We start from the raw sequence: 56,246 nt of genomic DNA, 5'->3' as shown, positions 1-56,246 counted from the left end.
TTGCAAGTTCATCACCGGCCTTTTTAGGATCATCCCCCGCAACTATTGTTGCAGTAAATTTAGATTTATTGGTATATATTGTAGCTATTCCTTCTAATTTATTATCTATATGTCTAAAGAATACTCCGAGTGGAGAATTGCATCCAGCACCTAAGATATTTCCAACCTCCCTTTCAGCTATTGATTCCATTCTAGAATCTTCAGAATTAAAATTTTCTAACACTTTCTTAATTTCTTTGTTATCCTTTCTGGCAACAACTGCTATTATCCCTTGATTAGCTGCAGGAGTTAGATCAACTGGATTTAATCTTTCATATTTTACGTTAAGTTTTAACCTTTCTATGCCAGCCTCAGCGACTATAATGAAATCGTAACTTCCATTGAACAACTTAGATATTCTAGTGTCTAAATTTCCTCTTAGGCTAGATATCTGCAGATTTGGATTTATGAAATGTGTAAACTTTTGCCTTCTAACGCTACTACTTCCTACTATGCCTTCATCAGCGCTATAGATGGATTTGTTATTTCTGCTAATTACAATATCAAAGGGAGATCCTCTAGGTAAAGTAGCAATAACTTCGAGCTTCTCATCCAGGGTTGTTTCTATATCTTTCATACTATGAACTGCAAGGTCAGCCTCGCCTTTAAGTACCATCTCGTTAACTTCTTTTTCGAATATTCCCTTACCTATTTTACCTATTTCAGAAGAATAGTTAATGTCTCCTCTTGTTTTAACTTCAATGAAACTTACATCATATCCTAATCTTTTTAGATAATCTATAACTAAATCCGCTTGTGCTTTACTAAGTTTACTACCTCTAGCTGCTACCTTTATCATTTTTTATCTCTCTCAATACTTTTCTAAATTTATCTATAGTGAAATTAATGACATTCTGACTATGTGATGCTGATGTGAAAATCGTCTCCAGCTGACTTGGCGGTATAAATACTCCTTCTTTCAGCAATTGTTCGTGTAGGTTGAGGTATAGGGATTTATTAGCCTTTTTAGCTTCAGTGGCGTTTTTTACTTCCTTGACTCCCAGAAAGAACTGCATCATACTTCCTACTCTATGTGTGACATGATCGATCTTCATCATTTGATCCACTTCTTGTGAGATCACTTTAGCGGCTTCATTTGATATTTCGTAAGCATTAGTATGCTCTAGCTCTTCAATAGTTGCCAATCCAGCAGCCATAGAGAGTGGATTAGCATTAAATGTACCCGCATTGAACACCTCTCCTGCAGGAGTTATTGAATCCATTATTTCCCTTCTTCCCGCAATAGCTCCTATAGGAAGTCCACCACCAATTATTTTACCTAAAGTTGTAACATCAGGGACAACTCCAAACATGCCCTGAGCTCCGCTCAGTCCAAGTCTGAAACCGGTAATAACTTCATCGAAAATAAGTAATGTTCCAAACGCCGAAGTTAGTTCTCTAATTCCCTTGATAAAGTCAGTTTTAGGCGGTATAACGCCATAATTTCCCATCACTGGTTCCATTATAACTCCAGCTACGTTCTCCTCCTTGAGATACTTTTCCACACAAGTGAGGTCATTGTATTCGCATAATAGGACGGTTTTTACTATGTCCTTTGGTATGCCTTTTGATATTGTTATTCCATACTCTGATACTGCACTTCCAGCTTCTATTAATCCATAGTCATGGGCACCATGATAGTTTCCGTTAAACTTAATTATTTTCTCCCTACCAGTGAAACCTCTTACTAGTCTTATTGCGTTCATAGTTGCCTCAGTTCCACTGTTTACAAACCTTATCTTTTGGGCTGATGGAATGTGAAATATAATTTTCTTAGCCAGTTCAACTTCTATTCTAGACGGAGTACCATATAGCCACCCTTTTTGGACCTGTTCCATTATTTTATTCCTTACCTTTTCAGGGGAATGACCTAAAATCAAAGGTCCGTATCCTAGGACATAGTCTACTATTTTTTTACCGTCCTCTGTAATCAGAAATGGCCCTTCGCCCTTAGAAGTATAGAACGGATAAGGTTTTACTAAAGCCCTAACTGGGCTATTAACTCCACCAGCAAAAAGTTGTTGGGCTTCCTTCCAAAGATTAATGCTCAAAATGGATCACCTTCATTTAACCATTCTATTATCTTATTTGCGTAGTACGTTATCACTATGTCAGCTCCAGCCCTAAATATGGCGTTTGTTACTTCCAGCACTGCTCTTTTCTCATCTATCCATCCATTTATTGCTGCAGCTTTTAGCATACTATACTCTCCGCTTACATGATATGCGGCCAAAGGATAACAAGGAAAACTTTGCTTTACTCTTGTGATTACATCTAAATAAGTATGTGCAGGTTTAACCATAACTATATCTGCTCCTTCTTCGATGTCTAAATATACTTCTCTAACTCCTTCCTCCAAATTACGTGGATCCATTTGGTAGCCTCTACGATCTCCAAAAGCTGGCTTAGAATATGCAGCTTCTCTAAAAGGTCCATAAAAAGTGGATGCATATTTAGAGCTGTACGCCATTATGGGAACATCCTGGAATCCATTTTCATCTAAAGTTTTCCTAATTTCTCCTACAACGCCGTCCATCATACTAGATGGTGCTATAACGTCTGCCCCAGCCTTAGCTTGGCTTAGGGCAATTTTAGCATGCAACTTTATGCTTTCATCATTATCTACCTTATAGGAGGAACCATTAATGGTAACTATTCCGCAATGTCCATGAGACGTATATTCATCTGTACATTCATCAGTAATCAAAAGTACCTTGCCGCCAAATGTGTTTTTTATTAATTTCAATGTTTTTTGAATAATGCCATCACTATCCATTGCAGATGTAGCTAGATCATCTTTAATTTTCGGAACCCCAAATAATATAAATTTATTTATTCCATTCTTGAGCGATTCTTCAATATAATTTATTAATTTGTCATTCACTGGATATCTATACACTTCAGGCATTGTTTTTATTTCTTCTGGATTATCGATGCCATCTTTTATGAAAATGGGCAAAATTAAACCATCTTTTCTTATTTGGGATTCAGCTACCAGATCCCTCAGTAGTTTCTTGCTTCTTAATCTCCTTGGTCTTAATGTCGGAAATGTGGCCATAATTAAATAGAGTAATTAGGAAGTTAATGTAATTTCTTTCATCGTTTTCTATCATCTTTTTGGTTCCTGATATAACTGGCTCTAATCCTTTGTTTATTATAGATTTCGACATTATGTCAAGTATTTCTTCTATATCTGTATTTAGTTCTATTCCTCTTTTCATTAATTCCTTTTTAGCCTTGTTTACCTCCTCTTCCCTTATTTTTTCTACGTTGTTTAGCATCTTGGAGATAATTTCGTTTTGAATTTCTTTCATATAATCTTCTATAAACTCATTTACACCTTCATCTACTATCTTGTCTATTTTGGGGAGTTCTTCTAATCTATTAGCCATGTTCATCGTAGAAAAGTCCTGTAAATCGGTAAGCGTTAAAACGTTATTTCCAGCGAATAAAGGAGGTACAGAAAGATCTACCACAACCTTGGGCTTGTTATCGGTTAATTCAATTTTTTCTCTAATGCCTGAAATAGCAGATATTGCTACATCATAATCCTTAATTTTAGACAAGTCCAATTTTATTCCTTTATATCCGTATTTTTGAGCCAACTCTACAGCCTTACTTTCTGTTCTATTCATAATTGTCACGTTCTTTACGCCTTCTTTATATAGTAGTTCTGACATCTTTGAGCCAATCTCCCCAGCCCCAAGTATTAGAATTTCTACACTATTTATATTCTCTACTACCTCCTTTATTTTTTCTAATGCTAGAGAATAAATACCAACCTTTCCTTTTGATATGTTAGTTTTTGTTCTTGCAACTCTCCCTACTTTCAGGGATCTGTCAACCAATTTTTCGAGATATCTGTCTGTAGTACCTATCTTCTTTGCTGACGCTATTGCGCATTTTATTTGATTTAATATTTCATATTCTCCTACAGCAATAGAATCAACTCCACTGGCAACATAAAAAAGATGCTTGATAGCTTCTATACCTTCCCTTATAACTGTATCATTGAGCTTTAACTTCCCATGGTGCAGGTCTCCAATGTATTTAAGCAAAATCTTGGCTTTATCTCTAGCTTTATCTCCATGTATATATAATTCCACCCTATTACAAGTTTGAAGTAAGAAAACCCCAGATCGTATAACGTCCTGAATTCTTCTCAGTTCTGACTCATCTAGGTAATAATAATGAAGTGTGTCCATACCAACGTTTTTGTACGTGAAAATTAATGCAGAAAAACTTTCGTTTATCTCATTTATAAACCTATTTTTACTAATCAATTCTCGTCACCTACTATTTCTTTAGCTCTTTCAAGAGCATTTTTGATATCGCCTTCTTTAGCCCTAAGGTTAAACTCCCTATCATCAAAAATTTCATGATATAAGTGATACCTCCTTTTCGGGTCTTTTACGTTTTCCTTTAAGAAAACTTTAATTTCAGCCATAGCATGTAATAGATTTATTATTTCTTTTGAAGCGAGTATATCACTGTTTATCCTGTTAAGTATCTCTTTCGACACTATACTCGAAATTCCAAAAGTTGTTACTGCAACTCCAAAATCATTATTTACCATCGAAATTGGGATAATAAAATCGGAGTTTTCCATATTGCTTGGATCGTTACAAAGCTTCCCCATCTCCCTAGCAAGTTCACATATATCTTTGTTTAAAGCTGGATTTCCTGTTGCGCTAATTACCAGATTCGTGTCTCTTATTAATTCTTTTAATTCTAATTTAGTATTGATATTTATCTCTTTTTTGAAAAGAAATAATGTTTGATATGACTTCTCTAACTCCTTAAGCTCGGTTGAAAAATCCTTGCTTATAACCTTGACCTTGAATCCAGCCTTAAGTAACTCCTTTGCTCTAATTGTACCAACAGTCCCTCCACCTATAACTACAACGTCTATCTTGTAACTTCTAAGGAAGATGGGAAAGAACCCACACATTAGTTAAAGTAAGACTTGATTTGTTTTAAATGTTAAATTAAAACCAACGATCCAGTCCAGTTTGTCTTTCTAAGTTTTTACTGCTTTTTATTGCCTTTTGAAGCCTTCCTACGGCGTTAACTACTCTCTCTTCACTGAAATCATGGCAGTCAATTAATATTCTTTTTATTTTCTCCTCATCTGGTTCTTTTAATTCTAAACTAGTTTTAGGGTCTATAACTTTTGGATTGAGGAAAAGCTGTCTTATTTGTTTATAGTCAAATAATATCTCTTTTTCATCGATTTCTTTTCCTATGGCTTTTTCAATATCTCCGTACTTCTTTATTATTTTTAGTGCAGTCTTAGGTCCAATTCCCTTAATCCCCTCAGGATTATAATCAGTACCGATTAATATTCCTATATCTATTAATTGTTCTCTTGTTATTCCTAGTTTATGTAGAAGCGAATCGAACTCAATGATTTCTGGAACTATATCTACATACTGATCTTTATTTGGGAGCTTTCTTTTTCCTGTCATGGTTAAATTACGTATAAGTCTCCTTGCACCGAAGAGTAGTGAATCGTAGTCCTGACTAGCTGAAGCCCAAGCATAATCTTTTTGAGAAAGGTAGGCTGCCTCGGCCTCACCCTCAGAGGGAGCATTAACTATAGGTATTCCCATGTTAATTAAGAGTTCCTTGCTTTCCGTCGCTATGTTGTTAGTAAGCCTAGAAGACATTTGAGCATATTTCTTCATAGATTTAATTTCTCCTTGTTCCTTGGCTTGGTTGTATTTTTCTTCAGCCTCCTCTTTTATCTTTATTCTACGTTGAATTTCCTGTGTCTTTTCTTCGGGAGGTTTACCATCAAACACATATATTGGTATTATTCCGTTTTCTACTAGATTTATAGTTCTATAGAAAATACCGCTTAAATGACTTGTGGATCTGCCTTGTTTATCCATTAAGGGTGTCCCATCTGCTTGTCTTATTGCTGCAAGAAACTGATAAATAGCATTGTAAGCATCAATAGCTACTTTTTTTCCCTTAATATTATTTAGACTTATTTCTTTGGAACAATCCTCTACTATATCTGAAAGATCTACTCCGATTCGAAGTCACCCAAGTAAGTTATCATTCTTGTATCTTCTTTTATTAATGATACTGATATCATTCCCCTAATTTCAAGGCTCATTAAAGCCTTTAGAAAATCCTTATAAGGTACCTCATATTTTACGCTATTTTTAACTTCCTTATATAGGTCATCTTCAACAATTGGGGCATTTAACCTCCTAACTTTTTCCATTATAACGTAAGCAATAGGAACTTCCCTCCACATAGTATCACGTGAAGGTACTTGGCTTTACTATAGCCTTAGGTAGCTGCTGTCTTGCTTTCTCTAGCCAGTTCTGATAGAATTGTATCATATCTTGTGTCACAGATGGTTTTATCTTCACCATAGCCTCTGCAAAGTGTTTAGGTCTTACTTCAACCTTATTCTTCATGCATTCCTTGACTTCTTTGTCTTTGCAGTCTTGGTTCTGTCCGCACTTCTCTGTAGCTGCATCTATACATACTCTCATAGATTCTCTAACTGCTCTCATTGCAGCTTCCCTGACTAGAGCTGCAATGTCAGCTCCAGTATATCCTTCTGTTCTGTTAGCTATTTCTTCTAGGTCCGTATCAGCACTAAGAGGGATGCCTCTAGTATGCACCTTTAATATGTCTTTTCTCGATGTTACATCTGGTGGAGGTACATATAGTAATTTCTCAAACCTACCTGGTCTTAATAGTGCAGGATCTAGTATGTCTGGTCTATTAGTTGCCGCAATTATTATTACGTTTTCTAACTTTTCTACTCCGTCCATCTCGGCCAAAAGCTGGTTTACTAACCTTTCTGTTACTCCGCTATCGTACGACGCTCCTCTCATAGGAGCTAGAGCATCTATTTCATCGAAGAATATCACTGCGGGAGCATACATCCTAGCTTTCCTAAATATTTCCCTAATTGCCTTTTCGCTCTCTCCTACCCATTTAGATAATACCTCTGGTCCTCTTACAGCAATGAAATTAGCTCCGCTTTCAGTAGCTACAGCTTTAGCTAACATCGTCTTTCCAGTTCCTGGAGGCCCAAATAATAGTATACCCTTAGCTGGGTCAATTCCAGCCTTTTCGTATACTTCTGGGTATTTTAGAGGATATTCTACTACTTCCCTTAGTTCGTCCTTCAGCTCTTCATGACCTCCTACGTCTGTCCACTTAACTTCTGGTATTTCTATGTATATTTCTCTTAGTCCGCTTGGAACTATCTCTTTGAATGCCTTCATAAAATCGTCCATTGTAACCCTCATAGAATCAAGTACTTCTGCAGGTATCTTATCCTGATTTAGATCTATCTTTGGTAAATATCTTCTTAGAGCATACATTGCAGCTTCTCTAACTAAAGATGCAAGATCCGCACCCGTATATCCATGGGTCATATCGCTAAGCTTTTCTAAGCTTACATCATCGGCAAGAGGCATGTTTCTAGTGTGAATTTGGAATATCTCCATCCTGCCTGTCTTATCAGGTAGAGGAATCTCGATTTCACGATCGAATCTCCCAGGCCTTCTTAAAGCTGGATCTACCGCGTTTGGTCTATTAGTTGCCGCAATAACTATTACGTTTCCTCTGTTTTCAAGCCCGTCCATTAATGTTAATAGCTGAGCTACAACTCTCCTTTCGACTTCTCCTATAACTTCGTCTCTCTTAGGAGCTATTGCATCTATTTCGTCCACGAATATTATTGCTGGAGCGTGCTTCTTTGCATCCTCAAATATTTCTCTAAGTCTTTGCTCGCTTTCTCCATAGAATTTGCTCATAATCTCAGGTCCATTTATGGATGTGAAATAGGCATCTGTTTCGTTAGCTATGGCTTTTGCTAGTAACGTTTTTCCGACTCCTGGCGGACCGTAAAGCAATATACCCTTTGGAGGCTCAATTCCTAATCTCTTAAAAAGCTCAGGATGTCTTAGAGGGAGCTCTACTAGTTCCCTCACCTTTTCTATTATGTCTCTTAGTCCTCCTATATCTTCATATGTTACACGAGGATACTTGGTTTGTTCTACTGGCTTGTCAGATATATTTATTATTGTTTCGTCGTTCACAATTACTATTCCTGCAGGTTTAACTTGTACTACGGTAAATGGAATAGCTTGACCTAGCACGGGTATAAGGACCGTATCTCCTTCCACTAGGGGGAACTCTTTAAGCCTCTTCTTTACGTAACTTACGAAACCAGGATCTACACTTATAGAGAAATTAGAGGGAGCTAGTTTTACCATAGATGCCTGCTTTACGAAAGCTTTCCTTACTACTACCTTGTCTCCTATAGAAACACCAGAATTCTTTCTAGTAATTCCATCCATTCTTATTATATCTCTTTCTCCGGTTATGTCATCTTGGCTTAGATGCCATGCTATGGCCGCAGTTTTTCTTGTTCCCTCGATTTCAACTACGTCACCTGGTTGAACGTCAATTTGAGAAAGTAATTCAATATCTATTCTTACTTTTCCTCTTCCAACGTCCTTTTGTCTAGCTTCTACAACTTTGAGAACTAGCTCCCTCCTTGGGGGCCTTTGCTCTTCGCTGGCACTCAAACTTGATCTCCAAGAAATATAGTGGCTTCGAAGGTAATAAGAACTTGTGTATCAAAAGATTTATTTAGAACCCTAGTCTCGTCATTCCAACGACTTCAGCGTGGCTTACTCCCTCTACGGAATTTGCAGTCTCTTCTAGAAGATCCGTTCCACCTTCAGTTTGTTCCGGCATTTGAACGTAAAGAACTAAGGAGTTTAGTCCGTATGCTATTGGTTCGGTTTCTTTTTTAACTATTTTATAGCCTTCTGGCAGCTTAGATGCAATTTCGTTGTATATCTTATCTAAGCTAACTTCGTCGCCTTCAGGGAACACCTTTAAAACTATTAAAAGCTCGGTCATTCTTATCACCTTATGGTCCCTTAAATCCACATTTAGGACAAGTATATTCTACCACTTGCTCTCTACAAAGATAATCTCTTATTATTGTCACTTCACCGCAATTAGGACAAGTGAACTCTACACCTCTTTCCTTTGGATGAAGTAACTTTCCACAGCTAGAACATACTAACGGTTCAACCTCATCTCTGATGCTTAATTTTATCGAAGACATATCCTACAGTCCTCAGGTAAATTAATAATAAGCATATTTATGTTTACTCTGTCGTTCGACTAATATGAAGATGGTTATAATCGTTAGAAACGATTTACAGATGGGAAAGGGAAAGATTGCAAGTCAAGTAGCTCATGCAGCAGTATCCTTAGTCTTGGAAATAGCACAACATGAAAAGGTACCATTTTCAGATTGGCTTAAGGAATGGTTAGATGAAGGTCAGCCTAAAATAGTAGTCAAGGTAAACTCCGAAGAAGAGCTAACTCAGAGGATAAATAGAGCTAGACAGGAGGGGTTACCTACAACTTTAATTCATGATGCAGGTCGAACACAAATAAATCCCGGTACCCTCACGTGCGGAGGGATAGGACCGGGCCCTGATCACCTGATTGATAAGATAACTGGTGACTTGAAATTACTTTGATGCCTACACTCCTTGATATAGCCTTAGGTATGGAAAAGTACTATTATAATTGGAATAGTGTAGAAATTTCTATTCCTAGACCTGATGGTTTCATCGTAGAAGAGGAAATATGCAACCAATTATGTTCTAGATGGAAGCCTAATGACAAAAATGGTCGATACGCTATTTTTCTTCTTAATAAGAAGAAGAGAGATCACTTTTCGGTCATAAGAGAAATCAATTCTAAGTTTAAACTAAGCTTTAAATTCATAGGCATTAAGGACGCTAATGCCATCACAACTCAAGTAGTCTACATAGATCTAGCCTCGTCTAAAAGCAAAAACATACCTTCTTTTTACTCGTCAGAGGATGGCTCCTTTAATCTGGAATTTATAGGAACAGTAGATAGAAAGTTAAATCATACGGGAAATCATTTTTCTATTACCTTAGCGACAAAAGACGACGAAGAAATAGAGAATAGGCTTAACGAGATAGCTAGAAATCCCTTTTTGCCAAACTTCGTCGGATATCAGAGATTCGGCAGTAGAAGACCTGTTTCCCACGTTATAGGAAGATACCTTCTTAGAAGAGAATGGGAGAAAGCATTTATATGGATTTTAGGCATGCCTTTTATTCATGAATATGAAAGAAATAGAGAAATAAGAGAAGGTATAATGAACGGAAATGGAGTAACAATTAATGAAATACCCTCTTCCATGTTCTATGAAAAAGCCTTATTTAAGAACTTCTTGAATACAAACAGTTTCTATGAAGCCCTACGAATGACGCCTTTACCGATAGAAATATACGTTGACGCCTTTCAGAGCTATATTTTCAATAAATATCTGTCTAGGACATTTGAGAACATAAGAGATGTAAATTATGAGATCACTTTACCAACTTATTTTAGTGGATGCGATGATATATGTAAAGAGATTTATATTGAGGAAGGAATAGATAAAGGATTTTTATCAGAGATTTTCGGAGTAAAGGTGCGTGAGATTCGTAGAAGAGCTTTTATGAGGGTTAGTAATCTTTCGTCTTATAGGAATAAGGAAAAAGGAAAAATAACAGTAAATTTCTCTCTACCAAGGGGGTCTTACGCAACTATTTTCTTGAGGGAAATTTCTCATTTTAATCCATTACTTTTTACTTAGCTCTAAGGGACTAGCCTCTTCTTATCTCTTGGAAACGGAACGATTTCCTTAACATTCTGCAGTCCAGTTAGCATTAACATAACTCTGGACAGTCCCATTCCAAAACCTGCGTGGGGAGGCATACCATAATCGAACCATCTAAGGAAGAATTCAAAACTTGAAGGATTAAGGCCTCTTGCCTTTAGAGCACTTTCAAGTACTTCTCTTCTGTAATTTCTAGTGCTACCTGATACAATCTCAAGAAATCTAAATATTAGGTCAAAACTCTCACTCAAGTCTTTGTTATCATCTCTAGCTTTTGTGTAGAAAGGTCTACTTAACGTAGGCCAGTCTGTGATGAAGTATAAGTCTTCTTTTATTTCCTCATTAATTACCCTTAACTCCGGGGTTCCTATGTCATCTCCAAATTTAATATTTAAACCTTTATTTTTCAGAATTTCTAAAGCTTCTATATAAGTTATCCTACGTAGCGGTAACTTGATCTCTGGCAATTCGTAATTGAGTATTTTTAACTCGTCTCCACATTCTTCCCTAACTTTAGTTATCATGTTCTTTATTATCTCTTCCAATGTCTCCATTACATCTTTGTAACTGGAGAATGCCATCTCTACGTCCATGCTAACGAATTCGGATAGGTGATAAGGAGTATCTGACTCTTCTGCTCTCCATGCAGGAGCTATTTCAAAAACTCTTTCTACCGCACCAGCCATAAGCTCTTTATACAGCTGAGGACTTTGGGCAAGGAACGCCTCTTTGCCAAAGTATATAACTGTGAAAAGTTGAGCCCCACCTTCAGTTCCAGTAGCTATTAGCTTAGGTGTAAATATCTCATAAAATCCCTTTTTGTATAAGGCTTCTCTAAATGCCCTAACTGCGGTAGACTGAATTTTGATGACAGCTTGCATCTCTTCTCTTCTTAGATCCAATAACCTTTCCCTTAACCTAGTGTCTATATCTGCCTTCACTTTACCTGTAACATCTAAAGGCAGAGGGGTCTTAGCTTTGCTTATAAGAATTACTTCGGAGGCATGTATTTCCACTCCTTTTGGAGCCCTTTTATCAGCTTTAACTCTTCCTTTTACGCTAATTACGGATTCTTGAGTTAGTTCATTAGCTAAACCAAAGGATGGAGAGTCCTTCGAGAGTACAACTTGTCCAATACCAGTCTTGTCCCTTAAAAGTATGAACTTCTTTCCTCCAAGATCCCTTACGTTTAAAACCCAACCTGCAAGTCCTACTTCTTGGTTATCTAGATCTGGTGTTATATCTCTAACGAAGTGGGTTCTGTACATTTTTTATTCTACCCTTATTCGCACAGCTGTAGAGTGGATTTTTGAAAGTGCCGATTCTAGTAACCCAGCCTCTGCTGGGAGCATTCTTCTTTCGGTTTTAGATACCCTTATCACATACTGAACTGAACCATCGGGCAACCAAACTGTATTTACTCCTAGAACTCTAGCTGGAGACAGAAGTTGCATTGCACTGTTCTTTATACTATTGGTCTTTTCTAAAACTCTCACCTTTACTCTTAACTTATCTTGCAATATTTTAGCAACTTTTATCCATTTTTGTTGAGTCATTGTAGGACCACTATTAACTAGCAAGATAACTAAATGATTCAATTTTATTGCCTTATCATATGTGGAATCTTTTAGTTCCTTAAACTGTGTTTCTTCAAGATCAAGCAATATCTTGATTACTTCAATGTCAAAATCGTCTACTTTTCCTTCATCAACTAAAGATTGGCACCTATCACAAAAGAGTCCGCTTCTGACACAAACGTAATCAAGGGGTATCTTCATTCTGATCCACTCCGTTTACCGCAATACTTTTGAATATGAGCTAATATAGTTATGGAGGGAATATAAATGCCTCTCACTGATCCCGAAAAACTACAAATAGTTCAGAAAAGAGTATTCATAAAAAAGGTGTGTAGAGAGTGCGGAGCTCTCAACTCGGTTAGAGCAACAAAATGCAGGAAATGCCACAGTAAGAACCTAAGGTTGAAGAAGAAAGAATTACCTACTAAAAAGGGTTAGAACTTTATACCTAAGCTATTTAATCTATCTTTTACGCTTTTTGAGTTTTCTTCAAAATATTCTACGTGCTTCGATAAGATTTCTTTATCTATTGACAATTTTCCCTCTCCTATTAATTTTACTATATTTTTTATCTCTTCCTCGTCTTCGTCTCTAAATGCGTTGGCTTTCAATAAGAGATAGTCTTCTAAGATTATTGCCTTTGCGGTATAATCTCCTATCTTTTTTTCCAAAGAGCTCTCTATAACAATTGGAGGAACAAAGAAATCCTGTATATTCTCATAAAGATCTAATTGAAGCTGTTCATCATCAACTGGAATCATCAGTCTGGGAGTATCAATTGGCGTTTTCCCTAAATCCCATCCATGCTCTTCAGAAAAAGCGTCTATTCTATCTTCATCTGTAAAGACGCTTATACTAGTTATAAAAACGTCCACATCACTTTCAGTGCCCTTCCTTTTCAATTCTAGGTCTAAAACAGTATCTCCTATGATTATGAAGTCGGTAAGCTTACTTAACTCCCTTAGGACATCTCCTACTTTACTAAACGGAATCATCAATAAGAACTATGAAACACTTTTAAAACCTTTATTCTATAAACTAATAGATTGCCGGGGTAGCCAAGCGGTAAGGCGGCACTAACCCATCGTTAGCGCTAAGGGGCCGCAGTGGGTGTGGTCACCCGTTTATCGGGGGTTCAAATCCCTCCCCCGGCTCTAAGGTTTATCTAATAGAATGTTTATACTACTTTGATGAGTCAACCTAAGAGAAAGGAGGAAACGTTAGGTATAGAGATGACCGGTCATGAAGCTCTTGCATGTGTGCTTAGGGAGCTAGGGATAAAGGTCGTTTTCTCTAGCCAAGACTTACCTTCTTTCATAAAGGAAACTCTAAAAAGTAAGGAGATCAAGGTAGAAGATTCTCCAACTGTTAGAGGAGCAGTGTTGATGGCAGATTCATATGCACGTGAAAATAACACTACTGGAGTGGTAATTCAAATTCCCGGTTCAGGCCTACTTGAGGCTGTGGATATAGTAGCCCAAGCTTTCATGGATTCAGTTCCTCTATTATTAATATCTAGCATAAGATCTTATAGGGACGCTGGCCGTTCTAGATTGGGCGAACTTAGGACTAACGAAGATTTATCTAATATATTTGCCCCAATTACAAAATTTAGAGAAAAGATTATTAGTATAGAGGAAGTTACAGTTAATATAGAAAAAGCCAATAAAGAGGCTTTAAGCAACCGTAACAGGCCTTCCTATATTGAGATAGCCGAGGATCTATTTAGGCTTAAAGCTTATCCTCTGTCTACTGCTGGGCAGAAGCCAGAAAAAAGAACTCCAGATAAGAATACTGCAGCAAAAGTTGGTGAACTTCTTGTCAACTCTACAAGGCCAGTTATAATAGCTGGATATGGTGTTATGGCTAGTAATGCAGAGGGTGATCTAAGGGAAATTGTGGAACTTTTAGATATACCAGTTATCTCTACATTTAGAGCTAAAGGCGTGATTCCAGCGTCAAATGGGCTTTATGCGGGTGAAGGCATAGGTATAGTTGGAACAGATGAAGGTAATAGATTGCTTGAAAACGCCGATGTTATTGTAGCACTTGGAACTAGATTCGGTCAATTATCAACTGGAGGATGGACGTTTAAATTCAAGGCAAATTTAGTTCATAATAACATCGATGGTGAAGATATAGGCAAGGTAATCATGCCACAGCTTCCTGCTGTATCAGATACTGGGCTTTTTATAAAAGAGGTACTTAATGTAGTTAAGACAAAGGTAAAGGAAAAAATAGACAGGGGAATTAAAAAAGAGATAATGATGTATAGAAAAGGAATAATTCTTGCATCACATGCTGATCTTTGGCCTTATGACGTTATAAGGCTTTTATCACAGATGAAAAATTACTCTAAGGTATTTGTTGACGTAAGTGCAACTACTATTGATGCGGTTAGATTACCGATAGAGAATAAGAAGAGTTGGTTCATAAGTAGCTCTGTCATATCACATGGAATGGCAATAGGTGGTCTAATTTATTCCTCAGATCCTAAAGCTATAGGTATAACAGACGTCAGGAGCATAATTCAGAACGCCGCATTACTAGAGAGTAAGATGAATTCTGCCAAAGGAAAATTACTAATATTCAACGATGGAGGTTCTAATTATATAGATACATCTAGGTCCGACGTTCCTTTCGTCATGAAGAGCGACGTCTTTTATGACGTAGATAGAAGACTTGAGAAAGGATTAGGAGCAATAACAATTTCAACCTATTCTGAGCTTAAGGATGTCCTTAAAAACGATAGTAATAAATTAGAGATATACAATATTAAGATTGATAAGTGTTTTAATTCAGTAGTTTTACAGAGAGCTTAATTTAGATCTAAATTGCCAATTGATCATTGCTATCATGGTTTTCCCTCTTGTTATGCAATAAATAATAAATTAAATATATATTTTTCCTTTTTTAGTTTAAAATTTACTTTAATATATTTATTTCATAGATAGAAGAAAATAGATAAAATCCTTATTTGCATGACTCAATTATATCAAAGTAAAATATTCTATTTGAAAATTTTATGGGTCCGCGGGGATTTGAACCCCGGATCACTGCCGTGTGAGGGCAGCGTCCTAACCAGACTAGACTACGAGCCCATCAACTCTAATAGCCTAATTGCTCTTAATATAATTTTTCTGGCACTTCAATCGTTACACAATAACCTTGAAGGTCCGCAACATCTGGATCTATATCTACAGCTCGCATTCTATCATCTACATTATTTAGATCTAATACATTTACTGTGAAATCTGGGTAAAGCGATTTAGCAACTTTAAAGGAGCTTAATATATCCTTGTAGCTTGTACTACAATGAAAAATTCCAGCCCCAGCCAATATAATAGGTCCGAACTCTGATTTCGTAGTATCAACCCTATTTCTTTTAAAGTCATCAACGGAAGCTATATTTTTGATTGAAGATGGAAAGCAAGATAAGAGTCATCTTTGGTCCTGCGGGCGATTTTGGTTTACTCAAAGCTTTACATAAGAAAATCCCTCTGGAGTCATGTACTACTTCCTTAGATATAGAATTTAATCTCCTCTATAATGATAACCCAGAAATTATAATTAATAACAAAGAATATAGAATACCATTCTTAAGTGAGTTTGAAATAGAGGATCTAGTGGAAAGATTATTGAGAGGAGAGGAAATACAAGATAATTATTTACAAGAGTTACCTATAATAAATAGAGAATACCCTCCATCGCAAGGAGTTGCAACAGCTTTTTGATTGAAAATTGATTTTAAGATTCTCAGCTTGAAACTTGAGAACATAGTAATAGGCGGAGGATTATCGGGACTCTTGATATCAGCATTAACTAATTCCCCAATTATCGAAGAGCAGCCTTCTATTGGAGGCATTCTATCGTTCTCACAGCTAGATGGCATGAAGATACCTTTCATTTTGCCGTTAGTTAAGAGTCAGGAAGTTTTAAGCGGGTATGGGGCAAAGATTGAGAAGATATCTTTTGATTTAGATATAATTAAAGAAAGATATTTACTAAAAAAGGTTTGTCCTCTATGTGAAGATCTACCAATATGGCTAAACTTTCAGGGAGATCTATATTTAATTAAAAACATAAATGATATTATCTCAAATTTAGGAAAAAACGTTCAAGTCATAAAGGATCATGCAGAAGTCGTCGATCCATATACTATAAAATCACGAAGACATGGTATGATAAAAATAGAGAACAAAATATTCTATACTGCACCAGCAACTTGCTACTCTAACGTCATAAATAGGGACGAACTTAAATTCCGGTCATCTATAATTTCTGTATTTGTCGTAAGAAAGATCCAAGAAAATAATAGAATAATTATCGATGGCGGATCAAGTACGTCGTTTTCTCATGTAATTTACCTAAATGATTTTCCTGAAAGAGGTATTTCAAGTATGTTTGTCTATGCATTCTTTGACATGAGTTCCAAACAAATAGAGCTAAGAAATATCATATCGGATTTAAAACGCCAGAAAATTTTAAATCCGGATCAAGTGCTTTCCATTCGTAGCAAAGTTATTAAGGAAGCTATCTTGATTGGTGAACCATTAGTTAAGTTAGCAGATGTAACGATGGAGGGTAGGCTCGGGAGATGGAAAAACTTTTCTATTGAAGATATAGCTCGGTTATATTCTCCTTACTAAAATAATCCGATAGCATTCCGGCAATTTTAGCTGAATCAACAACAGAATTTTGTCCCATTCTTAAGGTAAAATAGGAGCCCAAGAGAAAATCTCCGTTACCTACTTCGTTTTCTCCTATTATTTTGGGTTTATATTGAAATGAAGTTCCATCTCTAGTAATTATTTCGAATCCATCCTTTCCAAACGATAATATTATTTCTCTGAAGCCTATTTTAAAGATATAATTAAGGCTATCATATATGGAATATATCTCGTCTGAATTTCCATGTAATACAAGGTATTTTTCTGTTGGGGGAAATTCCGGCATTCTAAGACTAACTTCTTTGCCCTCTTCGCATACTCTTGAAAAGCCTTGGATATCAACTGCTATGAATCCATTTATTTTTCTAATTAATAATGGACTTATTTCTTGACATACCGGATTTATAATCGTATTACCGTTTTCTATTTCAATACTGCATATCGAAGGCCCTCTTTCGATTAATCTAACTTTTCTTTTGCCGTTAACTAGAGTCTCGATCTCAAATAGAAACGTTTTTTTACCTTGTATTAATTTCTTTTCTAAATTATCCATAAACTTTATTCTATATTTGAAGTCCTCTCCTATTCCCGCAATAAGTAAAGGACTTGTATTAGTTCTAATTACGCCAAGAGTAGAATATATTGCAGGCCCACCTGGTCTAAATCTTCCATTATATTTATCTATAGTAAAGCTAGATATAACCATAATATTATTACTATTAGAAATTTCATTCTTCATCTTCATCCTCTTCTTGTGTCTCGATTTCAATTTCACTTTTGTTTGATATGACCTTCTTAGTCCATAAAGCGTATTTATGTGCTTTTAAATGTCTAGCTAAATCTTCAGCATTAAAGAAATAGGAGCTATAAGTAGGGAGAACTCCCCTTTTACATTCAGGAGAGCATTCTGGACATACGTACAGCTTAGAACTTTCGTCATAACAAACTTCAGTTTCTTTATCATCAACCACTATCTTAACTATCTTCCATGTAGGATTCCATCTATTAGACATTAGGTATTAACTTCTTCAGGGAATATTTAACACAACTGCCTCTTCTCAGGAAAACTTTAAATTTTTAATAGCGAGTATAGATCTGGCGGTTAGGTTTTGTCAGATTCTTCTCATAATACTCCTTTAGCCACCAAAACTATGTACGATATAGCAGAGTTCATATTAAGGGCTGCAAGTTCTATAAAGGCAGACCAAGTTGAAAAGATGGTATCAGAGCTAGAGGATTTCTATAAGAATCATCATGATAGAAAAGTTTTGGTAATGGGGGCTGGAAGGAGCGGTTTAGTAGGCAGAGCATTCGCGATGAGGCTTCTTCATTTAGGTTATAATGCTTATGTATTAGGTGAAACCATTGTTCCTGCTATAGGCGATAGGGATTTAGTGGTAGCTATTTCTGGATCTGGAAGGACCAAGCTGATTTATACCGCTGCAGAAGCAGCCAAGGAGGCTAAGGCTAAGCTAATTGCAATAACAAGCTATGCAGATAGCCCGTTGGCAAGGGTTGCCGATGTTGTAGTTGAAATACCTGGCCGTACAAAATACTCAAAGGGAGAAGATTACTTTACTAGACAAATTCTAGGTATTACAGAACCTTTGGCTCCATTAGGTACCCTTTTCGAAGATACAACGCAAATATTTTTAGACGGTATAGTGGCTGATTTAATGATTAGATTGAAGAAGACTGAGGAAGATCTAAGGCTAGTTCATGCAAACATTGAACTCTAAACACTGAAATTTACTTTATACTTTTGTCTCTAACTTTGGTAAATGTAAATATTGTCTGGAGTTTTAATTATTCTTTAATACTTTCAATGAGTACTCTGTACTTTACATTTAACTAATTAGGACTGATGTGGCTTCAAGAAAGGGCGGATAAGTTCTTTGCTATCTTTATGATAATCTCCGTACTAGTAGTAACGCTGTTCTTTATATATAGGATATTATCCTTAGTACTAGCCGTATTTGTTATTATAATGGTAATATTTTTAAGATCTCATCATAATAGTCCAGGAAATGTATTAGTAGAACAGAATATTATTAAATTCAATAATAATTTTTATCGATATGTTCTATTAGTCGAGGATATAAGGGCTGATTATAGGGACTTTAGTGAATCCACGTTAAGATCAAAGATAGCATCGTTCTACAAAGTAATAAGTACATCAAATAATATTGATATAATTTTGAGAAAAATTCCAGTAGATAAATTAAAATATATAGATTCTATTTTAAATGAGATACAAAACTTAAGAATAATTATAGAGAATGATCCTTCTAACGAGAAGGCAAAAAGAAGAATGGAAATACTAAGGACTATATTGTCTAAAATTGAGGAAGGCGAAATTCCTTTTAGATATCAGATGTTTCTTCTGATCTCTGGCAAAGACATGGCAAGCGTTACTGAGTCTGGGCGGGCAATTAAGACGGGTTTAGAAGCTATAGGAATTAGATGTAGAGAAGCTAAAGATAGTGAGATTAGTTCAATTTTGTCAAGCTTTATATTACCAGTATCTAAAGGGAAAACTAAAATCACTACATCATTTCATATTCCCTTTATGACGCCTTTTTCAATAGAAAAGGAGCCACGTTATGAACTTATTGAAGATGGAATACCGTTAGGAAAGGAAATTCTGCATAGTAAGACAGTTTTCTGGAATCCATTTGAGACTAACAATAGGCATGCAATAGTTATTGGTCCTTCAGGGTCTGGTAAGACCGAGTTTCTGCTTTGGTTAGGTACTTTAATAAATATAAAAATGAATTCTTCTGTGATATTTTTCGATTTAAAAGGAGATATTAAAAAAAGATTACGAAAGTATAAAATTGATTTTAAGGTTCTAAATCCATTAGTTTATACTGTAGGCTCCTTTAGTGATTGGAATATTCCCAATGAAATAAAAATAATTCAGCTAGAATCAATAATTTCATCTTCCTTTAAGTTAAATAGAGTCCATAGCACAGTCTTGTATTCTGTATTAAAAAATTCTTTTTGTGATAGATTAAAATCGTGGGAGAGTATTAAACAGTATACTCAAACTAATGTAGAGGATTTTCATGTTAAGAATTTACTTTTGAGAATATTTGACATGATAAAATATCTTGAACCGTTTCAAGAAAATTCAAAAGATATATTGGAATATTTAGATTTAAAAGGAATTAATGTAATTGATCTTACGCTTATAAAATCAGATGAACTAAGAAAATATATAATTTATTCTATTATAACGCGAATATATAATAGATTTTCATTGGATATAAAAGATAATGAAAATAAAATCTCTATAATAATGGACGAAGCGTGGACGCTCTTAAAGGATGAAAGTTCAACGTACTCCTTGATAGCAGATATAATTAAGAAGGGAAGAGGTCATGGAATATCCCTAGTAATGTCTTCACAGAACCTTGAAGATCTAGGAGAAAATCTTCCAATCTATGTTGATAACGCAGGCCTTCTAGTTGTTATGAATAATGGAGATAAGGGATATTGGAATCAAATTGAAAGGTTTGCTAATGTTAGACAGAGTGATATAGATGATGTATTGGAATACTTTGGACAAGGTGAAGCCATGGTTAGGTTCCTCGGAGATCCTCGGCCTCTTCTAGTTTCACTATTTACTTTTGCAGATAAAAAATAATAATCATATAAATTATTGCGACGTTGCTCTTTCTAGTATCGATTGAATTCCAGCCTTTATCTTATTATAGAGAATATCATTATTAACTTCCTTTATTGTTATTTCTCTTAATTCGTCCTTATCTACAGCAATATCATAATCTATTTTACTAAGAATTTTTTCAGAATCTAAAATTTTAGATAAGGCAGTAATGTATACTTTTGAAATATTTTGCCTTCCTTTTAAAATTATTTTTAAAAGTGGGGGTGTATATAATATCTCTGCTATTACTTCCCCCCGTTTGTTCTTTATGTAATCTAAAGTTCCTTTAGTTCCTTTTATAGAAGGCATATATCCAGACTCTAAAATGCTTAACAAGTACTCGTAAAGTTCTAATTCCTTTCGCAGATTTGAAATCTTGTTTTCTAAAAACTTTCTCAGCTCCTCAATGTCGGATTCCATTCAACGATATACTAATACTTAAAACTATTTATAACCTATACTTCATCGATGGAATCTAAAGTAAGAGTAGCTGTAATTGGAGGTTCGGGTTATACTGGCGGAGAGTTGCTACGTTTGATGGCAATTCATCCAAAACTTGAGCTTACTGTAGTCACTTCTAGAGAATATAATGGAAAACCAATCTCTTTGGTTCATCCAAACCTCAAAGGTATAATTTCACTTAATTTTTCTGAGCTTAATATAGACAAGATCTCAGAGAAAGCAGATGCAGTATTCTTAGGATTGCCCCATAAGGTCTCCGTAAAGTATGTTCCTGATCTTGTCGAGAGAGGAATGAGAGTAGTAGATCTTAGCGCCGATTTCAGGTTAAAGAACCCTGAACTATATAAGGAATGGTATGGCTATGAACATCCATATCCAGATTTGCTTCAAAAGTTTGTTTACGGTCTTCCTGAACTACATTCGGAGGAGTTGAAAAGTACTAAGTTAATAGCATCGCCAGGCTGTAATGCAACTGCTACTATCCTAGCTTTAGCTCCAGTTGTATCGTCAAAAATGGTCGATTCTTATCAGTTTATCAGCGATGTTAAAGTTAGTAGTAGTGAGGGAGGAGCACAACCATCAGAGGGTAGCCATCATCCAGAGAGGCAAAACGCCATTAGACCATATGAAGCTGAGGGACATAGACACGCTGCAGAGGCGGAACAAGAACTTTCCAATTTAGCTAAAGGAAGAGTGAAGGTTAGCATCGTGCCTCATGCTATCAGTAGCGTTAGGGGTGCCTTAGCCTCAGTTCATACATGGGCCGATCTTGATGATATGACAGTATGGAAGAATATAGCCTCATTCTATCGTGGAAAGAAGTTCATTAGAATTATACGAGGTAATATTCATCCATATCCTGATCCAAAATACGTAATCGGTAGTAACTTCGCTGATATAGGTTTTGCTACAGAGCATAGAATAGGTAGACTTACGATCTTTTCAGCTATAGATAACCTGATGAAGGGAGCAGCTGGACAAGCTATGCAAGCATTTAATTTATCTATAGGATTAGAAGAGGATGAGGGCTTAAGATTACCTCCCTTGAGGCCTGCATGAAATGTTAGTAGTTAAGACTGGAGGTAGGGTAATAAAAAATAATCTAGACAATATAATTACTAGTTTGTCAAAGTATGAAGGCAAATTCGTTCTAGTACATGGAGGAGGAGATATCGTCTCAGAATATTCTAAGAAGCTTGGAATAGAGCCAACTTTCGTAATGTCTCCTGAGGGAATAAGGAGTAGATATACGTCTAAGGACGAGTTGGATGTTTTCGTAATGGTAATGAGTTGGCTAAATAAAAAAATGGTAACACAATTATCAAAGTTAGGTAGATTTTCTGTAGGAATTGCAGGTTCTGATGGAAAGATAGTCCAAGCTAGCCGAAAGAAAAAGATAGTTATCATTAACGAAAGAGGCAAAAAAATGATGATTGAGGGCGGTTACACTGGCAGAATATCCAAAGTTGATGTAGAAAAATTAGCTAAATTATTAGACATTTTCGATAGTGTTGTAATATCTCCTATAGCGATAGATCCAGAGGAAGGTACAATGCTTAATGTAGACGGAGATCAAATGGCTTATGCCATATCCACTGCTCTAAAGGTAGAATATTTAATTTTGTTAACAGATGTAGAAGGTGTGAAATTGAATGGCAAAGTCCTAAAGGACATACCAGTTTCTCAGGGCAAAGAAATTGTGGAGAGGATAGGTCCTGGTATGAACAGGAAAATACTTATGGGAATTGATGCGGTGAGCAATGGTGTTAGGAAGGTAATCATTTCCTCAGGGAACGTTAATGACCCTATATCTAACGCCATACTAGAAAATGGTACGGTGATACATAATGGCTGACGTAGATGAGAATGATCAGAAAATTTTAGAGATATTAAAGAAAAATGCGAGAACACCTTATACATTGATAGCTAAGGATCTAAAGGTAAGTGAGGCAGCAATAAGAAAGAGAATAGAAAAACTAATAAGGATAGGCATAATAAAGAGATTTACTATAGACTACGAACTTGCAAATGAAGTCAAAGCTATTGTTATGGTAAAGTCCTCTCCTCAGATACCTACTCCAGAAATTTCCAAAAAAATAGCAAAGACTCAAGGAGTTGAAGTGGTTTATGAAACAACCGGAGACTACGATATTATAGTAGTAGTACGTGGCACAAATATTTCCGCAATAAATAGAACTATAGACGAAATAAGAAGTATCCAGGGCGTAATGGGAACGAATAGTACGATTATACTAAGGACATGGTTCTAAGAAAAAACTCTTTTTTATGAAAAAGCTTTTTCTAGCCGACGTTTTCCTTTATCTGGGTTAAAATGGTTGTCTTAAAGTGCCCTGTATGTGGAGGAGATGTAACGGTAGAGGACGATGCTCTCCCAGGAGAGCTGGTTGAGCATGATTGCGGTGCTCAACTTGAAGTAGTAAAGAACAATGGTACATTATCATTAAAGTTAGCAGAGCAAGTAGGAGAGGACTGGGGAGAGTGAAGGTAGGTATAGCTTATGACCTACCAAGATGGGAAGAAAAGAACTTGATTGAGGAAATAAAGAAAGAAGGTCATGAGCCAGTTCCATTTTATTCAAAACAAGCAATTTTTTATTCTGATAAGCAAGTGAATTTAGATGCCGACTTCTTTATCCAGAGAAATGTTTCCCATAGTAGAGCTTTAATGACTTCGTTTTTAATAGAAAACCAAGGTTATCCAGTTTTCAATGACCATATGACTCTTATTAAATGCGAGAATAAAGCCTTCACGACTTTCATTCTTTCTAGGGCAGATATAAAGACCCCTAGGACTGCAATAGCAATGGATAAGGAAGGAGCCATTGCAGCCGCAACGGAGATAGGATATCCTATAGTCATGAAGCCAATAGAAGGAAGTTGGGGTAGGATGGTAGCCAAGGCTATTGACGACGATACATTAAGGAGTTACATGGAATATCAGGAATTTACCTCTATGTATTATAAATCCATGTATTACGTCCAAGAGTTTGTGAAAAAGCCTGATAGAGATATAAGAATATTCGCTATAGGAGATGAAGCACCAGTTGGAATTTATAGGGTTAATTCGAAAAATTGGCGTACTAATACTGCATTAGGGGCCAAGGCAGAGCCCTTAAAAATAGATCCAGAATTAAGGGAATTAGCGTTGAAAGTAAAGGAAAAAATAGGTGGTTTCTTCTTGGGTGTCGATATATTTGAAGATAGAGAGAGAGGGTATATCATTGACGAAGTAAACGGCGTTCCTGAGTTTAAAAATACAGTAAGGGTCACTGGCTTTAACGTTTCAAAATACCTTATTACTAAGTTAAGTGAGTGGTATAAGAAATGATGAAGTACCTAGAATTATATAAAGGAAGAGGCATCACAATATCAAATGCTAAGGATCAATACGCATGGGACAAGGACGGGAATAAATATCTGGACCTTCATGCAGGTTACGGTGTCGCGTTTTTAGGTCATAGAAATCAAAAAGTTGTAGATTATCTGAAAAAACAACTAGATGAAGTAATGGCATTAACTACAGCTTTCGATACCCCCATCAGAGAAGAGATGCTCAAAGAACTTGATCCATTAAAGCCTGATGATATGCCTTTTGTTTTCTTACTCAACAGCGGAACTGAAGCTGTAGAATTTTCTTTGAAAATAGCTAAGAAATTAACTAAGAGGAAGAAATTAATTGCATTTAAGAACTCTTTCCATGGTAGAACTGCAGGATCCCTTTCAGTCACTTGGAACAAGAAATATAGAGAACCCTTCGAGCCACTTGTGGGACCAGTGGAATTTTTAGATTATAATAGTCTCGACTCGTTAAAGGCAGTTAATGAAGAAGTTGCTGCAGTAATTGTGGAGCCAGTGCAAGGAGAAGGAGGTGTAATACCAGCTGATCATGAATTCATGAAGGCAATAAGAGAGATCACTAGGGAGAAAGGAGCGCTAATGATAGTTGATGAAGTTCAAACTGGATTTGGAAGAACAGGAAAAGTATGGGCATATCAACATTATGGAATAGTACCAGATGTTGTTGCATCAGCAAAGGCAATAGGCGGTGGCTTCCCCGTAAGCGCAGTGTTTTTACCAAATTGGATTGCGGAGAAATTAGAAGAAGGGGATCATGGTACCACTTATGGAGGAAATCCATTAGCCGCAGCTGCAGTGACTGCAGCGGCTAAGGTATTGAAAGAAGATAGTGTACCAGAGCAGGCAGCTACAAAAGGAGATATGTTTATAAAAATGCTTAGTGAAGAACTGGAACAATATAAGATAGTCAGAGAAATCAGAGGAAAAGGTCTAATGATTGGTATAGATCTAAGGGTAAATCCGGCCTTGCTATAAAGGTCATACAAGACGAAAAGGTACTATCGTTAAAGGCTGGCTTAACTACAATAAGGTTCCTTTCACCTTACTTAATCACAAAAGAGGATATGGAGTGGGCTTTAGATGCAACCAGAAAAGGAATTATTGCAACAGAAAGCAAGGCAAATTCTTCTTAAGTTAGCCTCAGTTTATACACCTTCAGGTAGCGAGGCCTCAGCAAAGGAAATTATGAAGGAAATTTCTGAAGATCTATCTTTGAATCTTAAAGTTACTGAATCTAATTCATATTATCTGAATGAAGGTTCCTCCTTTCTTTTAGCTTCTCATATAGATACTGTTCCTGGTTTCATACAACCCAAGGAAGACGACCGATACATTTGGGGAAGAGGAGTAGTAGACGCTAAAGGTCCTCTTACAGCAATGATATTGGCTTCATGGTATCTTAAGCAAGAAGGCATAGACGTTTCTGTGGCTGCCCTAGCAGATGAGGAAAATAAAAGTAGAGGGGCTAGGGAGTTGTTGGGTTCTGGTAAAAAATTTGACATAATTATTATAGGCGAACCATCAAATACAACAGACATAGTAGTAGAATACAGAGGCGTGGCCCACTTAGATATAAATTGTAATGGGATAGCCGAGCATGCATCTTCTTCTAAGGACAATATAATATTACAAACAAATGAAAAGCTTAGAAACGTTGTTCAGCTACCTTCTAGCTACGACGCTCCATCTATAGTTCCTACTATACTTAAATGCGGTGAAGCTTATAATGTCACTCCTTCTTCGTGTTATATTCATTTAGATTGTAGATTTTCAGTATTGTCTAATTTCAATGAGATTTTAGAGAGAATAAAGGCTACTTTTCAAGACTGCAAAGTAGACTTAGTGGAGTACGTTCCTCCGGCGAAAACTCAGCTCAACGATTTAGTGAAATCTTTACAGAGGTCATTGTTAACATTAGGAGTTAAACCTAGATTAGTAAGAAAAGCTGGAACTAGCGATATGAATATACTCACTGCAATAACACGAGAAATACTAGCTTACGGACCAGGGGAGTCGAAGTTAGAACATACTAACTTTGAAAAAATAAATCTGGAAGAAATATATATATCGGTTTTAGCATATGTTAGGACGATGGAGGACCTATGGAAAAGATTAGGAAAGACATCTTAATGAAGCCTATTTACGATATTTACGAGAAGTTTCTCTGGAAACAGATAAGTAAGGGACCTTTTCCTACTCATGTTGCAATAATACCGGATGGAAATAGAAGATGGGCTAGATTGAGAGGTGCTCAGCTAGAGGAAGCATACCTCAATGGTTACAAGAAGCTTCGAGAGGTTTTAATTTGGCTTCTTGACATGGGCGTTACAAATATCAGTGTGTTTGCCCTTTCCACTGAAAATTGTGAAAGACGAAATAGAGATGAGCTAAATATAGTTATGAGATATATAAAGAAAGGTTTAGAAGATCTGCTTCATGACGAACTTATAGAAAGAAACGAGGTTAGAGTCAATGCAATAGGGAAACTCGAATTGCTGCCTAGAGATATGATTGAAATGATAGACGATGTCATTGAACGAACCTCAAAGTATTCTAAGAGGAAGTTAACATTAGCTATATGTTACGGCGGAAGGCAAGAGATTTTAGATGCAGTGGCAAGGCTTCTAAAGGAGTATAAGTCATCTAATTTATTGGAAATTAAATTAGACGAGGAAAGTTTCAAGAAATATTTCTATGATAGTGAACTAAGTGACATAGATTTAGTGATAAGAACGTCAGGGGAAGTTAGGATATCGAATTTTCTGTTATGGCATATGGCGTACTCTGAGCTATTCTTCTGCGATGCGTACTGGCCAGACTTTAGAAAGATAGATTTGTGGAGAGCTATAAGATCATATCAAAGAAGAAAACGTAACTACGGGGCTTAAATTTTTATTAACCATAGATATTAGTTATTCTGAGAATACATGGGTTTTTACCAAGGTAATGATTTCAGGAAAATTTCTGGTGGTATGAAAGGTAAAGCCAGAGATAAAAAGAAGAGAGAATTAGGAAGTTCTCCAACTTATACTGTTCTATCTGATGAAGAAGTAAGAATTAAAGAGAGAACTATGGGAGGAAATACAAAAGTAAAGCTGAGATATGCAATATACGCCAATGTTGTAGATCCTTCTACTAATACTGCTAAGAAAGTTAAAGTTATGGGAGTAATTTCAACACCTGCAAATAAGGAATTAGCAAGAAGAAGAATAATAATAAAGGGATCTAGAATTAATACAGAAATAGGAGAGGCTTTAGTTACATCAAGCCCTGGTCAAGACGGAGTAATAAATGCTGTGCTGATAAAGCAATGAGTATAAGAGATTTTAAAGGCGAAAGAATTTTAATATGGCCCAGCTATTTTTTGGCTGAAAGTAGAAAGTTTGGTAGGAGATTTCCTAAGGGTTCTAAGCCTTCATTAGAAGAAATAGTATCTATCTGCAAAAATTTGGGACTGGACCCCGAAGAATTAAGAGACAAGCAATATCCAAGGTCAAGGAAAATCAAGGGTGTAATAGTAGTAAGAAAGGTTCAGAGCAAGAGAAATACTTTAAAGTTAATATTTGATGCCTTAAAGAAGGAAAGAAAGTAAATATTTTTTGCGTTAAAGGTTCGTCTGATATTGTAAGAATTTGCTTCATTTAGTTAGCGTAAAATTAATGAAGATAGAATATTGTTCAAATCTGTAAAAAGACTGATATATTATCCTTTAAGAGATTATTTGTTTTGCCTTTTTCTTTACTTTCTTCATTTAGTATGACATCTACTTTTTGGATACAAAATCCACGTATATGAAGGTTTACTTTTTATACTATTAGCATTACAATCTTTTATGGGCCCGTAGCTTAGCCAGGTAGAGCGACGGGCTCTTAACCCAAATCTGGCTAGGTGGAGGTACCCGTAGGTCCCGGGTTCGAATCCCGGCGGGCCCGCCACACCTTTCATGAAGTTGTAATGTATCTTGTTTTATGGCTTTTGTTATTGAGGATAAATCTTAAGTAGATTATAAATTCCTAAAAGCCTTGCAATTTACGGTGGAGTTTCAAAGTTTTAAAACCTTAATTAGATTTTATTTAATATTTGGATTAGTAATACGAAATCAGTTAACAGTTTCATCATAGATATCTACCAGAATACTTCCTTGATCTCGTGAGAAACATTTTGTGGGTTTCCGCTACATCTTGTTTTTGTTATACGGGAACAAGAAATGATACACATCATCTAGCTAAATTGAGATATAGAAATCATAAGTGGGAAATACGGTAGTGTGAAATGATTCAGATAGGGATAATTGAATCGGCGTTGTCTAAAAGCTTATATATAAAAATTATTTGTTTTACGAAATTATTCTATATATATTGGTTTTATACATTATTTTAGGTGTAAAGTTATTCTCTTTATAGAATATCTTTTATTTACGCTTGAATTAGGGTTAGGGTTCTTTGTCATTAGATGCTAAACTTTAAAGTTGTTTATACTTTTTATATAATTGATCTCCATGTATGAATTATCGAAGGAAGTGGAAGAATACCAAGCAAAAGTTAGAGAGTATGCCCAGACTGTGGTAAAAGATTACGCCAAAAAAATGGATGAGACAAACGATGGAGGAGAAAAGATAGTACAAGATATGGGTCAAAAGGGATTATTAGGAATGAAGATACCTCCAAATTATGGAGGACTAGGTCTTGGAGAAACAGCCTTTGCAATTGCTACTGAGGAATTAGGTGCAGAAAGTGGAGGTGCATCTCATAGTCTACACACCCAGTTAAATGCATTGCAGCTTTTACTATCAGTAGGTGGTGATACTGCAAAGGAATGGATAGAAGAAGGCAGTAAAGGTAAAGAAATATATGCTGTAGCTTTGACTGAGCCTGCAGCTGGTTCAGACCTTGGTGCATTTCAAACCACTGCAAAACAAGAAGGAAATGAATTTGTAATAAACGGAGAAAAGATCTTCACAAGTGCGGGTTCTTTTTCCACAAAGATGGTAGTTTTAGCTAGAACTAGTGGGAATATAGGTGATAAACAAGGCGTATCGCTTCTCTTGATAGACTCTAAAACTTCGGGTGTAGAGATACATAAGTTAGATCTCATGGGAATTAGAGGTGCAGGAGTATCCTATGTGAAGTTTAATAATGCTAGAGTTCCTAAGGATACAATTATTGGTAAGGAAGGAGATGCATACAAGGGTGCTATAAAGGCCTTGATGGTAAGCAGAAATGGTTACGCTGGAATTGCTGTAGGAATAGCTAGGGGTTCTTTGGACGAAGCTGTAAACAGAGCAAACGCTAGAAAACAGTTCGGGAAATCACTGATAGATCAGGAGTGGATAGGATTTAATTTATCTGATGCGTTCATAAAAGTAGAAGCCGCTAGGCTGTTAACTTTAAGGGCGGCATATCTTTTCGACAAAGGAAAGGAGGCATTATCCGAAGCATCTATGGCAAAGTATTATGCTGCTGTTACCTCAGCTGAAGTCTCGAGATTAGCACTTCATATCTACGGTGGTCATGGATTAACTAGAGGATCAAAGGTAGAAAGGCTATATAGGGATTCCAAGGTTATGGAGATAGCTGAGGGTACTAACGAAATGCAATTGATGGGCGTTTCAAGGTTATTAAAGAAACAGTAAAATTTTTATTTATATTTAATTGTCTTTACTATAGGATTTATATAATTATTTTGAATATTTTAAGATAAATACGAATTTCATGGATTCTTTAATCTATCATTTTCAAAAATTTATAATTTAGCTATTGGGCTAACTGCAGGCGATCGATTTCTTTGGCATTAAGTTTAAATTTGATAAAGAAAGAAAGAGCTTGGGCCCGTAGCTCAGCTAGGTAGAGCGGCGGGCTTTTAACCAAGGGAAGAAACCCGTAGGCCCCGGGTTCAAATCCCGGCGGGCCCGCCACACCTTCGAGATTAGATAAATTTTTTAAATATATGGAAAAGGATAGTTTAAGGGGTATCTGGTCCTCAGACTGCCTCGTAGAGGGTGTGAGTGAGGAGGACTTCCTGCCGTGATTTCCAATGGATGGGCTAATTTTATTGCAAATTTTTCTATCTTTTGTAATGTTGATTCATACTTCATATCTTGACATAAAGTATAGGGAAGTGAATCCGAAAATATGGTTAATCTATTCTCCTCTAATATTATTTTTCTTTATTAATTTTCAAAGACTAAATTTGTTTCTATTTTTCTATTCATACATAATAAGCTCAATTCTAATATTCATTTTTTATTATTTTTCTTTATTAGGAGGTGCAGATTTATTTTTATTGTTAATCCTAAACTTAGCTAACGCTCATGTAAGGTCTTTGTTGGGAGATAGTTACTTCATTAATTCAGGCATGGAACCATTAATTGTAATTATTTATTCTTTGATACCAATTGTTATAGTAGGTCTTGGTAACCTTTTATTTAACTTACATAAGACTCCCAAGGATCTAAGTCTTAAGACTAGGACGACCTTGGCGTTTTCAGGTAGACAGATGACTATAAAGGAATTTCTTAATTCTAAATTTGTTTTTCCACTGACAGAGATAGATCAAAACGGGTCTAGACAAGTGAGGCTTTCTTTTTCTATAGAAGAAGACGACTCAGAGTGGAGAAAAAGATATGAGAAATTGCTCAAAGAAGGTCTAGTAAGAGAAGATGAGAAAATTTGGGTAGCATGGGGAGTTCCAGTTATACCTTTTATCCTTTTAGGATATTCCTTACTTATTATTTTTGGATTTCCTTCCTTTATTTAAGAAAAAAGATAAGGATGCTTAAAAAGCAATAACTGTAACGTATTTTGCATTGTTCATTTCTGAGATTGCAATAGTGGGGAACGAAAGGAACAATATAACAAAAAACATTCATGAAGTCGTTACAGAGCTAGGATATAGAATAGTAAGTCCAATTATAGCAGACGTAATTATAGCTATTGGTTCTGCAGAATTCGCTATAAAATACGTCAAGGGGTTAAAAAGGAGAAGAAAACCCGTTCTTATTTTGATATCTGAGGACGGTTCTTACGTAATACCTTTGCTAAAGGAAGAGAAAGGTGGATCAATGTTAGGCGGTTTAATCTCAGATCTTCTTGGAGCTGAATTAGTACTAACTTCTTATTCCTCACAGAATGCTCTGTACACAATTGATGAATTCATTTGGACTAATGCATTAAAAGCTATAAATCCAAGAAAGAAAAAAATTATTAATGATAAACTAGGACAAGGCGAGAATATTTCTATATTTAATGAAAATAAATGTCTAGAATTAAAGTTAGACGAATCTTATAAAGCTGTTAAGAACCCTGACGATGCAGATATAATAATAACAAAAAGGAATGAGAAAAATAAGTTCGATGGAGGGAAATTACTATTGGAGCCAAGGGAAGTGCTTTTCCCAATATGGTTTACGGCATCTACGCCGGCTGAGACAATTGTATATTCTATTTTTACTACAATGAAATCAATATTTCTTTTTGAAAAGAGAGTAGATAAGATATTCGTACCTTCATTTGCAAAACAAGAGGTAATAGCTCAACTGGCGTCAGTTCTGAGATCTAATGTCTGCAAATTGGACGTTGAATCCTATGTAGCTAACGAAAAGGATTACATGACTATATGTGAGGAAATACTTAGGCGAAAAGGAGGTAAGGTTCTTTTAAATCCTACCAAGAGGGCAATGGGTGTAATAACTTGCCTAGGGATAAGATAGGTACACGCTCAAAAATTAGAAAACAAGGATTATTTTTATCTTATGGTTGAAAGAGATTAGCAATGGCAAGGAAAGTATATAACCCTCTATTGGATGACTATATAGAGTTAAATCATGTTTTCAATTCTATAATTAGTTTAGATCCAGGCACAACAGAAACCATTTTCATGTTAGGTCTAGGTCATCTAATTAAGGCAACAGATGCCTTCAGCTATAGACCAGCTGAGGCTAAAAAACTAATTAAAATAGGGAGCTATACACATGTCAATAAAGAGCTTTTAGATAAACTAAATCCAGATATAATATTTACTTCCTATGGAGCTCAAAAAGAATTAGCTAAAAGGTTATGGAAGGATGGATATCCAGTTTATCCAATTCCTGTTCCATTGAGCGTGAATTCTATCTTAGATAACGTAATTATAATAGGGAACGTTTTAGCTCAATTTTCGCGTGCATCGTCTCTTCATAAGGAACTTCTAAATTATGTGTTTAGGTATAGATCTACAGTTCCCCCTCTAAAGGTCTATATCGAATTCGATCTAGGAGGTCCAATTACAATTGGTTTTCCTTCTCATATCAATCATGCGCTTGAAATATTAGGCGCAAGAAATATATTTTCAGATTCAAGCGATTCATACCCAATTCCGGATGATAATGGACTTCTTATCAAGGATCCAGATATAATTATCTATGAACCTAAGAGATTAACAGATTATGAAAAAGAGAGATTCAGAAGAAACCTAATAAATAGAGGTTTAGAAAGGCTTCTAAAGAAAAAAATAATATTCACGGCTGGTGATTTTTTAGCACATGTAGGACCTAGCTTTATATCTGGAGTTATACCTTGGCTTTCAAGCTCTCTTTCTCAAGGAAAAGAGGAAGAGAATCCCTCCAATAATGGCTATAACAATTCCTAGAGACATTCCTATCTCTAGGACTGTTTGATATATACCTAGTCCTGAATAGAAGCTATCAATGAAAGTAGCAGGGAATACCCCGTAAGTGAAAGTCACGTTGTATGGCATTCCTGATGTATCTAACAGATAAATAGAATAATTTCCTGGAGGTAACTCTTCTGTGAAGAATCTAGAGTCTGTCAACGTATTACCATTTCCCACCACTGTGATGTTTACGTTTTCACCTTGTTCCGTTACGAACGCTATTAAAGTATCGTTTGATTTAGTGAGGTTGACACTACTAACTAATATTCCTTTGTCTGGAGATAGGCTTATTTCTCTATAGTTAGAATGAAAAACGTTTTCTACAGTTGAATAGCTGGGATAATAAAACGGGATAGTCAAGAAAAGTATTAGCAAGAATAGGAATATAGCTATTCCCGCTCCAACTACTTTAAGCGAGGATGACCTTTCTTTATTATTAAATTTTATAAATCTCTTCAATTACATTCACCTATGTTCGGTGTTCAAGAAATCCACTGTTGAGGTATTAGATACAACATTAAGAGATGGTTCTCAAACTGCTAATATAGGTTTTACTTTAAAAGATAAGATCAGAATTGCCTTAGAGTTAGATCAATTAGGTGTAGATTATATAGAGGGTGGTTGGCCTGGTTCAAATCCGAAGGATAAAGAATTCTTTTCAATGATAAAGAAAGTATCATTATCCAAGTCGAGGATAGCTGCATTTGGCAGCACTAGGAGGAAAGACATAAGTGCTAAGGGAGATGTTTCCTTGAATTCTATAATAGATTCTGACGTAGAGGTAGCAGTTCTATTCGGGAAATCATGGGATTTACATGTAAAAGATGTCATAAAATCGACTTTAGAAGAAAACTTAGAGATAGTATATGATAGTATATATTATCTAAAGAGTCATGGGTTATCCGTTATATTTGATGCTGAACATTTCTATCAAGGTTATATAGAGAATAGCGAATATGCTACAAAGGTTATAAAAACAGCTCAAGATGCTGGAGCAGATGTTATAGTTTTGGCAGATACTAACGGAGGTACGACGCCTTACGAAGTCTTTGAAATTACAAAGTCTGTATCAGAACAAATATCAGTAAGACTAGGTGTACATATGCATAATGATATAGGATGTGGAGTTGCTAATTCAATTCTTGCAATAAAGGCCGGTGCCACTCACGTTCAAGGAACAATTAATGGGATAGGAGAGAGGACAGGGAATGCCGATTTAATTCAAATTATACCTACAGTATTCTATAAAATGGGAATGAATATATTAAACGGAGAGAAAAGCATGGTTAAATTAAAGGAGATATCTAGGCTTGTCTATGAGTTAGCCGGTATAAATCCTAATCCGTATCAGCCTTATGTAGGCGATAATGCCTTTACACACAAGGCAGGTGTACACGTGGATGCTGTTATGAAAATACCTAGAGCGTACGAACATATAAATCCACAGATGGTAGGAAATAGAAGGAAGTTTGTAATATCTGAAGTATCAGGAACTTCTAACTTAGTTTCATACTTGAAGGAATTAGGGATAGAACTAGATAAAAAGGATCCTAGGCTTAAAACAGCGTTAGAAATGATAAAGGAAAAGGAAAATACAGGATATAGTTTCGATATAGCTCCATCCTCCGCAGTACTGATAGTATTTAAGGCTCTAGGCATTTACCAACCTTTTATTAAGCTTGATTATTGGAAGGTTATAGGAGAAAGTAGTGGTTTGTCTATAGCCGTAGTAAAGGTTAACTCGGAGTTAGAAGTAGCCGAGGGTGTCGGTCCAGTTCACGCTTTAGACAAAGCTATCCGTTCAGCCTTAACTAAAGTTTACCCTGAGGTAAGTTCAATAAAACTTACTGATTACAGAGTAATACTACCTGGTGAAGTTAAAAACACGGAGAGCCTTGTTAGAGTTACTATAGAGTTCTCAGATGGCACAATGGTATGGAAGACTGAAGGTGTGTCCACTAACGTAATAGAAGCTTCTGTTTTAGCGTTAATAGATGGATTAGACTATTACCTTCAAGTTAATAAGAAAATAAAAGGAGCCCTCTCCTCTTTAGAAGTGTGAATTGGGATCCTGGTGGGGCTTCGCAGAATACAAGTAAGCTTTATGTTTTGATGAGATTTTTAAGGATAGAGCAGACTCTATTTAGCCTTCCAATGGCTTACTTAGGAGCTTTTGTGGTATTGAGAAAGGTTCCTTCAATATCGGTACTGATATTGATTTTCTCCGCCTTATTCTTTCTTAGAATAGCAGGAATGACAAATGACAATCTAGCAGATAGAGAAATTGATTCTAGAAATCCTAGGACGAGAACAAGACCATTGGTAACAGGAGTAATAACAGTCAGGGATGCTAAGTTATTAATAATCGTAGGTCTTGCTGGTTTCTTTATATCAGCATATCTAGTAAATATATGGGCGTTTTTATTATCACCTTTTGTTGCTCTTATTGTTATGACATACCCTTATATGAAAAGATTTACGGCGTTTGCCAACTACCATTTAGCCTCTATTCAAGGCATCGCAGTCTTTAGCGGCGCGGTCGCAGCACTTGGGTTAGTTTATAATTCTCTACTTACTATACTTTACTATGTTCCTTGGCTTTTTGTTATTTCAACAGTATTTTGGGCTCTAGGTTTCGATCTATATAATCACATTCCTGATGCTGAGTTTGACAAGCAAATGAACCTTCATAGTTTTGCAGTTATGTTAGGTCCTAAGGCTCTGAAGTTTGCAGGCTTAAATCAGATAGGCTCGGTCACGTTAGCTTTTTTAGCGGATTATTTGTATAATTTAGGTCCTATAGGTTTCGTATCTACTATACTTCACGGAGCTATCATGGCTTATGCTTACTATTTAGCTTCTAGAGGAGATTTCGGAAGAGCTTTCTATTACAACATATATTCTTCTATAGTTTTAGGGCTAGGGGTGGACATAGACATAGCATTAGGAATACCGTTTACATAACAAACTACTTTAACCCCAATACTCTATATATTTTCTAAGGAGATACCTAGGGTCCCTTCAGGCTTTAAGCCCCCTGAATACCCCCGGGTCCCTAGGTATCTCCTAAAGTTTATAAAGAAATCCCATATTTCCCTTTTTGCTGACATAATGTTTTTCTATAAATCTTTTCATTATTGATCTAACTCTAGATACTTTTACAGATTCATACTTTCCTCCCCAAGGCTTATCGCTCCTAATATGTATAGCCTTTCCTCTGCCGGTATCCAAAATGTTAATTAGAATTGGTATAAAGTCTCCTTTTTCTTTTCCGCTCAGATAACGTCCTAGAAATACACCGCTCCTCATTGCTAACTCGCCGACTCTAGGCCAACCTTTTATTATATCGCCTATCGCATAAACTCCCTTACTTATTTCGAAATTCCTAGAATAATTAAATTCTCCTATGCTTTCCCATTGTCTGCATTCAGGTATTATAGTTTCAGCTTTTTCAGCAATTGTTATTCCAGCGTTTTCCAGCTCTTTTTTTACTAAGTCACTAGTTTTTTCTCCTGCCCATCTGAGTAAGTCGCCATAATAGCTGACCTTTTTACCCATTCTCTTCAGATAGAACGCAAGTTGTATAGATACCATTTCGTCTCTCCATGATTCCGAACCTAGCGATATTTCGCTAGCAGAGAAAGTCTCATTTATTTTAGATGTAGTTTTGCTCTTATCGCAGCCCAAGGCTATTATTAATAGGTCAGGACTTTCGGTAGAGTTATCTGTAAATTTTACTTCTCTTCTCTTCAAATCTATCTCTTTAACTTTTTTTTGATTTATAAAGGATATTTTAGAAATATAGTTTGTTTTATTCATTAAATGTCTAAAATATGCAGTGTAGAAAATGAATTCATTAGATTCTGATACGAGTTCCTTATCGAAACTGCTGCTAAGGTTATAATAAGCATTTAATCCTGCATAACCTGAACCGAGAATCAGAACTTTCATCTTCTACTTAATTTATTAATTTCTTTCCTTCTTTTGAAGTTGTGCAACTACAAATAGGCTATTCCTTAGATGAAGAACTTTCTCCCATTATTCCCGTTTTAAAAGGAGAAGTTAAATCTGACATTGAGTTAGCACCGATTAAGGTGAAGGGTGACGAGCTAAAGTTTAAGATTAACGATTTAGATTTATCATTTTTGCCATTACCATTGCTTAACTTTGTGAGTGGCGTAAAGTTATTGTCAAACGGTGCCTTCATTGTAAATCGTCTAGGGATAAAGAGAATTATAAATAAAGATCCTATAAGTAGTATTTGTGTTAGAGGCAGTAATTCTACAGAATATTATTTCATTAAGATGATGCTTTCTCAAAAAATCAGTCCTATTATATCTGAATCCGAGAAATGTACTGGGGAATCTACTATATCTTTCTCCGGCTATGATATAAGTATTGATTCCTTGTGGGAAAAACACTGTAAAGACTGTCCTATTATCTTAGATTTAATAGGTTCGCTGAAATTAGATATCAATATCCTAAGTAAGTTAAAGGTGATAATAAGGGAATCCGCTAGGCTTCAAGAGGAAAGAGGAGTAATCGGGAAGTTTTCAAAAGAGTTAGGATTAAAAGGAAGGGAATCCGTTAAAAACTTCTTTGAATTATGTTACAAAAAAAAGATTTGTACAATAAATTTTGATAGTATTCAGATAATATGACTATGAACTAAAAATAATTCTGAGCATTCTTATAAGAACGTATATTGACGGTAAGAACAAAGCCTCGCTTATATTTAGCTTAGCTAAAGGTAATGAGGCTATAGTTAGCATCAACGCTATTGCTATATCTTTCATATATAAAATGGTGCCTTACTACATAAATTATAAACGTTAATAATGACGGTATGATAAAGTCACATCAACTGTAGGTAAGATCGGGGAGAATTTTGAGCGGATGGGAAAAAAGATTCCTAAAATCATTTCTATTTTATGCAGAAAATGGTTATCCATTTCAAGTGTCAATCAAGAAAGCCAAAGAAGATATAAAACTGAAGAAAGTCGATTGGAACGAATTAGAGAAGGAAGCTAGATCTTTTCTCCTATCATATTTTTCGTTAAAGGGCAGAAAAAGGACGGAAAAAGTAGACTATTGGCTTAAAAATAAAGATCATTTACAACCTTTCCTTCCCGAATGGATGGAAGAAGAGCTCAGGAGGTATATAGATATTAAATGCCTTCTTAATTCTCTTAAGAAAAGAAATTTATGGATAAGGGTAAATACTCTTAAAATTTCTTATGAAAAGGCAGAGAAGGAACTTGAAGAACATGGAGTTTTAATAGAACAAGATAAGGACTTTCCTTATTTATACAAAGTGATAGAGACCAAAGTTAATGTATCTTCCTTACCTTTAGTTAAAAACCTAGAAGTTATAATACAAGATAAGGCAAGCGTAGCTGTAGTGGAGGAATTGGGTCCGGAGAAAGGCGATTTCCTAGTAGATTTATCGTCTTCTCCAGGCAATAAACTATCATTATATGCAATGTTAACAGAAAACGATTTTCGAGCTATAGCTATAGATGTTGAGGAAGATAGAATTGATAAAGAGAAAAGGTTCCTTATAAAGGCTGGGGTAGATCTAAATAAAGTATCGTTAATTCAGCAGGACTCATCTAACTTGGGTTTATCAAGATTTTCAAAAGGTTGGAAGGCTATGCTTGACGCTCCTTGTTCATCTTCAGGCATGATTTATAACGATCCAACAATTATCTTTTCATTAAGAGATAAGACTAAAGTAATATTTTATTCTAATTTACAGAAAAAAATTATGCAGGAAGTTTCCCAATTTAAGCCAGATTTAATGGTATATTCAGTCTGTTCTCTGTTTCCTGAAGAGGGAGAGAATATAACGGAAGAATATTCAGATTTCTCTGTAAATTTAAGGAGGACGTTTTCATCGGCATATTCGCCTACTCTAGGATCTAGATCTACCAGACTTTTTCCACATTTGGACGGAACTAATGGTTTTTATATTTCTAAATTTCAGTTTAGGCAGTAATTTCGGCTTTCAGACTCGCTTCTTTAATCTCCATAAGGCAGTGTGGAAATTCCTTCGTTACTTTTTGAAAAGAAAATATCCTATCCGAAGATCAAAATAGATTTGCTTAATTTAGGTAATCAAACGTTTATCAGAGCTCCTTGTATAAGATATCCTTCTAACGATTTGCAGAAAATATCAGAAGACGAATGGATTATTATGGAAAATAGGAAATTAAATTTTTACAACGGTTCAAAGTTAATTAGTTCCAAAGATTTAGACTTCGACGTTTTGGACGCCTTTTATGAAAATGAAGAAATTTATTTTGTAAAAAGATATAGTAAGAAATTAAAAGTAGACAATACAACTTATGAAAAAATTGAGCGGTCCTTCGATACTCTTGTTCTAATTGGAAATAAAGAATTGCTAATTAACGTTAATGGTAAAACGTATACCTTGGATGAGCCGATAAATTATCTTTTGAACAAAAGAATCATATCTGTTCAATATAATAGTCAGAATTTAGTTCTAAATTTATTTACGGGCTCTAAGAGAAGCTTTAACGACGAATTATTTCATTTGGACGAATCTCAAAACGTAGCCGTAGACTATAAAGGTAGAATATATATCGATGACGAGTTAGTCGGAATATGTAAAAGCAGTTCGGTGGAATATCTCGGAAAATTAAACGGAAAATTGCTCATTTTATGTGGAAACGAAGTAAAGTATTTTGCTGAAAACTCATGGTATAATCTAGGAACAGTCCAAGACTCCTTTAGCGTTAAAGCAAGTGGAGAACTTTTAGCCTTGTTGCGAAATGAGATGCTGGAGATATACGACATTAATCTTTCGAAGATTTTTGAATTTAAAGGTGTCTTAGCAAGTACAGTTTCATATAAAAACGTGTTTTTGATCAATAAAAATGGATATTATGGTATACTAGATTTATTTTCAAAAGAAGAAATTAAGGTTTTAAACGATAAGATAAACTCTAGATCAAGTTTTTCCATATCTTTGACTTCGTTACCCCTCTTAGATGTAATTCCAGTTAATGGGAAAATAAGGAAAATAGATAGAGATAGAAAGATAGTCGAAATAGATCCAACAAATTATGACTTAGATGGCAATATAGAATTAAATATAATATCTCATTTCTTTAGTATTAAAAGATCTTTTAGAGTAGATATTGAACCACCAAAGTTTTCCTTAAAAGACACCCATATTCTTTTGTCCCCTTCAGGATATCATTTAAAGGGTTATCCTAATTGCAATGCGTACATGAAAGGAGAGTTGAAATGTAGTGTACCTTTCGAAACTAAAGCTAAAATTTACGTAGGCAAGAGTTCCTTTGAATTCGATCTCAAGAAAGGTACACAGTCATTGGATCTATTTTTACCTCTGCTTATAGACAACGCTGAGCCTGAGACGATTAAGTTATGTGTTTCCTCATTTCCTTGCAAGGAATTCGTAGTTAATGGCGAGATAGCTGATGTATCACAGAAGAGATCTAGTATAGTAAAGATTGTAAGGAATTCTACTGTTTACAAGGAGATGATAAGCGAGATAGACAAGTTTGAGAAAATAGAATTAATATCAAGAAATACTGAAAAATATGACAGTATAGTCTATGCTAGGATCGGCAATAATATAATAATTGATAATAAAATAATTAATGTGAATAAATCCATAGAAAAGGTATTAGTTAAAAATGGTAATAACTATATTAGAGAATACTTGATTGTTGGAATTTCCGATCCACTAAAAGATATACATGTGAATATCTCTGGTAATCTCATGTACGTTAATGTAATGGTAATTCGAGAATCTGCTGTGGAAATTATCTATTGCGATGAAGAACGTAGGGAATTACTTAGAAGTCAAAAGGAGTTTGAGTTTCCAATAATACCAGAATGTAGCAAACTAATAATCAACGTTGTTGATAAGGGACTCCATTGGGATCATGTTTATACTATAGTCAGGGCCACTGAGTCTTATTTTCAGTTAGCTATATACAATTCTATGAAGCTCCAACAAGAACTAGAAAGTTTCGGCTTAGTCTGAAAGCTTTTTTACTAACCCTTTTCACATGGGCTCTCTTCTTAGCTATAAGGTACTTGATGTAGAAGTTGAGATAGAGGACGATCAAATCCCTAGATATATAGTTAAAGAGCCGAATTTGACTCCTACGGAGGCTAGAATTCTTGACGAGCTTATGAGGAAATTTTATGTGGATTCCAAGGTCACTAACATGCAGGACATATTATCTATTTTATCGGATTACGATAATTTAAGTCAAGAAAGTTATGATAAAATATTATACTATATTAAAAAGAAATTTTTGTACGGCCCGCTTACTGTACCTATTCTGGATCCTGATGTAGAAGAAATAGAGTGTAGGGGATTTGGGCAGCCTTTAACAGTAGTTCATAGAAAAATTAATAAATTTCCTAGAATTTATACTAATATTACTTTTAAATCTGAAGAGGATGTAATAAATGTCATAGAGCTACTTGCAAATAAATCCGATAAGTCAGTTAATCTTGCTAGGCCATTCTTAGAATTTGCTCTACCAGAAGGACATAGAGTAGCATCAACTATATCTAAGGAAATAAGTCTCCCTGGATCTACCTTTGATATAAGGAAGTTTCCCTTTTCACCGATTAGTTCCATATCTTTAATGAAAAATAATGTATTTTCTAAATTATTTTTATCTTATATATGGTTTTTATTGGAGTTTAAACCTTTTATAATGATCATTGGACCAACTGGTACTGGAAAAACAACCTTTCTTAACTCGTTACTTGGCATGGTTAATCCATTATCTAAGGTAATTACAATTGAGGATACGCCAGAAATCAACTTGGCTAAGGATAATTGGGTAAGGTTATTTAGCAGAACTAGTATAAACTCCAGCTTTGATGTATCACTTTTCGAACTATCCAAGTTGGCCTTACGTTATAGGCCAGATTATTTAGTAATAGGCGAGGTTCGAGGTAGGGAGATAGAGGCACTAGTTCACGCTTCAGCATCTGGGCATGGGTCTTTAGCTACATTTCATGCTGGTACCCCGAACGAGGCAGTAACTAGAATCTCTAGTTTACTTACTCCAGAGATGGCAAAGCTATTCCTGCAAAATCTCTGGGGATTAGCTGTCCTAGGAGTTAGAAAGGGGAAGGATAATATAAATAATAGAGTTTTAGTCTCATTTTATGAGGCTTTTACAGAAAAGAGGAAAGTGAAGTTCAAGAAAGTTTTCACGTGGAAGGCTGACAAAGGATTAATTCCTAGCTCAATAGAAGATTTAATCAGTTCGTCCTATAGGCTAAGCTTTATAAGAAGGACGTTTGGTTATTCAAACCAAGATGTAAGGGGAGAATTGGAAAAGAGACTGAAATTTCTTGAAGAATTAGAGAATTCCAATATCTCTTCCTCATCTGAAGTATCAGCGTCTGTAAGAAAGTTCTATTTAGGTGATTGGAATGCTTGAAGCAATAACTTCTAGAATATGCAATCTTTTTAGCAAAAAACTTAACGAAGATATGAAAATAACTGGTAACGATATTAATAATTATTGTAAAAAATTTGATAAATATTTAATATTATCTATTATTACTGTCTCTATCTCATTATTTCTTTCATTTATGGTTGAATTAATATTTCTCTTCACCTTGATTCTGCCATTGTTCATAATTTTTCATCCAATTCTTTTAGAGAAGAGTAAAAAAGAAGAATTGATTAAAGAAATCGAAAAGGAAATTCCAATATTCGTTACGTTGCTATATATAGATAGTATCCTGGGGAAATCTCTTTACCAGTGCATAGAAAGCATTAAAGGCTCTAAAATTTTGAAAGGAATCTCCAAGGAAGCGGTTCTCCTGGAAAAGAGTGTTAAATTAAATGGAATTTCTACTTCAAGGGCAATAGTTAATAGAAGTAGACTACACAAACGCAACATTTTAGGTTCAATATACAGCGATTTTATTGACTCTGAATCAATAGGTGTATCCTTAAGTTTGAGGGCTAGACAGACCCTCGAGAAGGTGATGAACCGGCTCAAAGAGAATTATTCAACTTACATACAGAGGTCTTCTGACCTATCTGAGATACTCTTTTCATTTTTCCTTTTATTACCTATAATGTTAATATCATTTCAATTAGCATTTAACAATGGACTAAACGTTACTCAACTAATAGCTCCTTTATTAGTTTCGCCCTTATTTTACTTTGCAATTACGTCTTTCCAACCAAGTTCAGATTATTTGATAAAGTTTAAACTTAGAGAGTTCATACCGTTTTTTGCTTTATCTATAGGTTTTGCTATTCCGCTTCTTGTCTTAGGATACCCGGTTTATGCTATCATGCTAGCTATGGTTTTCTTGTCCTTCCCGTTTTATCTCCAAATGAGGAAGGCAGACTCTTTAATGGAAAAGTTGCCATCACTTCTTGATAGACTTTCAGATTATACGAGGGTGGGCTACAGTTTAAGGGGATCTATCTTAAGGATCATCGAGAGTTCTTCCAATGATATAACAAAAGATTACCTAATTTCTTTCGTCAAAACTTTGGACAAAAAAGATGAGTTCATCTGTTCTCCTTCTTGGACCTTTAATGCGTTTCTTGAAGCACTAAGGAGGATTAACATATTAGGTTTCATTGACGAGAAGGTATTCATAGAGATGTCTTCTACAGTTCAAGATATCTTAAACATGAGGAATTCGATGAAAAGAAATCTTCAACTTTTCACTTTCATATCTGTATTAACTCCTTTGATTCTCCATTTCTCCTTATATTCTTTCTCATTCTTAAATTTTAACAGTAAGTTCCTATTAAATGTAATAGGGATCTATGTTCTGACTTTAGAAATACTTTACTCTAAAATATCGAGGCTTACAATCTTCAACTTCCCTTTATTGCTGGTTACAACGGTAACTACTCTAATAGTTTCGTTTATCCCACTTTCGCTTTAATTATGCCCTTTTTTCGGGTGAACCATGAAGTCAAGAAAGGCAATATCCTCCATGTTAGGTACAATAATGGTTATTTCAATAACACTAGTTCTAGGTGGGCTTCTCTATGCTTACTCCACTGGAATGTTCGGTAACCTAACCCATCAAGTTGACGTCTCCTCCAGTATAACGCTCATTGTGAATCCCACATCAGGTAACGGTTATTTAGATTACAGTTTTACAAACGATGGCAACATCCAAGTTACTCTTAGCAAGGTAATAATACAAGGAGGTTCGGCTTACAGCTCTTCTATTCCTTTATCTGGTGGAATAACGCTTAACCCAAGTCAATCGGTACAAGGCTCTATACCTCTAACTGGAACTTATGCTGCTGGAAGTTATTACACTGTGACTATTGAGGGTACTACATCTTCAGGACAACCTTTCAGCGAAACGGAAAATGTACCAGCTACGGTGGAGTAGGATGATCTTCAATACAAAGGGATTATCTTCAATTTTTTCAACCTTAATAGTGATAGCAATTACGCTATCACTAATACCTCCATTAATGATATATTACAATCAATTTCATAATTCATCTGTTAATCTATCTCAAAAAAATTATACACAAGATGAAGTAATTATACATACTAAATTAAATACTATATACCTAGGAAATGATCCTTACCATATCTTCATATACAACTATGGAAACTACCCTATCAATATTACCAAAATTTACTTAAATTCTAAATCATTTCCAGTTTCTCTAAGTATAGGACCAGATGGGATGATAAGACTATCTTCAGTCGTACCTGAAAATCAAACAGTCACTACTCTAGGAATTTGTGCTAATGGTTATCTCTTTGTTTTTTCATCTAACAGATCATGAGGATGCATTAAAGTCTGAATCCATCTGGTTGTCTTTATCTACTACAAGGTTTATCTTATACCCGTTTTCTAAACCCTCTAAGATATCCTCACCTTTATGCGTCAGTTTGTACACCTTGTGGGAACCTCTTGAATATATTGTCTCTATTAACCCAAGCCCCTCTAGAACATGAAAAACTGAAAGAACCTCGTATCTTGGTAAACCTGATCTAGCAACTACATCCCCAGGATTAACGTAACCATCCCGTATCGATTGTAATACTACCTTTATTTCGTACATCAATTTCGATCTTAGCGAGTTTTTCCTTTTAAGGCTTTTTGCAAAGTGTTGCTTTTTCAATTTACAATGGAGATTATATGAAACGCAAAACATAAAGTGGAATTGATGTTTTTCTGCCTTATGGATAATTGTTCTGGTGCTGAGATATTTAACAAGTTGAACTCTTATTATTCTGATATCAAACCTCAAGAGTTCGTAGCATATGATGTTTGGTTAAAGACTCATGACCCTTTCAAGGTTTTAGTGGCCACAATATTATCTCAAAATACCACAGATAGGTCCACATATAAGTCATATGTCACTTTAGAGAAAAGGGTAGGCATCAGTGCAGAGAGCCTATCTATAGCAGACTCTCAGGTAGTATCAGAATGTATAAGGTTTTCAGGACTAAATAAATCTAAAGCAAGTCGTTTAATAGAAATTTCTAGAATACTTATTTCCACGTACAATGGTAATCTCTGGTGTGTCTTAAATAAACCCTTAGATGAGGCAAAGAAAATTCTCATGTCGTTACCTGGAGTAGGTTGTAAAACTGCCGACGTAGTACTTTTGACTTGTAGAAATTATCTTACCTTTCCTGTTGATACACATATTAGAAGAATAGCAGCTAGGTTAGGAGTATCGAAAGAGAAAGATCCATATGAGGAAGTCTCATCAAAGTTAAAGCTTTTCTTTAAAGATTGTGACTTTCTAAGGGCTCATCACCTTCTAATAACTCACGGAAGAAGGACATGTAAGTCAAATAAACCTTTATGTTCTATGTGTCCTATTAATTATTGCTGTGAATTTTACAAGAGAAGGGGTAACTAGGATTGAGGCAGACAAGTTACTTAGACATGAGGATATAAACTATCAAAATTTTGAAAGATCTCTTCAGGAAATATTAAAATCTAAAAAGGTTTCTCCTATTATTGTTGATTCTAAAACACTTTTAGTAATCGATGGGCACCATAGGCTAGCTGCACTTAGGTCCTTGGGTTACAGAAGGATACCCGTTATGTTAGTTGATTATGATAGTCCAACGGTTAAAGTATATGGCTGGAGAAGATATTTTTCTCCTGAGTTATTAGCTAAAACCATAATAAAAAATTTTCAATCTGAAGGGAAGTTCTGTGCTGAATATGAAAAAATAAGAATTTGCGAAGATAATCTCTATTCACTTTATTGGAAACTGGATTCTCTGGAAAACTATCTAAGTAGCATAGGCTTCTGCGTCCAGAAAAATCAAGAACATGGACTTAAGCCTCCTATATTAACTAAAGAGTATGTTTTAGAGATAGCCAAGAAAGGACTACTTTTTCCTCCTAAGAGCACGAGGCACACATATGACTTTATTATTCCCAAATATTTAATCTCTGTTGAATGCCTTTAATAGATTTCGTAATACAGATCTTCATTTTATTGATACCATCATTGATACTTCTAAATCAAATATTCTTGTATTATATGTATAAGAAAGCTGAGAAAATATTATCAAGTAATGTAAATATAAAGGAATTTCCGTTTCTCTCTATCATAGTTCCAACTAAAGGGGAGAATATCTCGACTATAATTGGACTGTTGGATAATGTAATGGAATTTAAATGGGACTTAAGAAGAATAGAAGTTATTATCGTATCCGATGATGACAAAGAATTTGTAAGGCAACTAGAGAACTCGTTATCAACTAAAGAGCTTCCCTTCTCAGTGAAAGTGTTCTTGAGGGAAAAAAAGCTAGGCTTTAAGAGCGGCGCCCTTTCATATGGTTTAGAGAGGTCAAAGGGAGATCTTATTATTACATTAGACGTAGACTCCAGGTTGAATCCTGACTCTATATATAGAGCATACTCTAGAATGCTTACACTTGGTTGCGACGCTGTATCGTTAAAGTGGATGGGATATTCTCAGGACTCTCTTTCGTCATTAGTTAAGGGCCTTCTAGTATCAACCAATTTAGGTAGCATGGTAATGCTTCTAGGTAGACATGCCGCAGGATTTAACGTATTTCCAGTAGGTTCTGGAACTCTCTATAAAAGGGGATGTTTGAATAAGGTAGGAGGGTGGGATTATAATATGATTCAGGACGATTTGGAAATAGGAACTAGACTGACTAGCATGGGTTACAAGATATGTGCCAGTGACTCTCCAATATTTGTGGAAGTTCCTAACAATTTTGTTTCTTTTTACGTTCAACAAACAAGATGGGCTATGGGAACTACTGAGGTTCTTAAGAACAGATTTACTTACATCATTCATTCTAATCTAAAGTTTCATAAGAAAATAGAAATGATGTTGTATCTTTTGCAATATTTCCCTATAGGGCTTACGTTCTTAGCTTCAATATTACTTCCATTTATTCCATTTTTACATTTGCCAGACCCTCTTTTTTCTCCCTTATTTATACTTTGGCTCGTTTCTATATCACTTTATGCAATAATTTACGTTAGATCTGCTAGGGAGCTTAATATTTCTATTTTCGATTCACTTAGATCTTTAGGTAAGATTTCAGCTTACACAGTAGCCATATCCCCCTTTATTCTTTTCAGTTTAATTAAGGGTTTTTTAGGAAAGAGAACCTACGTTGTTACTCCTAAGGGGAAGAAAATGAGCGTTAGCAGAAAATATTACCTAATAGTATCTTTAGTTATGTTGATAGGTATTCTGTTCCTTTTAGGCGGTCTCTTCTTAATTTTATCTCACTACTATTTAGTTGGTCTTTGGCTTCTCTATTACTCTTCAGGGTATATATTTACTAGTTTCTCTTATATGAAAGAATAATAGAATATCAACTTATAACTTCCCCAAGTTAAGGGATTCTTTAAATGACTGTCAACTACGCGAAGTTTGAGGACGATGAAACTGTCTTTTCGATTTTAAGGCCTTATGTAGCTTCATGGTTTAAGGAGAAATATGGTTCCTTTACCCCTCCTCAGAAGGCATCCATACCGCTTATAAAGAAAGGTATGAATGTTTTGGTTTCAAGCCCAACCGGTAGTGGAAAGACATTGTCAGCATTTCTAGGCATCTTGGACACTTTATTTGAGTTGGGAGAGGAGGGCAAACTTGAGGATAAGGTTTATGCAATTTACATCTCTCCCCTAAGGGCCCTTAATAACGATATGAAGGCCAACTTACTATCACCTCTAAACGAACTTAAGGAAAAAGTTCCTAGGTTACCTCAGCTTAGAATAGGGGTTAGAACAAGTGATACATCATCTTACGAGAAGCAGAAGATGGTCAAACTTCCTCCTCATATTCTAATTACTACTCCAGAATCTTTTGCAATATCTATGGTTTCTCCAAAGTTTAGTCAAAATCTTCAAGATGTTAGATGGATTATAGTAGACGAAATTCATGAAATAGCTGGAAGTAAGAGGGGCTCATATTTATCTTCAATGTTAGAGATATTTCAGAATCTTATTGCTAAGAACAAAGTGACAAGAATAGGCCTAAGCGCAACAGTGTCGCCTTTAGAGGATATAGCTAAATTCCTTGTAGGTAAGAACAACGATTGCCAAATAATCGACGCTAGATTTGTGAAACCAGTAGATCTCAAGGTTATATCACCTGTCAGGGATTTGGTTCATGAATCTGAAAGTAAAATTGAAGAAGGAATATATAATTCAATAATTGAAGAGGTTCAAAAACATAGAACAACTCTGATATTTACTAATACTAGGCACGCAGCGGAAAACGTCTCGTATAAGTTAAGGAAAATAGCTAAACTGAAGGGGATACTTTCAGAGGACGCCATCGAGGCTCATCACAGCTCCTTGAGTAAAGACGTAAGGTTAGAAGTGGAAGAGAAGTTGAAGAGAGGTGAACTTAAGGTAGTTATCTCTTCTACTAGTCTGGAGTTAGGAATAGATATAGGTTATATTGACGTAGTTATTCTTTTAAGTAGCCCAAAGAGTGTTAGCAGGTTATTACAACGTATAGGTAGGGCAGGTCACCATATAAGGTCAATTAGCAAGGGAAGGATGATCGTTGTGGATAGGGACGACTTGGTTGAGTGTAGCGTTTTAGCCGAGCTAGCTAGGGAAAAGAAGATTGATGCCGTTCACATTCCCAGAAATCCTTTGGACGTTCTCTCTCAAGCTATAATTGCAGCTACAATAGTATCAAAAGGAATTCACAAGAATAAGTTATACGAAATATTAAGCAATTCATATTCCTATTCAACCTTATCTGAACAAGATTATGAACTTGTTCTAAATTACCTTTTAGGGGAATATGGACTCGAACAAAGGAACGTCTACTCTAAGATTTCCTTAGATAAGGAAGGTAACATTAAACCGAAGGGGAGCATGAGAATGATTTTCTATATGAATAGCGGGACAATTCCAGACGAGGCAGTAGTTCCAGTAATGACTGAGAACAGTAGATATGTAGGAAATCTTGAGGAGGAATTTGTAGAAATGTTAACTCCTGGTGACGTCTTCGTCTTAGGAGGTAGAACTTATCAATTTTTATCTAGCAAAGGTCTATCAGTTATAGTGAGACCGGCGGAAGGTCAAAGACCCACTGTTCCTAGTTGGTTCTCGGAAATGTTGCCTTTAGCTTACGAGTCAGCAGTGGAAATAGGAAAGTTCAGAAGGACAGTCAAGGAAATGATAGAATCGGGTATTAGCAGGGAGGAAATTGTAGACTGGATAAGTAAGTCACTAAAATTAAATAAATATTCTTCAATTTCTCTTTACTATTATATCTTGGAAATGTTTTATTTCACAAATGGAATTATACCTTCGGATAAGTTGGTATTAATTGAAATCTTCGATGACGAGGAAGGTAGGCGCAATTTCATCTTTCACGCAATTTTTGGTAGAAGGGCTCTTGATGCTATATCTAGAGGAGTAGCTCAAATAGTAACAAAAGATCTAAAAGAGGACGTTAAGCTTTCGGTTCTGGATAACGGATTTATAATTACAATACCAAAAAAATTGACTATGATATATCTAGCGTCTTTCAAAAGTTAAAATTGGAAACTTTTTATGAGGAACTCAGTGACGTAATATTGAGGACTGAAATGATGCGTAGAAGGTTTAGACATTCTGCTGAGAGGTCGTTCATGTTACTGAGGCGATATAAAGGTCGTAAGACTAATCTTGAGAGGAGACAAATTAACTCCGAAGTTCTACTTGGGATAGTAAAAGAACTAGGCGGATTTCCAGTTCTAAAGGAGACTATAAGGGAAATCTTGGAAGATCATATGGATATAACAAGGGCAATGGAGGTTTTAGAAAAGATTCAAAACAACGAAATAGAGCTCAAAGTTATAGGACCTAATAGCATACCTAGTCCATTCTCTCATTCAATGTTATTGAAGGAACATTACGACGTAGTTCTTGCGGAAGATAAACGTCAATTACTCAAAAAGCTTCATGAGTCTGTTGTAGAGTTCTTGCGAGAGAAGGGTATTGATGTCAATCTCGACTACACCTCCGTCTAATCTGAATGCCCTTATGCACTTTTCCCCAATTATTATCCAAGGTACTCTCCATAATTCCATTCCTATTTTATCAGTGCTGCTAGGGTAACAGCATTTACTAAAAGGATGAGTATGAAATAAAGCTATGATCCTCTCCCTCCTGTGAAGTGCTTTGTATAGCTCTACTGGATCGCATTGAAATTCAAAAATTCCGCCTAAATTAGATATTTCTATGATGTCGTTATCTGAAACTATTCCACATTTTTCCTTTAAGGTACCCATAATCCTTCTAAACCTGCAATTGCTTTCAGTATATCGGTCCTAGTTACTATACCTACAGCCCTTCCATCGGAATCTAGAACTATTAGTCTACCAACGTTATATATTATCATTTTCTTTATAGCGTCTAGTACATCGTCTTCACTAGATATTGTTATTACTTGTCTCTTCATGTAGTCTGACACCTTGGCTTCGAAATTTCCTTCGAAGAAGGCTTTTATAATATCTGCAGTTGTTAGTATTCCTAGTATTTCTTCTTTTTCGCCTAGAACGGGCGCTCCTCTAATTCCTTCTTTGTATAGATTAATTGACGCTTCCTTTAGAGTAAAGTAAGGTCTCAGGACGACCAGTTTCTTAGAAATCAGATTCTTAACCTTTTCCTTGGGAATGCTTATCATTCTTTTAACGTCTATTATTATTTCCCTGCTTTCTTCGTCAGAATGCAGCACTATTCCTTCAATAACTAGTCTGCTGTATGGAGTAGGACCTAACCTTACTGGGTCTCCAACCTTAAGTTTCCTTAGATCCCCTTCAACGTCCAACAATACCTTATTTGCCATTGGATTTGTAATATCTAGAATTTCTATATGATTTATTTTTATATCAGTTTCCATCATACCTTTATACAGACTTAACTTATCCAACATTGGTGTGATTACCGGGTTTTTAATAACCTCGTAAGCCTTCAGAGTTGGCATATATCCTCCATTTGGACCGGGCTTTGAATCTATGAGTCCCAGAACCTTTAGACTCAGGATGATGTTTCTTACGGTACCTTCGTCCTTGTTTATAACGTCTGCTACTTCTTTGCTTTTTATCATCTTTTTCTTTTTCGTGTATAAATCCACTAGAGCTAGTAGTATTTCCCTCTGGGTTGGCGATAGGTTTTGCATCGTTAATTATAATTTGTTAGTTTCTTAAAAATTTCTTTGTGGCACCTTAACTCCTAATACTCTGTTGATAACTTTATCTTTGACGTCAAACACGTTAGATGATATCAGAGCAACGTAATCTTCTCTGGGTAAAGGATAATCTATCCCTATTTTTATTGAAATTGCCTTCTTACTGGCAATAAATGTGTACTTATCTCTTATTGTTCCTTCAGCTATGCCCTCAGCAAGCCTAAAAGCAGTATAAAACCTGGAAAAGCTCTTAGCAGTATGTTTTATTTCGTCAGTATCTGAATTAAAAAGTGTTCTAAGGTCATTCAGTAAGATATCCTCCTCAGCTAAGGAGAAGACCACCATGGTGAAAAGGAGCCTGAGAGATCTAGCAAGGGAATCCTTGCTCCTTTCTGCCGCCTCGAAAGCTTCTTTAGGATTACCATGCCTTATAATAGTTTCTATCTTTTCGTAATTTTCCTCTACGTAAAAAACTCTAGAAAACAGAGATTCCGCTTCCTCATCAAGGCCTAGGCCATATTTGCCTATTACATATAGGCTAGATAACTCCTTCTCATAAACGTCGTTTGCATTAAAGCCTCTAAATGGTAAAATACCTTCTTTTTTATATTTTTCCTCTAAAAGGATTTTTGCTTTTTCTCTATTATAAGAATCTGGTTTCTGCATTATTATACTCCATATATCTGTTAGTGCTTTGACCTTGGGCTTGTAAATGTCCTTCACCATGACAATCTCTCATCTATATGCTGATTCACTTAAAAAGGATTTGAGTTAAGACAAATGTCATGAGTACTTTAGAAGAAAATCTAAAACCTAGTATTGTACTATTGTCTGCATCTGATCTGGAGTTAGAATTAAAGGAGTTAAAAGAAGAGATAAAGAGCCTAAGGGACAACAACGACATAGATCACTCCAGACTCAACGAAAAGATAGACAACATAGCTAAGAGCATCACGTGGCTGAACATTGCCAGATCTCAGGGAATGTGGAAGTCCAGGACGTGCAGACATATGGAAAATGATGCATGCTCCGCATGGAACGTAAACGAGCCTGAGAAACTTGGCATCCCAGCTGAAGCAGTAACATTAGAACAAACCGGCATAAAGAGGATTTCGGTTTTAAAGTTCCCAGAGCTATGTATAGCGTGTCCATTATACGAAGCTAAAAGATCTTAACAAGTTATGGTTTTCTATTTGACTTAAAATTTCTTTTAACTTTTTGAGTTCTTCATTGTCGGCTATCTCCTCTATGTCGACGTTCTGAACCAGAGTCAGAAGGCTTTCAACCATGTCATTTATAATTATCCTGTTTATTCTTTTCCTTTCATCCTCTTGAGATATTTCATAAATTTTCGACATTACCTCGTCGCTAGGATGAGTTACCTTGTTAATATACTTTGTTATGAGTGCTGGGGAAACCCCGAGCTCTGTAGCTAATTCCTTTTTCCCCCGTCTTTCAAGAAGAATGGAGAGAATGTCATACCTCGCACCCTTGCTTAGGTTGTGAAAAACCCTTTCCACAACTTCTTTTTAAAGTGAAAAATTTAAAAATAAAGGGTCTTAAGATTCAGGATGAAGGCGGTAGTTTTCGATCAAGGTATTATTGCAAAGGATCTTCCGCCCAAAGAAATTAACAAGGATTTTGTTGCTCTACACCCTTGCTCTGTTCTCTTGAACGGTATTGAAAACGCAGTTTACTTAGGAATTATATGGATAAAACCTTCTACTATCATAGGTAGTATTGGCATAGGTAAAGTAAAAGACACGGGTTTAGAGGTGGATCCTAGCTTAAGGGGTAGGAGGATCCTCGTTACTCCATATTCCGCTTATGGAGGTATAGGAACGGAATTGAACGGACTTCTATCGGAGGAGGCTAATGTGCCTTACGATTCAATTGAAGTAATTCCAGGAGATGTTCAAGAAGAGGCTCTATTGTTGCCATTTGTTAGCTTCGCTAGAAAGGTAAAAGAAAGAATAAATGGAGGAACCTTACTGATGCTTGGAGGGGGGTTAGTATCTCTAATTACATCCGCTATTTTAAAGGATTATGTAAGTGAAATTGGAGTATTTACTGAGGGGAACGTCTTACCTTTTAAGCAGTTTGGTGTGGAGATAATTAGCAACCTTGATAAAAAGTGGGATAATATTATTATTTCAACTACTAGATCATGGGCACGCTTGGTTGCACCTAGACTTTTAAGAAGCACAGGAAAAATTTTCATGCCAAAGATAATGAATAGCTGGCCGTTGATTTTAAGTCGAGATATAGAAATTGTTCCCATTAACGAGATCAATGATGAAGATTACCTAATTTTAAAGAAAATAGGAAGAAAAATATTAGAAGAAAATATTCCATTTTCAGGCGACATAATATCTTCTATACCTTCTAGCACTATTGGTACGATAATTAAGGTAGAGGAGGCGTTTAAGAATTTGAGAATTCTTCCTTGATTACCTTAGATAGTATTTCTACACCTTTTTTCAATTCTTCCTTTGAGGGATAGCTGAAGTTTAATCTCATGGTATTCTTTCCGCTATAGTCATGATAGAAGCTGGCGCCAGGCACATATGCTACACCCCTATTCATTGCCTTCTCGAGCATCTTCGTTGCATTTATCTTTTCTGGCAACCAGGAGAACACAAACATCCCGCCCACGGGATGGCTCCACTTAGCCTCCTTAGGGAAGTTCTCCTCAATAGCACTTAGCATTACATCTCTTTTTTCTATGTATGTAGATTTTACTTTAGGTAAATTGTTCATTATCACGCCTCTCTTTATTGCTTCCCTAGCGATATATTGTGGGAGGGTAGGTGTGTGGAGGTCTACGTTTTGCTTGTATATTTCCAGCTCCTTTATAACATCGTTTTCAGCTACCACCCAACCTAGCCTTAGTCCAGGAGAGAGTATTTTGCTAAAAGTGCTAGTATATATAACTCTACCTTCCTTGTCTAAAGCTCTAAGGGGTGCAGGAGAATCTCCCTCAAACACTAGGAAACCATATGCATCATCTTCCATTATTATAAAATCATACTCAGAAGCTAAATCTAACAGTCTCTTTCTGTCATCAAAGTTCATTGTAGTACCTGCAGGGTTCTGAGCTGTTGGTATGACGTAAAACATTTTTAGTTTTTTATTTTCTCTTTTTAACTCCTTAAGTTTGGCTTCAAGTTGATCTAAGTTAGTTCCTTTCTGTGGATCTACATCTATTCCTATGAAGTTAGGTTGCCTAGCCCTCAATATATTGAGAGCAGCTAAATAAGATGGATTTTCTACTGCTATATAGTCTCCCTTGTCTATGAAAATGTTAAATATCATGAACAATGCTTCTTGGCTACCTACTGTCACGAAAATGTTATCCTCATTTATAGAGGAAATTCCTCTCATCTTAGAAAGGTTTACTAGTTCCTTTTTGAAGCTCATAACTCCAGAAGTAGTGGAATATTGTAGAGCTTGAGCTGACTCATCCCTTATTATATCATCGGTGATCTTTCTTATATCCTCTGAAGGAAAGGTGGACGGATCTGGAAGACCTCCTGCTAGGCTTATGACTTTTTTACCCTCAGTTAACTTAAGTAAGTCCCTGATCTCAGAGCTTTTTAAGAGGGACGTTTCTATTCCTAGGAAAGATTGATAGTTAACCATTGAATATTTTAGTTAAAGTTTCAGTTTATAAATCCGTGGAAATGGCTATAGCTGAGATCATAACAATAGGAAATGAAGTAGTAATTGGAAGGACCATCAATACAAATGCGTCACATATAGCGTGGAGATTAACTTCAATTGGATTTATGGTAAAAAGGATAATAGCTATCAGAGACGATGAAGAGGACATCAAACAGACTATAGTCGATTCTATTAGAAAGAATCCGAACCTGATAGTTACCTCTGGGGGCTTAGGTCCAACTTACGATGATAAAACTTTAGAATCCATAGGGAACGCGCTGAATCTAGGCTTGGAAATTAACCAAGAAGCTCTGGCTATGATAAAAGAAAAGTACTCTAAGAAAGGTCTTCCACTCACTGAAGAAAGGGAAAAGATGGCATATTTACCTCACGGGGCAATGCCGGTCAGAAATGACGAGGGTATAGCTCCGGGTGTAACTTTTGAATATAAAGGTATTCAATTCCTTTGTACGCCTGGAGTACCGCGGGAGATGGAGAATGTTTTAGAGAATTTTATTTTAACTCACTTAAAGGTTAAGCCAAACGTTTTCTATTACGAGGAATCCTTTACTATTAAAGGCGTTGGGGAATCTTCATTAGCGTCAGTAATTAAGGAAATAGTAAAAAAATATAACCTTTATGTAAAATCTCATCCAAAAGGAAGAGAATTGTTAGATCCAGAATTGGAAATTCAAATTGCAGGAAGCTCGCCTTCAAGGGACAAAATAGTGGATTTAGTTAAGAGCTGTAGAAAG

At 35.7% G+C, this 56,246-nt stretch carries 63 protein-coding genes, 4 tRNA genes and 2 pseudogenes (3 of these 69 running past the window's edge); 41 read left to right on the top strand and 28 right to left on the bottom strand.

All coding sequences use genetic code 11. The features are described 5' to 3' along the window. Nucleotides 1-6, bottom strand: the start of a protein-coding gene (locus RQ359_RS11765; protein ID WP_162199527.1) for a uroporphyrinogen-III synthase. The gene continues 684 nt to the left of window position 1, outside the view; 6 of the gene's 690 nt are visible here — the first part of the coding sequence; its start codon is at nucleotides 4-6; the stop codon falls past the left edge of the window. Beyond that, nucleotides 1-838: the 5' portion of a hydroxymethylbilane synthase gene (gene hemC / locus RQ359_RS11760; protein ID WP_156016394.1), read on the bottom strand. It extends 44 nt beyond the left edge of the window; the window shows 838 of its 882 coding nt (coding positions 1-838); its start codon is at nucleotides 836-838; its stop codon lies off the left edge, out of view. The genes RQ359_RS11765 and hemC overlap by 50 nt, the downstream gene beginning before the upstream one ends. Further along, nucleotides 819-2,090, bottom strand: a complete 1,272-nt coding sequence (gene hemL, locus RQ359_RS11755; RefSeq protein ID WP_156016395.1) for a glutamate-1-semialdehyde 2,1-aminomutase — start codon at nucleotides 2,088-2,090, stop codon at nucleotides 819-821. The genes hemC and hemL overlap by 20 nt, the downstream gene beginning before the upstream one ends. Next, entirely contained in the window at nucleotides 2,087-3,097 is a 1,011-nt protein-coding gene (gene hemB / locus RQ359_RS11750; RefSeq protein ID WP_054837727.1) for a porphobilinogen synthase, read from the bottom strand. Before hemB ends, hemL begins: the two co-directional genes overlap by 4 nt. Then, nucleotides 3,027-4,322, bottom strand: a complete 1,296-nt coding sequence (locus tag RQ359_RS11745; RefSeq protein ID WP_156016396.1) for a glutamyl-tRNA reductase — start codon at nucleotides 4,320-4,322, stop codon at nucleotides 3,027-3,029. Before RQ359_RS11745 ends, hemB begins: the two co-directional genes overlap by 71 nt. Beyond that, entirely contained in the window at nucleotides 4,319-4,990 is a 672-nt protein-coding gene (locus tag RQ359_RS11740; protein ID WP_054837724.1) for a precorrin-2 dehydrogenase/sirohydrochlorin ferrochelatase family protein, read from the bottom strand. The genes RQ359_RS11745 and RQ359_RS11740 overlap by 4 nt, the downstream gene beginning before the upstream one ends. Before the next feature lie 37 nt (nucleotides 4,991-5,027). Further along, nucleotides 5,028-6,080, bottom strand: a complete 1,053-nt coding sequence (gene fen, locus RQ359_RS11735; protein ID WP_338117025.1) for a flap endonuclease-1 — start codon at nucleotides 6,078-6,080, stop codon at nucleotides 5,028-5,030. Beyond that, the gene (locus RQ359_RS11730) at nucleotides 6,071-6,307 is read right to left on the bottom strand and encodes a hypothetical protein (RefSeq protein WP_054837723.1); all 237 of its coding nucleotides are present in this window, start codon (nucleotides 6,305-6,307) and stop codon (nucleotides 6,071-6,073) included. The genes fen and RQ359_RS11730 overlap by 10 nt, the downstream gene beginning before the upstream one ends. Before the next feature lie 4 nt (nucleotides 6,308-6,311). Beyond that, complete coding sequence (locus RQ359_RS11725; RefSeq protein WP_156016397.1) at nucleotides 6,312-8,606, bottom strand: CDC48 family AAA ATPase; 2,295 nt, start codon at nucleotides 8,604-8,606, stop codon at nucleotides 6,312-6,314. Nucleotides 8,607-8,670: 64 nt separating this feature from the next. Next, nucleotides 8,671-8,946: an elongation factor 1-beta gene (locus tag RQ359_RS11720; protein WP_156016398.1), complete on the bottom strand. Its 276-nt coding sequence runs from the start codon at nucleotides 8,944-8,946 to the stop codon at nucleotides 8,671-8,673. A 10-nt stretch (nucleotides 8,947-8,956) separates the two neighbouring features. Then, on the bottom strand, nucleotides 8,957-9,157 hold the full coding sequence (locus tag RQ359_RS11715) for a zinc finger domain-containing protein (RefSeq protein ID WP_054837722.1): 201 nt from the start codon (nucleotides 9,155-9,157) through the stop codon (nucleotides 8,957-8,959). A 64-nt stretch (nucleotides 9,158-9,221) separates the two neighbouring features. Here RQ359_RS11715 and pth2 point away from each other — a divergent pair, with 64 nt between their 5' ends. Both pth2 and truD read left to right on the top strand, forming a co-directional pair. Further along, on the top strand, nucleotides 9,222-9,581 hold the full coding sequence (pth2, locus tag RQ359_RS11710) for a peptidyl-tRNA hydrolase Pth2 (RefSeq protein ID WP_156016399.1): 360 nt from the start codon (nucleotides 9,222-9,224) through the stop codon (nucleotides 9,579-9,581). Next, nucleotides 9,581-10,717, top strand: a complete 1,137-nt coding sequence (gene truD, locus RQ359_RS11705) for a tRNA pseudouridine(13) synthase TruD (protein WP_054837721.1) — start codon at nucleotides 9,581-9,583, stop codon at nucleotides 10,715-10,717. The genes pth2 and truD overlap by 1 nt, the downstream gene beginning before the upstream one ends. A gap of 2 nt (nucleotides 10,718-10,719) precedes the next feature. Here truD and aspS read toward each other — a convergent pair whose 3' ends face one another. Together aspS and RQ359_RS11695 are read right to left on the bottom strand one after the other, a co-directional pair. Next, nucleotides 10,720-12,009, bottom strand: a complete 1,290-nt coding sequence (aspS, locus tag RQ359_RS11700; protein ID WP_054837720.1) for an aspartate--tRNA(Asn) ligase — start codon at nucleotides 12,007-12,009, stop codon at nucleotides 10,720-10,722. A gap of 3 nt (nucleotides 12,010-12,012) precedes the next feature. Next, entirely contained in the window at nucleotides 12,013-12,525 is a 513-nt protein-coding gene (locus tag RQ359_RS11695) for a transcription elongation factor NusA (protein WP_338117026.1), read from the bottom strand. A 60-nt stretch (nucleotides 12,526-12,585) separates the two neighbouring features. Between RQ359_RS11695 and RQ359_RS11690 the strand changes: the two genes are divergently transcribed. Continuing rightward, nucleotides 12,586-12,756 (top strand): 50S ribosomal protein L40e, encoded by a 171-nt coding sequence (locus tag RQ359_RS11690; RefSeq protein ID WP_156016402.1) that lies wholly within the window; start codon nucleotides 12,586-12,588, stop codon nucleotides 12,754-12,756. Here the strand turns inward: RQ359_RS11690 and RQ359_RS11685 are convergent. Then, nucleotides 12,753-13,313, bottom strand: a complete 561-nt coding sequence (locus tag RQ359_RS11685) for a nucleotidyltransferase (protein WP_156016403.1) — start codon at nucleotides 13,311-13,313, stop codon at nucleotides 12,753-12,755. The two genes, RQ359_RS11690 and RQ359_RS11685, sit on opposite strands and share 4 nt — an antisense overlap. A 53-nt stretch (nucleotides 13,314-13,366) precedes the next feature. On the opposite strand from RQ359_RS11685, the gene RQ359_RS11680 reads away from it, so the two are divergent. Then, a tRNA-OTHER gene (locus tag RQ359_RS11680) sits at nucleotides 13,367-13,472 on the top strand. Nucleotides 13,473-13,508: 36 nt separating this feature from the next. Then, nucleotides 13,509-15,140 (top strand): thiamine pyrophosphate-binding protein, encoded by a 1,632-nt coding sequence (locus tag RQ359_RS11675; RefSeq protein ID WP_054837719.1) that lies wholly within the window; start codon nucleotides 13,509-13,511, stop codon nucleotides 15,138-15,140. A 204-nt stretch (nucleotides 15,141-15,344) separates the two neighbouring features. On the opposite strand, the gene RQ359_RS11670 is transcribed toward RQ359_RS11675, so the two are convergent. Then, nucleotides 15,345-15,419, bottom strand: a tRNA-Val gene (locus tag RQ359_RS11670). Nucleotides 15,420-15,444: 25 nt separating this feature from the next. Further along, a complete protein-coding gene (locus RQ359_RS11665; RefSeq protein ID WP_054837718.1) occupies nucleotides 15,445-15,657 on the bottom strand; it encodes a hypothetical protein in 213 nt (70 codons plus the stop codon). A gap of 83 nt (nucleotides 15,658-15,740) precedes the next feature. On the opposite strand from RQ359_RS11665, the gene RQ359_RS11660 reads away from it, so the two are divergent. Together RQ359_RS11660 and RQ359_RS11655 are read left to right on the top strand one after the other, a co-directional pair. Further along, nucleotides 15,741-16,052 carry a hypothetical protein gene (locus RQ359_RS11660; protein ID WP_054837717.1) on the top strand — a complete coding sequence of 104 codons (312 nt, stop codon included), beginning with the start codon at nucleotides 15,741-15,743 and terminating at the stop codon, nucleotides 16,050-16,052. Between the two features lie 27 nt (nucleotides 16,053-16,079). Next, nucleotides 16,080-16,967, top strand: a complete 888-nt coding sequence (locus RQ359_RS11655; protein ID WP_156016404.1) for a hypothetical protein — start codon at nucleotides 16,080-16,082, stop codon at nucleotides 16,965-16,967. Here RQ359_RS11655 and RQ359_RS11650 read toward each other — a convergent pair. Beyond that, nucleotides 16,930-17,733: a carbohydrate kinase family protein gene (locus tag RQ359_RS11650; RefSeq protein WP_054837714.1), complete on the bottom strand. Its 804-nt coding sequence runs from the start codon at nucleotides 17,731-17,733 to the stop codon at nucleotides 16,930-16,932. The genes RQ359_RS11655 and RQ359_RS11650 overlap by 38 nt on opposite strands. Then, nucleotides 17,717-18,001 carry a hypothetical protein gene (locus tag RQ359_RS11645; RefSeq protein ID WP_054837713.1) on the bottom strand — a complete coding sequence of 95 codons (285 nt, stop codon included), beginning with the start codon at nucleotides 17,999-18,001 and terminating at the stop codon, nucleotides 17,717-17,719. Before RQ359_RS11645 ends, RQ359_RS11650 begins: the two co-directional genes overlap by 17 nt. Before the next feature lie 138 nt (nucleotides 18,002-18,139). Here RQ359_RS11645 and hxlB point away from each other — a divergent pair, with 138 nt between their 5' ends. Continuing rightward, entirely contained in the window at nucleotides 18,140-18,727 is a 588-nt protein-coding gene (hxlB, locus tag RQ359_RS11640) for a 6-phospho-3-hexuloisomerase (RefSeq protein WP_420856778.1), read from the top strand. 125 nt (nucleotides 18,728-18,852) lie between these two features. After that, on the top strand, nucleotides 18,853-20,637 hold the full coding sequence (gene cedB, locus RQ359_RS11635) for a DNA import protein CedB (protein ID WP_156016406.1): 1,785 nt from the start codon (nucleotides 18,853-18,855) through the stop codon (nucleotides 20,635-20,637). A gap of 12 nt (nucleotides 20,638-20,649) precedes the next feature. On the opposite strand, the gene RQ359_RS11630 is transcribed toward cedB, so the two are convergent. Then, nucleotides 20,650-21,078, bottom strand: a complete 429-nt coding sequence (locus tag RQ359_RS11630) for an ATP synthase mitochondrial F1 complex assembly factor 1 (RefSeq protein ID WP_054837710.1) — start codon at nucleotides 21,076-21,078, stop codon at nucleotides 20,650-20,652. 48 nt (nucleotides 21,079-21,126) lie between these two features. Here RQ359_RS11630 and argC point away from each other — a divergent pair, with 48 nt between their 5' ends. From argC to RQ359_RS11550, 16 genes and pseudogenes are all read left to right on the top strand, one after another. Continuing rightward, nucleotides 21,127-22,179: an N-acetyl-gamma-glutamyl-phosphate reductase gene (gene argC / locus RQ359_RS11625; protein WP_156016407.1), complete on the top strand. Its 1,053-nt coding sequence runs from the start codon at nucleotides 21,127-21,129 to the stop codon at nucleotides 22,177-22,179. A gap of 1 nt (nucleotide 22,180) precedes the next feature. Beyond that, complete coding sequence (locus RQ359_RS11620; RefSeq protein ID WP_156016408.1) at nucleotides 22,181-22,975, top strand: [LysW]-aminoadipate/[LysW]-glutamate kinase; 795 nt, start codon at nucleotides 22,181-22,183, stop codon at nucleotides 22,973-22,975. After that, nucleotides 22,968-23,390, top strand: a complete 423-nt coding sequence (gene lysM, locus RQ359_RS11615; protein WP_054837709.1) for an HTH-type transcriptional regulator LysM — start codon at nucleotides 22,968-22,970, stop codon at nucleotides 23,388-23,390. Before RQ359_RS11620 ends, lysM begins: the two co-directional genes overlap by 8 nt. 62 nt (nucleotides 23,391-23,452) lie before the next feature. Beyond that, nucleotides 23,453-23,623, top strand: coding sequence for an alpha-aminoadipate/glutamate carrier protein LysW (gene lysW/argW / locus RQ359_RS11610; RefSeq protein WP_054837708.1), 171 nt, complete (start codon nucleotides 23,453-23,455; stop codon nucleotides 23,621-23,623). Beyond that, nucleotides 23,620-24,468 carry a lysine biosynthesis protein LysX gene (gene lysX, locus RQ359_RS11605; RefSeq protein WP_338116963.1) on the top strand — a complete coding sequence of 283 codons (849 nt, stop codon included), beginning with the start codon at nucleotides 23,620-23,622 and terminating at the stop codon, nucleotides 24,466-24,468. The genes lysW/argW and lysX overlap by 4 nt, the downstream gene beginning before the upstream one ends. After that, a pseudogene (gene lysJ / locus RQ359_RS11600) lies at nucleotides 24,465-25,630 on the top strand ([LysW]-aminoadipate semialdehyde/glutamate semialdehyde transaminase). The gene lysX and the pseudogene lysJ overlap by 4 nt, the downstream one beginning before the upstream one ends. Further along, on the top strand, nucleotides 25,578-26,627 hold the full coding sequence (locus RQ359_RS11595; protein WP_054837706.1) for an N-acetyl-lysine deacetylase: 1,050 nt from the start codon (nucleotides 25,578-25,580) through the stop codon (nucleotides 26,625-26,627). Before lysJ ends, RQ359_RS11595 begins: the two are co-directional and overlap by 53 nt. Next, complete coding sequence (uppS, locus tag RQ359_RS11590) at nucleotides 26,600-27,385, top strand: polyprenyl diphosphate synthase (RefSeq protein WP_054837705.1); 786 nt, start codon at nucleotides 26,600-26,602, stop codon at nucleotides 27,383-27,385. The genes RQ359_RS11595 and uppS overlap by 28 nt, the downstream gene beginning before the upstream one ends. Before the next feature lie 39 nt (nucleotides 27,386-27,424). Beyond that, a complete protein-coding gene (locus RQ359_RS11585) occupies nucleotides 27,425-27,811 on the top strand; it encodes a 30S ribosomal protein S8e (protein ID WP_054837704.1) in 387 nt (128 codons plus the stop codon). After that, nucleotides 27,808-28,089: a signal recognition particle subunit SRP19/SEC65 family protein gene (locus RQ359_RS11580; RefSeq protein ID WP_054837703.1), complete on the top strand. Its 282-nt coding sequence runs from the start codon at nucleotides 27,808-27,810 to the stop codon at nucleotides 28,087-28,089. The genes RQ359_RS11585 and RQ359_RS11580 overlap by 4 nt, the downstream gene beginning before the upstream one ends. Nucleotides 28,090-28,331: 242 nt before the next feature. After that, nucleotides 28,332-28,432: transfer RNA gene (locus tag RQ359_RS11575), tRNA-Lys, on the top strand. Between the two features lie 563 nt (nucleotides 28,433-28,995). Continuing rightward, nucleotides 28,996-30,129: an acyl-CoA dehydrogenase family protein gene (locus tag RQ359_RS11570; protein WP_156016410.1), complete on the top strand. Its 1,134-nt coding sequence runs from the start codon at nucleotides 28,996-28,998 to the stop codon at nucleotides 30,127-30,129. A 192-nt stretch (nucleotides 30,130-30,321) separates the two neighbouring features. After that, nucleotides 30,322-30,411: transfer RNA gene (locus RQ359_RS11565), tRNA-Lys, on the top strand. Between the two features lie 119 nt (nucleotides 30,412-30,530). After that, complete coding sequence (locus RQ359_RS11560; RefSeq protein WP_054837702.1) at nucleotides 30,531-31,253, top strand: A24 family peptidase C-terminal domain-containing protein; 723 nt, start codon at nucleotides 30,531-30,533, stop codon at nucleotides 31,251-31,253. 49 nt (nucleotides 31,254-31,302) lie between these two features. Next, a complete protein-coding gene (locus RQ359_RS11555; RefSeq protein WP_156016412.1) occupies nucleotides 31,303-32,205 on the top strand; it encodes a hypothetical protein in 903 nt (300 codons plus the stop codon). A gap of 62 nt (nucleotides 32,206-32,267) precedes the next feature. Next, nucleotides 32,268-33,122, top strand: coding sequence for an ABC transporter substrate-binding protein (locus RQ359_RS11550; protein WP_054837699.1), 855 nt, complete (start codon nucleotides 32,268-32,270; stop codon nucleotides 33,120-33,122). Here the strand turns inward: RQ359_RS11550 and RQ359_RS11545 are convergent. After that, nucleotides 33,057-33,605, bottom strand: coding sequence for a hypothetical protein (locus tag RQ359_RS11545; protein WP_054837698.1), 549 nt, complete (start codon nucleotides 33,603-33,605; stop codon nucleotides 33,057-33,059). The genes RQ359_RS11550 and RQ359_RS11545 overlap by 66 nt on opposite strands. Before the next feature lie 19 nt (nucleotides 33,606-33,624). Between RQ359_RS11545 and cimA the strand changes: the two genes are divergently transcribed. Continuing rightward, the gene (gene cimA / locus RQ359_RS11540; RefSeq protein WP_338116964.1) at nucleotides 33,625-35,208 is read left to right on the top strand and encodes a citramalate synthase; all 1,584 of its coding nucleotides are present in this window, start codon (nucleotides 33,625-33,627) and stop codon (nucleotides 35,206-35,208) included. Further along, entirely contained in the window at nucleotides 35,205-36,110 is a 906-nt protein-coding gene (locus RQ359_RS11535; RefSeq protein WP_054837697.1) for a 4-hydroxybenzoate octaprenyltransferase, read from the top strand. Before cimA ends, RQ359_RS11535 begins: the two co-directional genes overlap by 4 nt. Nucleotides 36,111-36,212: 102 nt before the next feature. Here the strand turns inward: RQ359_RS11535 and RQ359_RS11530 are convergent, their stop codons facing one another. Then, on the bottom strand, nucleotides 36,213-37,097 hold the full coding sequence (locus RQ359_RS11530) for an NAD(P)/FAD-dependent oxidoreductase (protein WP_156016413.1): 885 nt from the start codon (nucleotides 37,095-37,097) through the stop codon (nucleotides 36,213-36,215). A gap of 41 nt (nucleotides 37,098-37,138) precedes the next feature. Here RQ359_RS11530 and RQ359_RS11525 point away from each other — a divergent pair, with 41 nt between their 5' ends. Beyond that, entirely contained in the window at nucleotides 37,139-37,807 is a 669-nt protein-coding gene (locus RQ359_RS11525) for a hypothetical protein (protein ID WP_156016414.1), read from the top strand. Here RQ359_RS11525 and RQ359_RS11520 read toward each other — a convergent pair whose 3' ends face one another. Further along, nucleotides 37,808-37,942: a hypothetical protein gene (locus tag RQ359_RS11520; RefSeq protein WP_256201674.1), complete on the bottom strand. Its 135-nt coding sequence runs from the start codon at nucleotides 37,940-37,942 to the stop codon at nucleotides 37,808-37,810. 92 nt (nucleotides 37,943-38,034) lie between these two features. On the opposite strand from RQ359_RS11520, the gene RQ359_RS11515 reads away from it, so the two are divergent. From RQ359_RS11515 to upsB, 6 genes are read left to right on the top strand one after another with little or no spacing between them, the layout of a single operon-like run. Then, complete coding sequence (locus tag RQ359_RS11515) at nucleotides 38,035-39,144, top strand: RsmB/NOP family class I SAM-dependent RNA methyltransferase (RefSeq protein ID WP_054837695.1); 1,110 nt, start codon at nucleotides 38,035-38,037, stop codon at nucleotides 39,142-39,144. A 42-nt stretch (nucleotides 39,145-39,186) separates the two neighbouring features. Then, complete coding sequence (upsX, locus tag RQ359_RS11510; RefSeq protein ID WP_156016415.1) at nucleotides 39,187-41,184, top strand: protein UpsX; 1,998 nt, start codon at nucleotides 39,187-39,189, stop codon at nucleotides 41,182-41,184. Between the two features lie 25 nt (nucleotides 41,185-41,209). Next, nucleotides 41,210-42,610, top strand: a complete 1,401-nt coding sequence (locus RQ359_RS11505; RefSeq protein WP_156016416.1) for a type II/IV secretion system ATPase subunit — start codon at nucleotides 41,210-41,212, stop codon at nucleotides 42,608-42,610. Then, complete coding sequence (gene upsF / locus RQ359_RS11500; RefSeq protein ID WP_156016417.1) at nucleotides 42,603-44,090, top strand: membrane pilin protein UpsF; 1,488 nt, start codon at nucleotides 42,603-42,605, stop codon at nucleotides 44,088-44,090. Before RQ359_RS11505 ends, upsF begins: the two co-directional genes overlap by 8 nt. Before the next feature lie 24 nt (nucleotides 44,091-44,114). Continuing rightward, on the top strand, nucleotides 44,115-44,552 hold the full coding sequence (gene upsA / locus RQ359_RS11495; protein ID WP_054837688.1) for a pilin subunit UpsA: 438 nt from the start codon (nucleotides 44,115-44,117) through the stop codon (nucleotides 44,550-44,552). Next, nucleotides 44,530-44,961, top strand: a complete 432-nt coding sequence (upsB, locus tag RQ359_RS11490; protein WP_156016418.1) for a pilin subunit UpsB — start codon at nucleotides 44,530-44,532, stop codon at nucleotides 44,959-44,961. The genes upsA and upsB overlap by 23 nt, the downstream gene beginning before the upstream one ends. Here the strand turns inward: upsB and RQ359_RS11485 are convergent. Beyond that, nucleotides 44,956-45,240, bottom strand: coding sequence for a hypothetical protein (locus RQ359_RS11485; protein ID WP_054837687.1), 285 nt, complete (start codon nucleotides 45,238-45,240; stop codon nucleotides 44,956-44,958). The genes upsB and RQ359_RS11485 overlap by 6 nt on opposite strands. A gap of 120 nt (nucleotides 45,241-45,360) precedes the next feature. On the opposite strand from RQ359_RS11485, the gene RQ359_RS11480 reads away from it, so the two are divergent. The 4 genes and pseudogenes from RQ359_RS11480 to RQ359_RS11465 all read left to right on the top strand — a co-directional run bounded on the left by RQ359_RS11480 (nucleotide 45,361) and on the right by RQ359_RS11465 (nucleotide 50,668). Continuing rightward, nucleotides 45,361-46,050, top strand: a complete 690-nt coding sequence (locus tag RQ359_RS11480) for an endonuclease III domain-containing protein (RefSeq protein WP_156016419.1) — start codon at nucleotides 45,361-45,363, stop codon at nucleotides 46,048-46,050. Next, a complete protein-coding gene (locus RQ359_RS11475) occupies nucleotides 46,022-46,612 on the top strand; it encodes a ParB N-terminal domain-containing protein (protein ID WP_054837686.1) in 591 nt (196 codons plus the stop codon). Before RQ359_RS11480 ends, RQ359_RS11475 begins: the two co-directional genes overlap by 29 nt. Further along, the gene (locus RQ359_RS11470) at nucleotides 46,603-47,997 is read left to right on the top strand and encodes a glycosyltransferase family 2 protein (RefSeq protein ID WP_156016420.1); all 1,395 of its coding nucleotides are present in this window, start codon (nucleotides 46,603-46,605) and stop codon (nucleotides 47,995-47,997) included. Before RQ359_RS11475 ends, RQ359_RS11470 begins: the two co-directional genes overlap by 10 nt. Before the next feature lie 44 nt (nucleotides 47,998-48,041). Continuing rightward, nucleotides 48,042-50,668 (top strand): annotated as a pseudogene (locus tag RQ359_RS11465) (ATP-dependent helicase). On the opposite strand, the gene RQ359_RS11460 reads toward RQ359_RS11465, so the two are convergent. From RQ359_RS11460 to RQ359_RS11450, 3 genes are read right to left on the bottom strand one after another with little or no spacing between them, the layout of a single operon-like run. Continuing rightward, nucleotides 50,585-50,929 carry a M67 family metallopeptidase gene (locus tag RQ359_RS11460; protein WP_054837683.1) on the bottom strand — a complete coding sequence of 115 codons (345 nt, stop codon included), beginning with the start codon at nucleotides 50,927-50,929 and terminating at the stop codon, nucleotides 50,585-50,587. The pseudogene RQ359_RS11465 and the gene RQ359_RS11460 overlap by 84 nt on opposite strands. Next, nucleotides 50,917-51,819 carry a CBS domain-containing protein gene (locus tag RQ359_RS11455; RefSeq protein WP_156016422.1) on the bottom strand — a complete coding sequence of 301 codons (903 nt, stop codon included), beginning with the start codon at nucleotides 51,817-51,819 and terminating at the stop codon, nucleotides 50,917-50,919. Before RQ359_RS11455 ends, RQ359_RS11460 begins: the two co-directional genes overlap by 13 nt. 24 nt (nucleotides 51,820-51,843) lie before the next feature. Further along, a complete protein-coding gene (locus RQ359_RS11450) occupies nucleotides 51,844-52,554 on the bottom strand; it encodes a DUF2192 domain-containing protein (RefSeq protein WP_156016423.1) in 711 nt (236 codons plus the stop codon). Nucleotides 52,555-52,613: 59 nt separating this feature from the next. Here RQ359_RS11450 and RQ359_RS11445 point away from each other — a divergent pair, with 59 nt between their 5' ends. Beyond that, on the top strand, nucleotides 52,614-53,003 hold the full coding sequence (locus tag RQ359_RS11445) for a cupin domain-containing protein (protein WP_156016424.1): 390 nt from the start codon (nucleotides 52,614-52,616) through the stop codon (nucleotides 53,001-53,003). Here the strand turns inward: RQ359_RS11445 and RQ359_RS11440 are convergent. Beyond that, nucleotides 52,980-53,348: a helix-turn-helix domain-containing protein gene (locus RQ359_RS11440; RefSeq protein WP_338116965.1), complete on the bottom strand. Its 369-nt coding sequence runs from the start codon at nucleotides 53,346-53,348 to the stop codon at nucleotides 52,980-52,982. The genes RQ359_RS11445 and RQ359_RS11440 overlap by 24 nt on opposite strands. 51 nt (nucleotides 53,349-53,399) lie before the next feature. Between RQ359_RS11440 and RQ359_RS11435 the strand changes: the two genes are divergently transcribed. Beyond that, the gene (locus RQ359_RS11435; protein ID WP_156016425.1) at nucleotides 53,400-54,278 is read left to right on the top strand and encodes an MDR/zinc-dependent alcohol dehydrogenase-like family protein; all 879 of its coding nucleotides are present in this window, start codon (nucleotides 53,400-53,402) and stop codon (nucleotides 54,276-54,278) included. Here RQ359_RS11435 and RQ359_RS11430 read toward each other — a convergent pair. Next, nucleotides 54,253-55,470, bottom strand: coding sequence for an aminotransferase-like domain-containing protein (locus tag RQ359_RS11430; protein ID WP_054837680.1), 1,218 nt, complete (start codon nucleotides 55,468-55,470; stop codon nucleotides 54,253-54,255). The two genes, RQ359_RS11435 and RQ359_RS11430, sit on opposite strands and share 26 nt — an antisense overlap. A 35-nt stretch (nucleotides 55,471-55,505) precedes the next feature. Here RQ359_RS11430 and RQ359_RS11425 point away from each other — a divergent pair, with 35 nt between their 5' ends. Then, nucleotides 55,506-56,246: the 5' portion of a nicotinamide mononucleotide deamidase-related protein gene (locus RQ359_RS11425; protein ID WP_338116966.1), read on the top strand. 48 nt of this gene lie beyond the right edge of the window; 741 of the gene's 789 nt are visible here — the first part of the coding sequence; its start codon is at nucleotides 55,506-55,508; the stop codon falls past the right edge of the window.

Origin of the sequence: Sulfuracidifex metallicus DSM 6482 = JCM 9184 (assembly GCA_032834875.1) — an archaeon.
GTDB classification, from domain to species: domain Archaea; phylum Thermoproteota; class Thermoprotei_A; order Sulfolobales; family Sulfolobaceae; genus Sulfuracidifex; species Sulfuracidifex metallicus.
The sequence above is the reverse complement of the archived record's forward strand: the minus strand, read 5'-3'. Positions and strand labels throughout refer to the sequence as shown.

What these genes read in the sequence shown, in the direction of transcription:
- hemB (WP_054837727.1), bottom strand. Translation starts at nt 3,097, where the DNA reads ATGGCCACATTTCCGACATTAAGACCAAGGAGATTAAGAAGCAAGAAA.
- RQ359_RS11740 (WP_054837724.1), bottom strand. Translation starts at nt 4,990, where the DNA reads ATGTGTGGGTTCTTTCCCATCTTCCTTAGAAGTTACAAGATAGACGTT.
- RQ359_RS11730 (WP_054837723.1), bottom strand. Translation starts at nt 6,307, where the DNA reads ATGTGGAGGGAAGTTCCTATTGCTTACGTTATAATGGAAAAAGTTAGG.
- RQ359_RS11720 (WP_156016398.1), bottom strand. Translation starts at nt 8,946, where the DNA reads ATGACCGAGCTTTTAATAGTTTTAAAGGTGTTCCCTGAAGGCGACGAA.
- RQ359_RS11715 (WP_054837722.1), bottom strand. Translation starts at nt 9,157, where the DNA reads ATGTCTTCGATAAAATTAAGCATCAGAGATGAGGTTGAACCGTTAGTA.
- pth2 (WP_156016399.1), top strand. Translation starts at nt 9,222, where the DNA reads ATGAAGATGGTTATAATCGTTAGAAACGATTTACAGATGGGAAAGGGA.
- truD (WP_054837721.1), top strand. Translation starts at nt 9,581, where the DNA reads ATGCCTACACTCCTTGATATAGCCTTAGGTATGGAAAAGTACTATTAT.
- aspS (WP_054837720.1), bottom strand. Translation starts at nt 12,009, where the DNA reads ATGTACAGAACCCACTTCGTTAGAGATATAACACCAGATCTAGATAAC.
- RQ359_RS11690 (WP_156016402.1), top strand. Translation starts at nt 12,586, where the DNA reads ATGCCTCTCACTGATCCCGAAAAACTACAAATAGTTCAGAAAAGAGTA.
- RQ359_RS11685 (WP_156016403.1), bottom strand. Translation starts at nt 13,313, where the DNA reads ATGATTCCGTTTAGTAAAGTAGGAGATGTCCTAAGGGAGTTAAGTAAG.
- RQ359_RS11675 (WP_054837719.1), top strand. Translation starts at nt 13,509, where the DNA reads ATGAGTCAACCTAAGAGAAAGGAGGAAACGTTAGGTATAGAGATGACC.
- RQ359_RS11660 (WP_054837717.1), top strand. Translation starts at nt 15,741, where the DNA reads ATGGAAAGCAAGATAAGAGTCATCTTTGGTCCTGCGGGCGATTTTGGT.
- RQ359_RS11650 (WP_054837714.1), bottom strand. Translation starts at nt 17,733, where the DNA reads ATGAAGATGAAGAATGAAATTTCTAATAGTAATAATATTATGGTTATA.
- RQ359_RS11645 (WP_054837713.1), bottom strand. Translation starts at nt 18,001, where the DNA reads ATGTCTAATAGATGGAATCCTACATGGAAGATAGTTAAGATAGTGGTT.
- hxlB (WP_420856778.1), top strand. Translation starts at nt 18,140, where the DNA reads ATGTACGATATAGCAGAGTTCATATTAAGGGCTGCAAGTTCTATAAAG.
- cedB (WP_156016406.1), top strand. Translation starts at nt 18,853, where the DNA reads ATGTGGCTTCAAGAAAGGGCGGATAAGTTCTTTGCTATCTTTATGATA.
- RQ359_RS11630 (WP_054837710.1), bottom strand. Translation starts at nt 21,078, where the DNA reads ATGGAATCCGACATTGAGGAGCTGAGAAAGTTTTTAGAAAACAAGATT.
- argC (WP_156016407.1), top strand. Translation starts at nt 21,127, where the DNA reads ATGGAATCTAAAGTAAGAGTAGCTGTAATTGGAGGTTCGGGTTATACT.
- RQ359_RS11620 (WP_156016408.1), top strand. Translation starts at nt 22,181, where the DNA reads ATGTTAGTAGTTAAGACTGGAGGTAGGGTAATAAAAAATAATCTAGAC.
- lysM (WP_054837709.1), top strand. Translation starts at nt 22,968, where the DNA reads ATGGCTGACGTAGATGAGAATGATCAGAAAATTTTAGAGATATTAAAG.
- lysW/argW (WP_054837708.1), top strand. Translation starts at nt 23,453, where the DNA reads ATGGTTGTCTTAAAGTGCCCTGTATGTGGAGGAGATGTAACGGTAGAG.
- RQ359_RS11595 (WP_054837706.1), top strand. Translation starts at nt 25,578, where the DNA reads ATGCAACCAGAAAAGGAATTATTGCAACAGAAAGCAAGGCAAATTCTT.
- uppS (WP_054837705.1), top strand. Translation starts at nt 26,600, where the DNA reads ATGGAAAAGATTAGGAAAGACATCTTAATGAAGCCTATTTACGATATT.
- RQ359_RS11585 (WP_054837704.1), top strand. Translation starts at nt 27,425, where the DNA reads ATGGGTTTTTACCAAGGTAATGATTTCAGGAAAATTTCTGGTGGTATG.
- RQ359_RS11580 (WP_054837703.1), top strand. Translation starts at nt 27,808, where the DNA reads ATGAGTATAAGAGATTTTAAAGGCGAAAGAATTTTAATATGGCCCAGC.
- RQ359_RS11570 (WP_156016410.1), top strand. Translation starts at nt 28,996, where the DNA reads ATGTATGAATTATCGAAGGAAGTGGAAGAATACCAAGCAAAAGTTAGA.
- RQ359_RS11560 (WP_054837702.1), top strand. Translation starts at nt 30,531, where the DNA reads ATGGATGGGCTAATTTTATTGCAAATTTTTCTATCTTTTGTAATGTTG.
- RQ359_RS11550 (WP_054837699.1), top strand. Translation starts at nt 32,268, where the DNA reads ATGGCAAGGAAAGTATATAACCCTCTATTGGATGACTATATAGAGTTA.
- RQ359_RS11530 (WP_156016413.1), bottom strand. Translation starts at nt 37,097, where the DNA reads ATGAAAGTTCTGATTCTCGGTTCAGGTTATGCAGGATTAAATGCTTAT.
- RQ359_RS11520 (WP_256201674.1), bottom strand. Translation starts at nt 37,942, where the DNA reads ATGAAAGATATAGCAATAGCGTTGATGCTAACTATAGCCTCATTACCT.
- RQ359_RS11505 (WP_156016416.1), top strand. Translation starts at nt 41,210, where the DNA reads ATGGGCTCTCTTCTTAGCTATAAGGTACTTGATGTAGAAGTTGAGATA.
- upsF (WP_156016417.1), top strand. Translation starts at nt 42,603, where the DNA reads ATGCTTGAAGCAATAACTTCTAGAATATGCAATCTTTTTAGCAAAAAA.
- upsA (WP_054837688.1), top strand. Translation starts at nt 44,115, where the DNA reads ATGAAGTCAAGAAAGGCAATATCCTCCATGTTAGGTACAATAATGGTT.
- upsB (WP_156016418.1), top strand. Translation starts at nt 44,530, where the DNA reads ATGTACCAGCTACGGTGGAGTAGGATGATCTTCAATACAAAGGGATTA.
- RQ359_RS11485 (WP_054837687.1), bottom strand. Translation starts at nt 45,240, where the DNA reads ATGTACGAAATAAAGGTAGTATTACAATCGATACGGGATGGTTACGTT.
- RQ359_RS11480 (WP_156016419.1), top strand. Translation starts at nt 45,361, where the DNA reads ATGGATAATTGTTCTGGTGCTGAGATATTTAACAAGTTGAACTCTTAT.
- RQ359_RS11470 (WP_156016420.1), top strand. Translation starts at nt 46,603, where the DNA reads ATGCCTTTAATAGATTTCGTAATACAGATCTTCATTTTATTGATACCA.
- RQ359_RS11460 (WP_054837683.1), bottom strand. Translation starts at nt 50,929, where the DNA reads ATGGGTACCTTAAAGGAAAAATGTGGAATAGTTTCAGATAACGACATC.
- RQ359_RS11455 (WP_156016422.1), bottom strand. Translation starts at nt 51,819, where the DNA reads ATGCAAAACCTATCGCCAACCCAGAGGGAAATACTACTAGCTCTAGTG.
- RQ359_RS11450 (WP_156016423.1), bottom strand. Translation starts at nt 52,554, where the DNA reads ATGGTGAAGGACATTTACAAGCCCAAGGTCAAAGCACTAACAGATATA.
- RQ359_RS11445 (WP_156016424.1), top strand. Translation starts at nt 52,614, where the DNA reads ATGAGTACTTTAGAAGAAAATCTAAAACCTAGTATTGTACTATTGTCT.
- RQ359_RS11435 (WP_156016425.1), top strand. Translation starts at nt 53,400, where the DNA reads ATGAAGGCGGTAGTTTTCGATCAAGGTATTATTGCAAAGGATCTTCCG.
- RQ359_RS11430 (WP_054837680.1), bottom strand. Translation starts at nt 55,470, where the DNA reads ATGGTTAACTATCAATCTTTCCTAGGAATAGAAACGTCCCTCTTAAAA.